The organism is Bordetella sputigena (genome assembly GCF_965137885.1).
Lineage (GTDB): Bacteria > Pseudomonadota > Gammaproteobacteria > Burkholderiales > Burkholderiaceae_B > Bordetella_C > Bordetella_C sputigena.
This window is the reverse complement of the sequence record NZ_CBCSCA010000001.1, coordinates 561935-619605: the sequence shown is the minus strand read 5'-3', so window position 1 is coordinate 619605 and position 57671 is coordinate 561935. Positions and strand designations below refer to the sequence as shown.

At 67.2% G+C, this 57671-nt stretch carries 51 protein-coding genes (2 of these 51 running past the window's edge); 36 read left to right on the top strand and 15 right to left on the bottom strand.

Annotated features, from left to right (window positions below):
• On the bottom strand, positions 1 to 774 hold the 5' portion of the coding sequence (locus tag ACNA0R_RS02895) for a helix-turn-helix domain-containing protein (protein WP_415824379.1). 507 nt of this gene lie to the left of the window's left edge; only the first 774 of its 1281 coding nucleotides appear in the window; it begins with the start codon at positions 772 to 774; its stop codon lies off the left edge, out of view.
• Between the two features lie 110 nt (positions 775 to 884).
• Here ACNA0R_RS02895 and ACNA0R_RS02890 point away from each other — a divergent pair, with 110 nt between their 5' ends.
• The gene (locus ACNA0R_RS02890) at positions 885 to 1325 is read left to right on the top strand and encodes a helix-turn-helix domain-containing protein (protein WP_415824378.1); all 441 of its coding nucleotides are present in this window, start codon (positions 885 to 887) and stop codon (positions 1323 to 1325) included.
• A 178-nt stretch (positions 1326 to 1503) separates the two neighbouring features.
• Here the strand turns inward: ACNA0R_RS02890 and ACNA0R_RS02885 are convergent, their stop codons facing one another.
• On the bottom strand, positions 1504 to 2157 hold the full coding sequence (locus tag ACNA0R_RS02885) for a SecDF P1 head subdomain-containing protein (protein WP_415824376.1): 654 nt from the start codon (positions 2155 to 2157) through the stop codon (positions 1504 to 1506).
• Between the two features lie 300 nt (positions 2158 to 2457).
• Between ACNA0R_RS02885 and thiC the strand changes: the two genes are divergently transcribed.
• The 3 genes from thiC (at position 2458) to ACNA0R_RS02870 (ending at position 6213) form a co-directional block, all read left to right on the top strand.
• The gene (gene thiC / locus ACNA0R_RS02880; RefSeq protein WP_415824375.1) at positions 2458 to 4371 is read left to right on the top strand and encodes a phosphomethylpyrimidine synthase ThiC; all 1914 of its coding nucleotides are present in this window, start codon (positions 2458 to 2460) and stop codon (positions 4369 to 4371) included.
• A gap of 4 nt (positions 4372 to 4375) precedes the next feature.
• The gene (locus tag ACNA0R_RS02875) at positions 4376 to 5221 is read left to right on the top strand and encodes a DUF1444 family protein (RefSeq protein ID WP_415824374.1); all 846 of its coding nucleotides are present in this window, start codon (positions 4376 to 4378) and stop codon (positions 5219 to 5221) included.
• A 179-nt stretch (positions 5222 to 5400) separates the two neighbouring features.
• Positions 5401 to 6213, top strand: a complete 813-nt coding sequence (locus tag ACNA0R_RS02870) for a hypothetical protein (protein WP_415824373.1) — start codon at positions 5401 to 5403, stop codon at positions 6211 to 6213.
• A gap of 18 nt (positions 6214 to 6231) precedes the next feature.
• Here ACNA0R_RS02870 and ACNA0R_RS02865 read toward each other — a convergent pair whose 3' ends face one another.
• Both ACNA0R_RS02865 and ACNA0R_RS02860 read right to left on the bottom strand, forming a co-directional pair.
• A complete protein-coding gene (locus tag ACNA0R_RS02865; RefSeq protein ID WP_415824372.1) occupies positions 6232 to 7074 on the bottom strand; it encodes a helix-turn-helix transcriptional regulator in 843 nt (280 codons plus the stop codon).
• Between the two features lie 125 nt (positions 7075 to 7199).
• Complete coding sequence (locus ACNA0R_RS02860) at positions 7200 to 7937, bottom strand: TetR/AcrR family transcriptional regulator (protein ID WP_415824371.1); 738 nt, start codon at positions 7935 to 7937, stop codon at positions 7200 to 7202.
• Between the two features lie 318 nt (positions 7938 to 8255).
• Between ACNA0R_RS02860 and ACNA0R_RS02855 the strand changes: the two genes are divergently transcribed.
• From ACNA0R_RS02855 to ACNA0R_RS02805, 11 genes are all read left to right on the top strand, one after another.
• Positions 8256 to 8540, top strand: coding sequence for a hypothetical protein (locus ACNA0R_RS02855; protein WP_415824370.1), 285 nt, complete (start codon positions 8256 to 8258; stop codon positions 8538 to 8540).
• Between the two features lie 105 nt (positions 8541 to 8645).
• A complete protein-coding gene (locus ACNA0R_RS02850) occupies positions 8646 to 10073 on the top strand; it encodes an amidase (RefSeq protein WP_415824369.1) in 1428 nt (475 codons plus the stop codon).
• 70 nt (positions 10074 to 10143) lie between these two features.
• The gene (locus tag ACNA0R_RS02845) at positions 10144 to 11748 is read left to right on the top strand and encodes an ABC transporter substrate-binding protein (protein WP_415824368.1); all 1605 of its coding nucleotides are present in this window, start codon (positions 10144 to 10146) and stop codon (positions 11746 to 11748) included.
• A 10-nt stretch (positions 11749 to 11758) separates the two neighbouring features.
• Positions 11759 to 12682, top strand: coding sequence for an ABC transporter permease (locus ACNA0R_RS02840; protein ID WP_415824367.1), 924 nt, complete (start codon positions 11759 to 11761; stop codon positions 12680 to 12682).
• Positions 12683 to 12700: 18 nt separating this feature from the next.
• Positions 12701 to 13603, top strand: coding sequence for an ABC transporter permease (locus tag ACNA0R_RS02835; protein ID WP_415824470.1), 903 nt, complete (start codon positions 12701 to 12703; stop codon positions 13601 to 13603).
• Between the two features lie 130 nt (positions 13604 to 13733).
• The gene (locus ACNA0R_RS02830) at positions 13734 to 14795 is read left to right on the top strand and encodes an ABC transporter ATP-binding protein (RefSeq protein ID WP_415824469.1); all 1062 of its coding nucleotides are present in this window, start codon (positions 13734 to 13736) and stop codon (positions 14793 to 14795) included.
• Positions 14796 to 14805: 10 nt separating this feature from the next.
• Positions 14806 to 15819, top strand: a complete 1014-nt coding sequence (locus ACNA0R_RS02825) for an ABC transporter ATP-binding protein (RefSeq protein WP_415824366.1) — start codon at positions 14806 to 14808, stop codon at positions 15817 to 15819.
• Complete coding sequence (locus tag ACNA0R_RS02820; protein ID WP_415824365.1) at positions 15816 to 17219, top strand: amidase; 1404 nt, start codon at positions 15816 to 15818, stop codon at positions 17217 to 17219. Before ACNA0R_RS02825 ends, ACNA0R_RS02820 begins: the two co-directional genes overlap by 4 nt.
• Before the next feature lie 56 nt (positions 17220 to 17275).
• Positions 17276 to 18691, top strand: a complete 1416-nt coding sequence (locus ACNA0R_RS02815; RefSeq protein ID WP_415824364.1) for an amidase — start codon at positions 17276 to 17278, stop codon at positions 18689 to 18691.
• A 95-nt stretch (positions 18692 to 18786) separates the two neighbouring features.
• Positions 18787 to 18996 (top strand): hypothetical protein, encoded by a 210-nt coding sequence (locus tag ACNA0R_RS02810; RefSeq protein ID WP_415824363.1) that lies wholly within the window; start codon positions 18787 to 18789, stop codon positions 18994 to 18996.
• A 23-nt stretch (positions 18997 to 19019) separates the two neighbouring features.
• Entirely contained in the window at positions 19020 to 20357 is a 1338-nt protein-coding gene (locus tag ACNA0R_RS02805) for an amidase (protein ID WP_415824362.1), read from the top strand.
• A 22-nt stretch (positions 20358 to 20379) separates the two neighbouring features.
• Here ACNA0R_RS02805 and ACNA0R_RS02800 read toward each other — a convergent pair whose 3' ends face one another.
• Entirely contained in the window at positions 20380 to 21045 is a 666-nt protein-coding gene (locus ACNA0R_RS02800) for an RraA family protein (protein ID WP_415824361.1), read from the bottom strand.
• A 26-nt stretch (positions 21046 to 21071) separates the two neighbouring features.
• Positions 21072 to 22049, bottom strand: a complete 978-nt coding sequence (locus ACNA0R_RS02795) for a Bug family tripartite tricarboxylate transporter substrate binding protein (RefSeq protein ID WP_415824360.1) — start codon at positions 22047 to 22049, stop codon at positions 21072 to 21074.
• A gap of 71 nt (positions 22050 to 22120) precedes the next feature.
• Between ACNA0R_RS02795 and ACNA0R_RS02790 the strand changes: the two genes are divergently transcribed.
• From ACNA0R_RS02790 to speB, 10 genes are all read left to right on the top strand, one after another.
• Positions 22121 to 22804, top strand: coding sequence for a GntR family transcriptional regulator (locus ACNA0R_RS02790; RefSeq protein WP_415824359.1), 684 nt, complete (start codon positions 22121 to 22123; stop codon positions 22802 to 22804).
• Between the two features lie 91 nt (positions 22805 to 22895).
• Entirely contained in the window at positions 22896 to 23819 is a 924-nt protein-coding gene (locus ACNA0R_RS02785; protein ID WP_415824358.1) for a DMT family transporter, read from the top strand.
• Between the two features lie 220 nt (positions 23820 to 24039).
• Positions 24040 to 24870, top strand: coding sequence for a transporter substrate-binding domain-containing protein (locus tag ACNA0R_RS02780; protein WP_415824357.1), 831 nt, complete (start codon positions 24040 to 24042; stop codon positions 24868 to 24870).
• Positions 24871 to 24880: 10 nt separating this feature from the next.
• The gene (locus ACNA0R_RS02775; RefSeq protein WP_415824356.1) at positions 24881 to 25594 is read left to right on the top strand and encodes an amino acid ABC transporter permease; all 714 of its coding nucleotides are present in this window, start codon (positions 24881 to 24883) and stop codon (positions 25592 to 25594) included.
• Positions 25591 to 26247, top strand: coding sequence for an amino acid ABC transporter permease (locus ACNA0R_RS02770; protein ID WP_415824355.1), 657 nt, complete (start codon positions 25591 to 25593; stop codon positions 26245 to 26247). Before ACNA0R_RS02775 ends, ACNA0R_RS02770 begins: the two co-directional genes overlap by 4 nt.
• Before the next feature lie 46 nt (positions 26248 to 26293).
• Positions 26294 to 27118, top strand: a complete 825-nt coding sequence (locus ACNA0R_RS02765; protein ID WP_415824353.1) for an amino acid ABC transporter ATP-binding protein — start codon at positions 26294 to 26296, stop codon at positions 27116 to 27118.
• Positions 27115 to 28518 carry a M20 family metallo-hydrolase gene (locus tag ACNA0R_RS02760; protein ID WP_415824352.1) on the top strand — a complete coding sequence of 468 codons (1404 nt, stop codon included), beginning with the start codon at positions 27115 to 27117 and terminating at the stop codon, positions 28516 to 28518. The genes ACNA0R_RS02765 and ACNA0R_RS02760 overlap by 4 nt, the downstream gene beginning before the upstream one ends.
• A gap of 11 nt (positions 28519 to 28529) precedes the next feature.
• Positions 28530 to 29231 (top strand): DUF1989 domain-containing protein, encoded by a 702-nt coding sequence (locus tag ACNA0R_RS02755; RefSeq protein ID WP_415824351.1) that lies wholly within the window; start codon positions 28530 to 28532, stop codon positions 29229 to 29231.
• Positions 29232 to 29240: 9 nt separating this feature from the next.
• Positions 29241 to 29843 carry a cupin domain-containing protein gene (locus ACNA0R_RS02750; RefSeq protein WP_415824350.1) on the top strand — a complete coding sequence of 201 codons (603 nt, stop codon included), beginning with the start codon at positions 29241 to 29243 and terminating at the stop codon, positions 29841 to 29843.
• Positions 29844 to 29919: 76 nt separating this feature from the next.
• Positions 29920 to 30807: an agmatinase gene (speB, locus tag ACNA0R_RS02745; protein ID WP_415824349.1), complete on the top strand. Its 888-nt coding sequence runs from the start codon at positions 29920 to 29922 to the stop codon at positions 30805 to 30807.
• A gap of 1069 nt (positions 30808 to 31876) precedes the next feature.
• Here speB and metH read toward each other — a convergent pair.
• On the bottom strand, positions 31877 to 35653 hold the full coding sequence (gene metH / locus ACNA0R_RS02740; protein ID WP_415824347.1) for a methionine synthase: 3777 nt from the start codon (positions 35651 to 35653) through the stop codon (positions 31877 to 31879).
• A gap of 426 nt (positions 35654 to 36079) precedes the next feature.
• On the opposite strand from metH, the gene ACNA0R_RS02735 reads away from it, so the two are divergent.
• Positions 36080 to 38017, top strand: a complete 1938-nt coding sequence (locus tag ACNA0R_RS02735; RefSeq protein WP_415824346.1) for a TonB-dependent receptor domain-containing protein — start codon at positions 36080 to 36082, stop codon at positions 38015 to 38017.
• 111 nt (positions 38018 to 38128) lie between these two features.
• The gene (locus ACNA0R_RS02730) at positions 38129 to 39037 is read left to right on the top strand and encodes a cobalamin-binding protein (RefSeq protein ID WP_415824345.1); all 909 of its coding nucleotides are present in this window, start codon (positions 38129 to 38131) and stop codon (positions 39035 to 39037) included.
• Between the two features lie 22 nt (positions 39038 to 39059).
• Here ACNA0R_RS02730 and ACNA0R_RS02725 read toward each other — a convergent pair whose 3' ends face one another.
• A complete protein-coding gene (locus ACNA0R_RS02725; RefSeq protein ID WP_415824344.1) occupies positions 39060 to 39992 on the bottom strand; it encodes an AraC family transcriptional regulator in 933 nt (310 codons plus the stop codon).
• A 368-nt stretch (positions 39993 to 40360) separates the two neighbouring features.
• On the opposite strand from ACNA0R_RS02725, the gene ACNA0R_RS02720 reads away from it, so the two are divergent.
• The 6 genes from ACNA0R_RS02720 (at position 40361) to ACNA0R_RS02695 (ending at position 46640) form a co-directional block, all read left to right on the top strand.
• Positions 40361 to 41014 (top strand): 2Fe-2S iron-sulfur cluster-binding protein, encoded by a 654-nt coding sequence (locus tag ACNA0R_RS02720; RefSeq protein WP_415824343.1) that lies wholly within the window; start codon positions 40361 to 40363, stop codon positions 41012 to 41014.
• Complete coding sequence (locus tag ACNA0R_RS02715; RefSeq protein WP_415824342.1) at positions 41011 to 41991, top strand: FAD binding domain-containing protein; 981 nt, start codon at positions 41011 to 41013, stop codon at positions 41989 to 41991. The genes ACNA0R_RS02720 and ACNA0R_RS02715 overlap by 4 nt, the downstream gene beginning before the upstream one ends.
• Positions 41988 to 44159, top strand: a complete 2172-nt coding sequence (locus ACNA0R_RS02710) for a molybdopterin cofactor-binding domain-containing protein (protein ID WP_415824341.1) — start codon at positions 41988 to 41990, stop codon at positions 44157 to 44159. The genes ACNA0R_RS02715 and ACNA0R_RS02710 overlap by 4 nt, the downstream gene beginning before the upstream one ends.
• Positions 44160 to 44307: 148 nt before the next feature.
• Positions 44308 to 45096, top strand: coding sequence for a thiazole synthase (locus ACNA0R_RS02705; protein ID WP_415824340.1), 789 nt, complete (start codon positions 44308 to 44310; stop codon positions 45094 to 45096).
• Positions 45093 to 45902 carry a bifunctional hydroxymethylpyrimidine kinase/phosphomethylpyrimidine kinase gene (gene thiD / locus ACNA0R_RS02700; RefSeq protein WP_415824339.1) on the top strand — a complete coding sequence of 270 codons (810 nt, stop codon included), beginning with the start codon at positions 45093 to 45095 and terminating at the stop codon, positions 45900 to 45902. Before ACNA0R_RS02705 ends, thiD begins: the two co-directional genes overlap by 4 nt.
• A gap of 57 nt (positions 45903 to 45959) precedes the next feature.
• Complete coding sequence (locus tag ACNA0R_RS02695; RefSeq protein ID WP_415824338.1) at positions 45960 to 46640, top strand: protein-L-isoaspartate O-methyltransferase family protein; 681 nt, start codon at positions 45960 to 45962, stop codon at positions 46638 to 46640.
• An 84-nt stretch (positions 46641 to 46724) separates the two neighbouring features.
• Here the strand turns inward: ACNA0R_RS02695 and rfaE2 are convergent, their stop codons facing one another.
• The 6 genes from rfaE2 to ubiE form a co-directional block, all read right to left on the bottom strand.
• Complete coding sequence (rfaE2, locus tag ACNA0R_RS02690) at positions 46725 to 47210, bottom strand: D-glycero-beta-D-manno-heptose 1-phosphate adenylyltransferase (RefSeq protein WP_415824337.1); 486 nt, start codon at positions 47208 to 47210, stop codon at positions 46725 to 46727.
• Between the two features lie 69 nt (positions 47211 to 47279).
• Positions 47280 to 48191 (bottom strand): ferritin-like domain-containing protein, encoded by a 912-nt coding sequence (locus tag ACNA0R_RS02685; protein ID WP_415824336.1) that lies wholly within the window; start codon positions 48189 to 48191, stop codon positions 47280 to 47282.
• Positions 48192 to 48417: 226 nt separating this feature from the next.
• The gene (gene ubiB, locus ACNA0R_RS02680; protein WP_415824335.1) at positions 48418 to 49974 is read right to left on the bottom strand and encodes a ubiquinone biosynthesis regulatory protein kinase UbiB; all 1557 of its coding nucleotides are present in this window, start codon (positions 49972 to 49974) and stop codon (positions 48418 to 48420) included.
• Between the two features lie 3 nt (positions 49975 to 49977).
• Positions 49978 to 50778 carry a ubiquinone biosynthesis accessory factor UbiJ gene (locus tag ACNA0R_RS02675; RefSeq protein ID WP_415824334.1) on the bottom strand — a complete coding sequence of 267 codons (801 nt, stop codon included), beginning with the start codon at positions 50776 to 50778 and terminating at the stop codon, positions 49978 to 49980.
• A 241-nt stretch (positions 50779 to 51019) separates the two neighbouring features.
• On the bottom strand, positions 51020 to 52048 hold the full coding sequence (locus ACNA0R_RS02670) for a Tim44 domain-containing protein (RefSeq protein ID WP_415824333.1): 1029 nt from the start codon (positions 52046 to 52048) through the stop codon (positions 51020 to 51022).
• Between the two features lie 373 nt (positions 52049 to 52421).
• Positions 52422 to 53195: a bifunctional demethylmenaquinone methyltransferase/2-methoxy-6-polyprenyl-1,4-benzoquinol methylase UbiE gene (gene ubiE / locus ACNA0R_RS02665; protein WP_415824332.1), complete on the bottom strand. Its 774-nt coding sequence runs from the start codon at positions 53193 to 53195 to the stop codon at positions 52422 to 52424.
• Positions 53196 to 53469: 274 nt separating this feature from the next.
• On the opposite strand from ubiE, the gene phoB reads away from it, so the two are divergent.
• From phoB to serA, 3 genes are all read left to right on the top strand, one after another.
• Positions 53470 to 54183: a phosphate regulon transcriptional regulator PhoB gene (gene phoB / locus ACNA0R_RS02660; protein ID WP_415824331.1), complete on the top strand. Its 714-nt coding sequence runs from the start codon at positions 53470 to 53472 to the stop codon at positions 54181 to 54183.
• Positions 54180 to 55487 (top strand): phosphate regulon sensor histidine kinase PhoR, encoded by a 1308-nt coding sequence (phoR, locus tag ACNA0R_RS02655; protein WP_415824330.1) that lies wholly within the window; start codon positions 54180 to 54182, stop codon positions 55485 to 55487. Before phoB ends, phoR begins: the two co-directional genes overlap by 4 nt.
• A gap of 207 nt (positions 55488 to 55694) precedes the next feature.
• Positions 55695 to 56894 carry a phosphoglycerate dehydrogenase gene (serA, locus tag ACNA0R_RS02650; RefSeq protein ID WP_415824329.1) on the top strand — a complete coding sequence of 400 codons (1200 nt, stop codon included), beginning with the start codon at positions 55695 to 55697 and terminating at the stop codon, positions 56892 to 56894.
• A gap of 18 nt (positions 56895 to 56912) precedes the next feature.
• Here serA and ACNA0R_RS02645 read toward each other — a convergent pair whose 3' ends face one another.
• Positions 56913 to 57671 carry the 3' portion of a LysR family transcriptional regulator gene (locus tag ACNA0R_RS02645; protein ID WP_415824328.1) on the bottom strand. 132 nt of this gene lie beyond the right edge of the window, so the window shows 759 of its 891 coding nt (coding positions 133-891); its start codon lies off the right edge, out of view — the gene reads right to left on this strand; its stop codon occupies positions 56913 to 56915.

Here is a 57671-nt window from a genome sequence, read left to right as displayed (position 1 = left end):
CGTGCGATCGCGCGGGCATGCCAGCACGCGGCAGTTGGCGTCCAGGCGCCAGCCGCTGCCCAGGCGCCCGCTGCGACGTCCCGGCGGCGGGGCCGGCACAGATGGATCATGCCTGGGATGGGGCGGCGCGGTGTCGCCGGACATACGCGCAGCGGCGCCGGAAACGGCATGGCCCATGGGATGTGATGCGGCCACCGCCGTATCGACGGGCACTTCGGGCGGCGTCACAGCGTACCCCGCATGGCACAGCGCGGGCGCCGTATCCCCGCCCGCGGGCTCGACTGGCGGCGACAGGTGCGGATGACCGGCCGAATCAGCGATCGGATCGCTAACCGGGTGATGCTGCGTAAGACTGAGCGAACGACAAAACTCGCGGGCATTGGCGAGCGATTCAACGCCAGATCCACGCATCGCCCGGCGGCCCCAGGCGAGCAGGATGGCGGTGAGCTCGGCGATGTCGATGGACGCCGCATGGCAGGCGTCGGCGCCGGCCGCCATGACATGCGTACGCCATGCCGTATCGGCCGCGGCGCCCAGCGCGATGATGACGGCCGACGGTGCGGCCATACGCGCGCTTTGCGCATCGCAAGCCAGGTCGTCGGAATCGCCGGTCAATACCACGAGCGGCGCCGGCTGGGTGGCATACAGATGCCGCAAGCCCGCCAGGCTGCCGCAGGACCGCACCGCGAAACCGCGCTTGGCAAGCTCCTGGCTCAGGTTGTCTCTTACCGCGCGCGCGTCCTGCAGCACGATGACGTCAAGGTAATCGATCATGTTTTTCCTCCTGCACATGAACATGACAAAACCACGAATGTGATTCATATAAACACCAACGTGGCATCGACGCAAGCTTCAATCGGCTCGTGAAGAAATTTTCAGACCGTTTGAGGCACGCTCGTACACTGCGCGGCTACACGCAGGCCGAATTGGCGCGCTTGGCGGGGCTGTCGCAAAGCGCGGTGGCCAGCTATGAAAGCGGTGAGCGCAAGTCCAGCCGCGGCCTGTTCAAGCTGGCGGCGGCGCTGCGGATAGAGGCGCAATGGCTGGATACCGGCAAGGGTCCGATGGAGCGTCCGGTGGACCTGTACGCGAATGCCATGACCGGCCAGCGCTATGTCGTGATGGAAGACGGCGCGCCGGGTTCCTTCGGCGTGCCGGGCAGGGAGCTCGAATGGCCCTTCCAGACCATCCCGCGCGGCCGCTATGAAAGCCTGGCCACGCGCGACAAGCGGCACCTGGAGAACATGGTCGCCGCCTTTATCGACGCCTGCCACAGCAACTACGCGCTATCGAAACCCAAAGGCAAGACGCGACGCGGCGAGTAATCCGCCCGCGCCGTTCATCACAGCGAGCGTCGGAAAGAACACTTCCAGAACCCGGCTTCAAAAGCGAAGCGCCCCTCGAATAGGGGCGCTTCGCTTTTTGCGTACGGCTCAGGTCTCGCCGCGCACGGCGCGGGCCGTGGTCCGGGGGCGACTGTGAAGCCCCCGGAACACAGGCGTATTACCGCGCCGGGCTGGAGGTGCCGGACGCCGGCGCGGCGCGGTCCGACGCGGGCGGCACGGCCGGCGTGCCATTAGCCGGGGATGCCGGGGTACGGGCGCCCGCCGCCGGGGCATCGCCGCGCACGCGGGCGGCGATTTCCGTGGCCGTCTGCGCCGAATCGACGCCAAAGGCGAGCACGCCGCGGTTGAGCGGTTCGGCAATGCGCGGCGCCGCCACCAATTGGCCGTTGATGACCAGCACCAGCAGCTTGCCGACGTTCTGCGAACTGACCTGGGCCAGCTTGCGCGCGCCTTCCGGACTGAAGCGCAGGCCGACGAAGTTCTGCCCTTGGCGATCCACCAGGGCGGCGGCTTCGGTCAAGTCCGCGCGCGTCAGTACCGGCTGGCGCTGCACATAAACGGTGGCGTCGCTGAGCTTGACTTCCATCAGATCCGGCGCGGAATCCGTCTGCGCGATGTAGAAGCCGACGGAGGACGCGGCCGGCGCGGTCGACGGCGCCGGTGTGCCGGGCGCGGCGGCGGGCGGCGTGGCGCCGGCGCCGGCGGCCGGCGTGGACCCTGTACCGGCCTTGTTGCCAGGCGTCTGGCACCCCGCCAGGAGGATCGTAGCCATCAATACCACTGGTGCGATCGAACGGAAGCTGATGTGCATAACGGGTTTTCCTATTGGTGGAGGTTGCAAAAAAAGTGTACAGGGCGCGCAGGGCACGGCACAGCGCAGACTGCTTCCAGATGTAATGGCATGGTCATGTCTCTTATACTGTCGCATGCACGCAGGGGTACTTCACGGTCCGGCCAGCATTCCGCCTATTCAAACGAAGCGGCGGCGGCCACACCAGAGGTTGAGAGAGTCCCTTCGTACCAGTACGGATAATGCCGATGCTGGGAGCGTTCCGGTGGAAACCGCCGGAATTCGACCCTATTCGGCTCCAAACCCTCGCTTGGAGCTTTCATGAACGCGAATCCAAAATTCCTGGCCGCCACGGCCGAAGTCGACGCCGCCGCCGTCGCCCCGCTCCCCAAATCCCGCAAAGTCTATCAGCAGGGATCGCGCCCGGACATCCGCGTGCCATTCCGCGAAATCGAGCAGCAGGACACGCCCACGATGTTCGGCGGCGAAAAGAATCCGCCGCTGACGGTTTACGACACCAGCGGCCCGTACACCGACCCGTCGGTCAAGATCGATATCCGGCGCGGGCTGGCCGAAATGCGCCGCGGCTGGATCGAGGAGCGCGGCGATACCGAATTGCTGTCCGGGCCGTCCAGCGCCTATGGCCGCGAACGCCTGGAAGACCCCAAGCTGACCGCCATGCGCTTCGATCTGCAGCGGCCGCCGCGCCGCGCCAAGGCGGGCGCCAACGTAACGCAGATGCACTATGCGCGCCGCGGCATCGTCACGCCGGAAATGGAATTCGTCGCCATCCGCGAAAACCTGCGCCGCGAGCAATACCTGGAATCGCTGCGCGCCAGCGGGCCGGAAGGCGAAAAGCTGGTCAAGCGCATGCTGCGCCAGCATCCGGGACTCTCCTTCGGCGCGGCCATCCCCGACGCCATCACGCCGGAATTCGTGCGCGACGAAGTCGCGCGCGGCCGCGCCATCATCCCGGCCAATATCAATCACCCGGAACTGGAGCCGATGGCCATCGGCCGCAACTTCCTGGTCAAGATCAACGCCAACATCGGCAACTCCGCGGTCAGCTCGGGCATCGGCGAAGAAGTTGAAAAGATGACCTGGGCCATCCGCTGGGGCGGCGACACGGTCATGGACCTGTCCACCGGCAAGCACATTCATGAGACGCGCGAGTGGATCGTGCGCAATTCCCCGGTCCCTATAGGCACCGTGCCCATTTACCAGGCGCTGGAAAAAGTCGACGGCAAGGCGGAAGAACTGACGTGGGAAATTTTCCGCGACACGCTGATCGAGCAGGCGGAACAAGGGGTGGACTATTTCACCATCCACGCCGGCGTGCGGCTGCCCTTCATCCCCATGACGGCGGATCGCATGACGGGCATCGTGTCACGGGGCGGTTCGATCATGGCCAAGTGGTGCCTGGCGCATCATCGCGAAAGCTTCCTGTACGAGCGTTTCGAGGAAATCTGCGAAATCATGAAGGCCTACGACGTCAGCTTTTCGCTGGGCGACGGCCTGCGTCCGGGTTCCGCCTACGATGCCAATGACGAGGCCCAGTTCGCCGAGCTGAAGACACTGGGCGAGCTGACGCAGGTGGCCTGGAAGCACGACGTGCAGGTGATGATCGAAGGCCCCGGCCACGTGCCCATGCAGATGATCAAGGAGAACATGGATCTGCAGCTGGAGCACTGTCACGAAGCGCCCTTCTATACGCTGGGACCGCTGACCACCGACATCGCGCCCGGCTACGACCACATCACCTCGGGCATCGGCGCGGCGCTGATCGGCTGGTACGGCACGGCGATGCTGTGCTATGTCACGCCCAAGGAACACCTGGGGCTGCCGAACAAGAAGGACGTCAAGGACGGCATCATCACCTACAAGATCGCCGCGCATGCGGCGGACCTTGCCAAGGGCCATCCGGGCGCGGCGATCCGCGACAACGCCTTGTCCAAGGCGCGCTTCGAGTTCCGCTGGGACGACCAGTTCAACCTGGGCCTGGATCCGGACACCGCCAAGGATTTCCACGACGAGACCTTGCCCAAGGACTCGATGAAGGTCGCCCACTTCTGCTCGATGTGCGGGCCGCATTTCTGCAGCATGAAGATTACGCAGGACGTGCGCGACTACGCCGCCAGCCAGGGCGTGGCCGAACAGGAAGCCTTGAAAAAGGGCATGCAGGAGAAAGCGGTCGAATTCGTCCGCAAGGGCGCCGAGATTTATCACCAGACCTGAAGCAATGAGCCTACTGAAACGCCTGTTGACCCCGCGCACCGCGCGCATATTGGACGCCCGGGAATTCGCCCAGGCCTATGCCGACGCGGCGCGCGCGCGTTTTCCCAAGGACGGGCTGGGGGTCGAGCCCGACGTGGCGGGCGATGCGATCCAGGTGCGCTGGACGCTGCCCGATGGCGCGCGGGTCACGCAATCGCTGGGCAATGCCTATGCGGCCTATACGAAAGCGCCCGCGGACCTGGACGCCATCCTGGCGGCGCATCTGGATGCGGCGCCGGCGGCGGCCAAGCCGGACGCCGCCACCCGCCGCGCCGCCATCATGCCGGTGGTCAAGACGCGGATGTGGCTGGCCGCCAGCACGCGCCAGCTGCAGGCGGCCGGCGCCGGCGACGGCGACCGCTTCGTCGCCGAACCGCTGACCGACGAACTGATGACGGTCTATGTCGAGGACCGTGCCGACGCCATGAGCTATGTGGCGCCGGATCACCTGGCGGACCTGGAAGTGACGCGCGACGCGCTGATGCCGCTGGCGCGGGCGAACCTGCGCCGCCTGCTGCCCCAGCTGACCATCGAGGGCGAGGACGGCTGCTACGGCGTGCGCCTGGACGGCAACTACGACGCCAGCCTGGTATTCCTGACCGAGGACTGGCGCGACCGCGTACAGATCGAAGGCGAACCGGTGGTGGCGATTCCGGCACGCGAAGAGCTGCTGGTTTGCGGCTCGCAGGACCGCCACGGCCAGAATCGTATCCGGAATATCGCCGCGCACATCATGGCGCGTTCGCCGTATGGGTTGTCGGCGCTGCTTTACGTATGGCGTGATGGCGTGCTGACGCGATACGAGGACTGACGCCGTACGGACGAACGCGGCCGTCGGCCGGCGCACCGCGCATGACCCCTGGTGACGAAGGCGGATTGCAGGCGCTCCGCGAAGCCGGACCAAGTCCGGCACGCACATCGGAATCCTGGTGAATGAAGTGGCACCTAGGCACCTCGGTGCCGCGAGGCCATTCTTACCTGGAGATTCCCATGACGATTACCACCCTCGGCAGCCCTGGCGCCTCATACCATCCCGAACCCGCGGGCGGGCCGGCAGCTTCGGGCGGCGCCCCTCGGGCAATGCCGGGACCACGCGAAATCCCGCAGATCATCTACCGCACGAAGCGGGACGAGGAAGCGGCGAAGGTTTACCTGAACGCCCCGGTGGCCGCGCAAGCCACGCCGGAGAACCCAGCCCTGCAAAGCATCCGGCGTCAGTTGGTCGCCATCTGCGACCAGGCGCACGCCATGCAATGGAAACCCGTGCCCGGCGTGGGCGAAACCTTGAAGCTGGTGGCCGGCTATCTCAAGAACGCCACGCCCGAAGAAAGACAGGCGTTGGATACCATGCTGGACGACACCCTCGCCCAGGCCCTTTCCGTGCCCCCGTTGAACGAAACGGTCGCGGCGCATCGCGTGCGCGACATTCTGCTGCTGTCGATCGCCATCCAGCGCACCCAGATGGGCGAGGACCCGATGCAATTCCTGGCCGGCTTTGCCGAAGACGGCCTGGAACTGCCCAACTTCAGCATACGCACCGAAGGCGAAGCGGAGCCGCCGCAACTCCACTTCGATAGCACCCTGCCTTCCTTCGCCAACGCCACCTACCGCTTCGGCCCGCTGGGACGCACCCTGTTGCTGGAAGGCGCCCGCACCTGCTTCGCCGGTCCCAGCCAGGCCGAGCGTGGCGACAAGCTGCGGGACATTATTTTCGCGCTGAAGAATCCGCCGGATACGGGCGAGCCGCTGGAATACGATAGCGACCGCTTCATGGCCCTGCTCGAAATGGGCTTCGATATCTGAGCGCCGATCGCGCCGCGGTTAGCCCGGCGACGGCGATTCCCTGGGCTCGGCCAGCAGCATGATCAGCTTCAGGTCGGCATGCGTGGCCAGCCTGAAGGTCACCTGCTGGAAACGCAGCAGCCCGAGCCGGGGGTGCTGGAACTCACGCAAGCCGCCTTCACGTTCGACGACGGCATGGCGGGTCCACCAGTGTTCGAAAGCCGGGCTGTCGCGCAGCAGCGGATCCAGCAGGTCCCGCACATCCTGTTCGTCCAGATGCGGGCCGGCGTCGTGGCGGAACTCGGCGACGGCGCGGCGCGCGCGCTGTTCCCAGTCCACCACCAGCTCGCGAGCCGCCGGGGCCAGGAAGATATAGCGCAGCAGGTTGGGCGCCGGGTCGACGACGGGCCAGTTGTCGAACAGGTCGCGCATGGCTTCGTTGTACGCCATGACGTTCCAGGTACGGTCCAGTACATAGGCGGGGGCGTCGATGGCGTCCACACAGGCCGCCAGGATGCCCGATACGCCGGACGGCTCGTCGCGCGGGTGCTGGGGATCGGCGCATTCCGCCAGTTCGAACAGATAGGCGCGTTCGGCGCGGGCCAATTGCAGGACGCTGGCGATACGCGCCCACACGGCCGGCGACACGGACACTTCGCGGCCCTGCTCTATCCAGGTGTACCAGGTGACGCTGATGCCGCACAGCTGGGCGACCTCTTCGCGCCGCAGGCCGGGCGTGCGGCGGCGCAGGCCGGCGGGCAGGCCGGCCATCTGCGGCGTGATGCGAGCCCGGGCGTTGCGGACGAAATCGCCCAGGGTGCGGCGCCGCAGCGTGGCGCCTTCGGTGGACGTTGCGGGATGAGCGGTCGTGGCGGGCGTCATACCAGGATAAGTGAGCGCAGGTACCTGTATGGAGAGGGCATATCTTACCCGGCGGACGGCACGCTATCGCTTTCCCGGCGGAACGGGGCCTGGCGCGCTTTCCCGCGCATCCTCCCGCGTGCAAGTCAGTCTTCGCGCGAGGGGATGTCGCGGTCGGTCCAGGCCGCGGGAGCGCTCAGGCCCAACAGGGCATTCACCAGCAGTTCCCGCAGGATCAATTCATTGTCTTCCAGATCGACCATGGGGCCGGCCCCGGCCAGCACCCTGAATTTATGCGACAAAGGATCGCAGTTCGCCAACAGGTGCATGGCCGAACCCCGCACGAATTCATAGCGCCAGATCAATTCGGCGCGTTTGAACTGCGGCAAGGCGACCGCCAGGGCATCGATGAAGAGCTGCGCATAGCTATCCAGCTGACGGGACACGAACAGGGTGTAGTCGCTGTCCGGCACGGCGCGCAAATGGTTTTCCATGCGCACGAACAGGCGCCCGCCATCGGCGGCGCGCTCGCACGCGACCAGCGGCCGCAACAAGGCCTCCAATAACACCGGAACCGGAATGGGCGCGTCGCCGAACTGCCGGCGCGCCTCTTCCAGGCGCACGCGGCGTTCGATATTCACCGGCTCCAACACCGCCAGCAGCACCGACTTCACCAGCGCTTCCTTCGAGCCGTAGTAGTAGTGGATAGCCGCCACGTTCACTTCCGATGCATCGCAGATATCACGCACGGTGGTCGCCACCGGACCTTTTCGGGCGATCAATTCCTTCGCCGCCCGCAGGATGCGATCGGGCACCGGCATCTCCGCCGCTGACGCGTCCGTGAGCGCAAGCGTCGATTCGGACTCGCTGTGAGTTTCCGCCATGTCTTCCTCGATTAATCATTTGTTTTAATTTGTTTAAGTGCGGATTCTAAGCCGCTCGATGCCATGCCCACAAGCACCTCGCATACTGCGGCGCAGCATTCGTATTTACCCTTATGGAACAGGCTTCTACAGAGAGACCGGCGGGCCTAGGGCTTTCCATGAGGCAGCATATTTTCCGCATTTGCATATTGACGGCCTAAATCACCCTACCTAGAATCAAACAACTGTTTAACTCGGCATGACAGGTTAAGTTGTTGAAAACAGGGACTTGTGCACCTGCAGCACGCGCATGGACCCAGACATATCAAGGGGCTTACCGTGTCCGATTCAGTCAATGCCCGTCCCCCGGCGGGTCCATCCCGCTCGCCCGCCACTTGTGCGGCCGCAGCAAAAGCCAGCGCCGGCGACGCTGCCTCTCCCGAACTGACCTTGGCCGTGCTGGCGGCCCATGCCGGCCTGGCGCTCGCGCCTGACCATCTGGCGGAGCTCGTCGACGCTTACCGCTACGTCGGTCCGATGCTGGGACGCATATGCCGCGGCAATGCGCGGGCCGATGAACCCGCGCATATCTTCGTCGCCAAGGCCTTCGACCAGGCGGCCTGAATCCCGCGCCTATTGAACGTCGCGCTGTCGGTCCGCGGCCCGTCCGCGCGATACGCACCGTCCTGGGCAAGGCAACACGAAGCGCGTCAGCGCGAAGGTTCTCGCATGCACACGGATCCGACTTTTCTATCCTTGGCTGAAGCCAGCCGGCTCATCGCGACCAAGGCCCTGTCTCCCGTCGAACTGACCGAGGCCTGTCTCAAGCGGGCGGACGACGTCGACGGCGCCCTGCACAGCCTCATCACGCCCACGCCCGAACGGGCGCGGGCCGAGGCGCGCCTGGCCGAAGCGCAGATCATGCGCGACGGACCGCGCAGCGCGCTGCACGGCATCCCCTATACGCTCAAGGATGTCTACGAAACCGCGGGCGTGCGCACCACCGGACAATCGCGCCTGCTGGCCGATAACGTTCCCGCGCATGATTGCCATGCCCAGACGGCGCTGGCCGGCGCGGGCGGCGTGCTCCTGGGCAAGACCACCACTTGGGAATTCGCGCACGGCGGCCCCTCCTGGGATGTGGCGGCCCCGCCCGCGCACAATCCCTGGAACACCGGGCGCCATCCCGCCGGCTCCTCGTCGGGTTCGGGCGCGGCCATCGCCGCCGGGCTTTGCCTGGCCACGATGGGCACCGACACGGGCGGCTCCATCCGCATGCCGGCCGCCGCTTGCGGCATTGCCGGCATCAAGCCCACCTATGGCCGCGTCAGCCGCGTCGGCGTACTGCCCAATTCCTTCAGCCACGATCATGCCGGCCCCATGGCCTGGACCACCGAAGACCTGGCCATCCTGCTCGGGATCGTGGCCGGCCACGATCCGCGCGATCCCGCCAGCGTCGACCTGCCGGTGCCGGACTATCACGCGGCGCTCAATGGCGATGCGGGCGGCCTGGTGATAGGCGTGCCCTGGCATTGGATGGATGAAGAAGTGCCGCTGTCGCCGGGCAACAGGCGCGCGTTCGAAGCCGCGCTGGAAGTCCTGCGCGGCCTGGGCGCGACGCTGCGGCCGGTGACCCTGCCTTCCCTGCTCGAATACAACGACGCGAAACGCGTCATCGCCATGGGTGAGCTGTACGCCATCCACGAAGCGGATCTTCGTACGCGGCCCGAACTGTTCGGCGCGAGCCTGCGCTATCGCATCATCTGCGGCGCGGTGCTGCGCGCCGAGGACTACATCCAGGCGATGCGCATGCGGACGCGGCTGGCGGCGGCCATGCAGGCGGTCTACCAGACGGTGGACCTGCTGGCCGCGCCCTGCGCCGAACCGGCCGGCAAGCTCGAACCGACTTCGCCGCACTGGATGTTCGCGGCGCCGAACTACACCACGCCGTTCAATTCCGCCGGCAATCCGGCCTTGTCCATCTGCAATGGCTACGACGACGACGGCATGCCTTATTCGCTGCAACTGGCGGGCCGGCTGTTCGACGAAGCCACGGTGCTGCGCGTCGGGGACGCCTATGAAAAAGCCACGCCCTGGCGCCAGCGCCGTCCCGACATCGCCAGCCTGGCCGCGCAGTCCGCCGCGGCGCTCGTTTAAACGCTGCATCCGCTACGCCCGGTCCGTGCCGGGCCCATCGTCAACCCGTGTTTCGCTTCGGAGAATTATCTTGCTCCTGAAAAAACTTGCGGCTCCCTTCATGGCCGCCGCGCTTGCCCTGGTCCTGCCTACCGCCGGCGCACGCGCGGAATCGGTGCTGCGCGTCGCCACCACCTTGTCCGACGTGCCCTTGACCACTGGCCAGGCCAGCCAGGGCGGCGAAGGCATGCGATTCATCGGCTTCACCTTGTACGACGGCCTCATCAATTGGGACTTGTCGCGTTCGGACGTCGCCGCCAAGCTGCGCCCCGCCCTGGCCGAGAGCTGGTCGGTGGATGACGCCACGCACACCAAGTGGACTTTCAAGCTGCGCCCCAACGTCAAGTTCCACGACGGTTCCACCTTCACCGCCGACGCCGTCGTCTGGAACCTGGACAAGCTGCTCAAGCGCGATTCGCCGCAGTTCGACCAGGCCCAGGCCACGCAGGCCAGCCAATACGTGCTGAACATCGCGTCCTACCGGGTCATCGATCCGATGACCGTCGAAATCACCACCAAGTCGGCCGATGCCGTGTTCCCCTTCCTGATCGCCGACGTCGCCATGTCCAGTCCGGCCCGCTGGAAGGAGGTCGGCGGCGACTGGAACAAGTTCGCCATGACGCCGTCCGGTACCGGCCCCTGGAAGCTGGACAAGCTGGTACCGCGCGAACGCGCGGAACTCGTGCGCAATCCGAATTACTGGGACCCGAAGCGCGTGCCGAAATCGGATCGCCTGGTGCTGTTGATGATGCCGGATCCCAATACCCGCGTTGCCGCCCTGCTGTCCAAGCAAGTGGACTGGGTCGAGGCGCCGCCGCCCGACACCTTGCCGCGCCTGAAAGAAGCGGGCATGCAGATCGTCACCAACATCTATCCGCATAACTGGCCCTATCAATTGAGCTATTCGGAAGGCTCGCCCTTCCGCGACATCCGCATCCGCAAGGCCGCCAACCTGGCCATCGACCGCAAGGGCCTGGTGGAGTTCCTCGGCGGCACCGCCATACCGTCCGAAGGCATGGTCGATCCCAAGCATCCGTGGTTCGGCAAGCCGACCTTCAAGATCCGCTACGACCCGGACGAGGCGCGCAGGTTGATGAAGGAAGCCGGCTATAGCCCCGAGCATCCGCTGCACGTCAAGTTCGCCATCTCGACCTCGGGTTCGGGACAGATGCAGCCCCTGCCCATGAACGAATTCGTCCAGGAAAACCTCAAGGCGGTCGGCTTCGACGTCGAACTGGAAGTGCTCGAATGGGAGGCGCTGCGCGCGCGCCGGCGCGCCGGTTCCGACGCCCCGGAAAACAAGGGCGTATACGGCATCAACAACAGCTTCGGCTATTGGGATCCGGACATCGGCCTGATCGGTACGTCGTGGTCCAAGATGAAGCCGCCGGCCGGCTACAACTGGGGCGGCTTCAGCGACAAGGAAGCCGATGAACTGGCGGCCCAGGCCAAGGTGGAATTCGACCCCGCCAAGCAGGACGCCATCCTGGCCAAGCTGCATGCCCGCATCGTCGACCAGGCCATGTGGATCTGGGTGGTGCACGACCTGAACCCGCGCGCCCTAGCGCCCAACGTCAAGGGATTCGTACAGGCGCAAAGCTGGTTCCAGGACCTGACGCCCGTCTACCTGCAGTAAGGATCCCGCCATGCTCAGATACTTCCTGCGCCGCCTGGCCTATACCCTGCCCATCGCGCTGGGCGTCACCCTGGTCTGCTTCGCCCTTGTGCATCTCGCCCCCGGCGATCCCATCAGCGCGGTATTGCCGGAGAACGCATCGGCCTCGGTGGTCCAGGAAATCAAGGCCGCCTATGGCTTCGACAAGCCCCTGCCCGTGCAATACCTGATCTGGCTGGGCCGCGTGACGCACGGCGACCTCGGCATGTCGATCAAGTCCGGCCGGCCGGTCGCGGCGGAGATCGGGCCGGCCATCGCCAACTCCATGCTGCTGGCGGCGGCGAGCATCTTCCTGGCTTTCGTCGGGGGATGCACGCTGGGCGCGCTGGCCGGCTACACGCGGCGGCGCGGCGTGGACCGCGCCGTGACGGCGGTGGCCGTGACCGGCGTATCCCTGCCGCACTATTGGCTGGGCATGGTGCTGATCGTGTTGTTTTCGGTGGAACTGCGCTGGCTGCCGGCCACCGGCATGGGCAACCCGGACCTGGCGCACCTGATCCTGCCGGCCGTGACGCTGGCCGTCATTCCCATGGGCATCATCGCGCGTTCGGTGCGGGCGTCGGTCAGCGAGATCCGCCGCCAGGAATTCGTGCAGACGCTGTATGCCAAGGGCCTGCGCGGCCCGCGGGTCTTCCTGCACGTCGCCAAGAACGTGGCGCCCACCGTCATGGCGGTGATGGGCCTGCAGTTCGCGCAGATGCTGGGCGGCTCCATCCTGGTGGAGACCGTGTTCTCCTGGCCCGGCACCGGCTTCCTGTTGAACGCGGCGATCTTCACGCGCGACCTGCCCATCCTGCAAGGGACCATCCTGGTGCTGGCGATGCTGTTCGTCTTCACCAACCTGTTCGTCGACGTGCTGCAGATGCTCGTCGATCCGCGCGTCAAGCGCGCCTGACGGGAGACTTCCATGCGCATGCAGACCGTACCGTCCACCGCCGCCACCATCACGCCGGCCGCGGCATTCCGCCGGCCGAGCCGCGGCTATTGGCACACCGTCCGGCGCCGGCTGTCGCGCGATCCGCTGACGCTGGGCTGCGCCGCCATCCTGCTGCTGATCATCGGCGTCGCCATCGCCGCCCCCTGGCTGGGGCTGGACGATCCTTTCAAGATGAGCATGATCCGGCGCCTCAAGCCGCCCGGCTATCAGGGCCACCTGCTCGGCACCGACGAACTGGGACGCGACATGCTGGCGCGGCTGATCTTCGGCGCGCGGCTGTCGCTGTTCACCGGCTTCGTGCCGGTGGTGCTGGCCACGCTGATCGGCGGGGGGCTGGGCATCATCGCGGGATTCCTGGGCGGCCGCTGGAACATGGTCATCATGCGCCTGATCGATGTCTTCTACGCTTTCCCCTCGGTGCTGCTGGCGGTGGCCATTTCCGGCGCGCTGGGCGCCGGCCTGCTCAATAGCATCGTCTCGCTGACGCTGGTCTTCATACCCCCCATCGCCCGCATCGCCGAAAGCGTCACCACCCAGATACGCGAGCAGGACTTCGTCGAGGCCGCGCGCGCCACCGGCGCGTCGGCCTGGCGCATCGTGCAGGGCCATGTGCTGGCCAACGTCATCGGTCCCATCCTGGTCTACGCGTCCAGCCTGATCAGCGTCAGCATCGTGATCGCCTCGGGCCTGAGCTTCCTGGGCCTGGGTGTCAGCCCGCCCAACGCGGAATGGGGCCTGATGCTGAACACCTTGCGCCAGGCCATCTATGTCGCGCCGATGACCGCCATCCTGCCCGGCATCATGATTTTCGTGACGTCGATGTGCTTCAACCTGATGAGCGACGGCCTGCGCGGCGCCATGGACATCAAGAACGGATAAGGAGCGTCACATGCTATTGCGCGCCAGGAAGCAGGACCGACCCAAGGCCGCTCGCGACAGCGACGCGCTGCGGCTGCTGGACCGCGACAGTGGCCCCGATCCGCGCGATCGGGGCGGGCCGGCCCAGCCGATGTTGATCGTCAAGGATTTGCGGAAGCACTACGACATCGGCCGCACGACATTGCGCGGCCCGCGCAGCGTCGTACGCGCCGTCGATGGCGTCAGCTTCGACGTGGCCAAGGGGGAAACCCTGGGCATCGTCGGCGAATCGGGTTGCGGCAAGTCCACCACCGCCCGCCTCTTGATGCGCCTGATCGAACCGGATGCCGGCTCGGTGATTTTCGACGGCGAAGAGGTGTCCGATGTACGCGGCATCAGCGTGCGCGATCTGCGCCGCAATATGCAGATGGTGTTCCAGGACAGCTATGCCTCGCTCAATCCGCGCCTGACGCTGGCCGACAGCATCGCCTTCGGACCCGCCGTGAGCGGCATGCCGCGCGCGCAGGCTTTGGCCCGCGCGCTGACCCTGCTGCGCATGGTGGGACTGGACCCGGAAAGCCACGCCCAGCGCTATCCGCATGAACTCTCCGGCGGCCAGCGGCAGCGCGTGAACATCGCCCGCGCGCTGGCCATGGGGCCGCGCGTGCTGATTCTCGACGAGTCGGTGTCGGCGCTGGACAAGTCGGTCGAAGCGCAGGTGCTGAACCTGTTGCGCGAGCTGAAGCGCGACCTCGGCCTGACGTACATCTTCATCTCGCACGACCTGAACGTGGTGCAGTACATCAGCGACCGCGTGATGGTGATGTACCTGGGCCAGGTCGTGGAATCGGGACCGGTGGAGCGCATCTACGGCGCGACCCGCCACCCCTATACCGCCGCGCTGCTGTCATCGCGGCCCTCGATGGATCCGCGCAAACGCGTCGCCCAGCCGCCGCTGTCCGGCGATCCGCCCAATCCGATCAACCCGCCTTCGGGCTGCCGCTTCCGCACCCGTTGTCCCCGGGCGCGGGAACGCTGCGCCACTGAAGCCCCCATGCTGGCGGCGGCGCCGGACCACGACGCCCACCTGACCGCCTGCCATTTTCCGCTGGCGGCCGCCGACAGCCTGGCCCCGGGCGGCGCGGCCACCTCGCGCACCGCCGATGGCGCCAGCACCGTCACCACTACCCGCCTGCTGCGCCTGCAGGCCTGAGGAGACCGCCATGACAGAGCCGAGCTCCCATGCAGCCCTGGTCCAGGTGCAGGACCTGACCGTGCGCTTCTCCAACCGCGACATGAACCTGCCCGTCGTCAACGGCGTCAGTTTTTCGCTGAACCAGGGCGAAGTGCTGTGCCTGCTGGGCGAATCCGGCTCGGGCAAAAGCGTGACCATGCGCGCGCTGATGCGGCTATTGCCCGACAGCGCGCAACTGGGCGGCCAGGTGCGCGTGGACGGCACCGACATCCTCGACCTGCCGCGCAGGAAACTGCCGGACATCCGCGGATCCCTGATTTCGATGATCTTCCAGGAGCCGCTTACCGCGCTGGACCCCGTGTACACCATCGGCCAGCAGATCGCCGAAACCGTGCGGCGCCACGACGGCTGCGATCGCCGCGCCGCCATGCGCCGCGCGCTCGATCTGCTGGAGCTGGTGCAGATTCCTTCGGCGGCGCGGCGCCTGGCCGCGTATCCGCACGAACTGTCGGGCGGATTGCGCCAACGCGCCATGATCGCCCTGGCCCTGTCCTGCCGCCCCAAGCTGTTGCTGGCCGACGAGCCGACCACCGCGCTCGATGCCACGGTACAGATCCAGGTGCTGCTGCTGATGCGCGAGCTGCAGCGCGAGCTGGGCATGGCGACCATCTTCGTCACGCACGATCTGGGCGTGGCCTGCGAAGTGGCCGACAAGGTAGCCGTGATGTATGCCGGCCGCTTCGTCGAGACCGGCGCCATCACGGACATCATGGACCGTCCCGCCCATCCTTATACCCAGGGCCTGCTGCGCTCTACCGTCCATGGCGGCCAGTGCGGCGAAGACCTCGCTCCCATCCCGGGCGCGCCGCCGGACCTGGCGGCATTGCCGCCCGGCTGCTGCTTCGCGCCGCGCTGCGGCGTGCGCCAGAGCGCGTGCGACAGCGCCATGCCGCCACTGTCCGGACGCGAAGGCCACGGCCACGCGGCGCGCTGCATCCTGCCGCCCTCGCAGATCACCCTACTCCAGGAACATTCCGCATGAGCGCCGAGCGTTATCACCTGTCCGTAGGCGAAGCCGCCCGCCTGCTGCAAGCGCGCAAGCTGTCGCCGGTCGAACTGCTGGAAGACTTCCTGGCGCGCATCGAAGCCGTCGACGCCCGCGTGCACAGCTATCTGCTGGTCACCGCCGACAGCGCGCGGGCCAGCGCGCGCCAGGCCGAGGCCGACATCATGGCGGGCCGTTGGCGCGGTCCGCTGCACGGCATCCCTTACGCGGTGAAGGACAACTACTACACCCGCGGCGTGCGCACGTGCGCCGGCTCGCGGCTGTTGCTGGACTTCGTGCCCGATTATGACGCCGCGGCCATCGAGAGCCTGCGCGATGCCGGCGCCATCCTGCTGGGCAAGCTGAACACGTGGGAGTACGGCACCGGCACCGGCGCCGTGCATTTCGACCTGCCCTTCGAACCGGCGCGCAATCCCTGGAACCTGGACCATTTCACCGGCGGTTCATCGACCGGCGCCGGGGCTTCGGTGGCGGCCGGGACCGCCATGTTCGCGCTGGGTTCGGACACCGGCGGATCGGTGCGCCTGCCGGCGGCCGCCTGCGGCCTGCAAGGCATGAAGCCGACCTATGGCCGCGTCAGCCGCCATGGCATCCTGCCCAACTGCTACACCCTGGACGTGCCGGGCCCTCTGACCTGGACGGTGGAAGACAGCGCCATCGCGCTGCGCGCCATGGCCGGCCATGATGCGCGCGACCCGGGCAGCGTGGACGTACCGGTGCCGGATTACCTGGCGGGCCTCGAACGCGGGGTGCGCGGGTTGCGCATCGGCGTCGTGCGCGACCTGGGCGCCGAAGGCGAACGGGTGGACGCGGCCAACTGGCAGGGCATCGAGGACCTGGGCCGCGTGCTGGCCGCGCAAGGCGCGACGCTGGTCGATGTGTGCCTGCCGGCCAGCGTGACGGACTACCGCCAGGCCAGCTCCGTCATCAACTGGACCGAATCGCTGTCCATCCACGAGCAGGATTTCATGACGCGGGCGGCCGACATGGGACAGGCCCTGCGCGACAAGATGATGAACGGCTTCATGACCCGCGCCGTCGACTACCTGGCCGCCCAGCGCCGCCGGCGCGAACTGGCCGCGGCGACAGACGCGCTGCTGCGCAGCGTCGACGCCCTGGTGCTGCCCTGCGCCTTCCATACGGCGCCGCCCTACGCCGATCCCGACCGCGTTATCGCCTACACCACCGACACCGCCTGCCCGCCCTTCAATATGTCCGGGCATCCGGCGATGGCCGTGTGCACCGGCTTCGATGCCGCGGGCCTGCCGACGAATGCGCAGATCGTCGGCCGCTGGTTCGATGAAGCCACGGTATTCCAGGTGGCCCGGGCCTACGAGCGGGACACGGCCTGGCGCGCACGGCGGCCCGGGCTCTGACGCCGTCCGCAATCCGCTCATCGCACCTACCCACCAGCCCTCGCCACGGGAAGACCATGCCCCTCACCCTGGACCACGCGCTCTTTCACCTATCCGCGGGCGAAGCCGCGCGCCTGCTGCAAGCCCGCGAGCTGTCGCCGGTCGAGCTGCTCGACGCCTTCCTCGGCCGCATCGAAGCGGTCGACGACCGGGTGCACAGCTACCTGCTGCTGACCGCGGACAGCGCGCGGGCCAGCGCGCGCCAGGCCGAGGCCGACATCATGGCGGGCCGTTGGCGCGGCCCGCTGCACGGCATCCCTTACGCGGTGAAGGACAACTACTACACCCGCGGCGTGCGTACCTGCGGCGGTTCGCGCCTGCTGCTGGATTTCGTGCCCGGCCACGATGCCGCGGTGGTGGAGAAACTGGCCGACGCGGGCGCGGTGTTGCTGGGCAAGCTCAATACCTGGGAATACGGCACCGGCAACGGCGGCGTCTACTTCGATCTACCCTTCGAACCCGCGCGCAACCCCTGGAATCTCGACCACTTCACCGGCGGATCGTCCACCGGTTCCGGCGCGGCGGTGGCCGCCGGCACCGCCATGGTGGCCATGGGATCCGACACCACCGGATCGGTACGGCTACCAGCGGCGGCCTGCGGTTTGCAGGGCATGAAGCCGACCTATGGCCGCATCAGCCGGCACGGCATCCTGCCCAACTGCTACTCCATGGACACGCCCGGGCCGCTGACCTGGACGGTGGAGGACAGCGCGATCATGCTGCGCGCCGTGGCGGGCCATGATGCGCGCGACCCCGGCAGCGCCAATGTGCCGGTGGCCGATTACCTGGTAGCGCTGGAGGATGGCGTGCGCGGCCTGACCATAGGCGTGCTGCGCGACCTGGGTAGCGAGACCGGCCTGGTCGATCCGGCCAACCGCGCGGGCTTGGAGGACATGGCGCGGGTCTTACAAGCGCAAGGCGCCCGCCTGGTCGACGTGGTGCTGCCCGCCCCGGTCTCGGACTACCGCGCGGTGACGTCGGTCATCAACTGGAGCGAGTCGCTCACCATCCATGAACGCGACCTGCAGGAGCGCGGCGCCGACATGGGCTACGCGCTGCGCGACAAGTTGATGTCCGGCTATACCACGCGCGCGGTCGACTATCTGGCGGCGCAACGGCGACGGCGCGAGTTGACCGCGGCCACCAATGCCATGCTGAAGTCGGTCGATGCCGTGATCGCGCCCTGCGCCTACCACGTGGCGCCGCCCTTCGCGGATAACGACATCGTGCGCACGTTCACCAGCGAGAACGCCTGTCCGCCTTTCAACGCGTCCGGCCATCCCGCCATGACGATCTGCACCGGTTTCGATGCGGGCGGCCTGCCCACCAACGCGCAGGTCGTCGGGCGCTGGTTCGACGAAGCGACCGTGTTGCGGGTGGCACGCGCCTACGAGCGCGAAACCGACTGGCGCGCGCGGCGCCCGCTGTCCTGATCCGCCACGGTGTCCTGTTTCCTGCTTTCTGCTTTCTGCCTGCTGTTTCCCACTCCCCGTTCAGCCCTTTCCACGCCAGTCACCTGGAGCTTGTGATGCCTCTAGATTCCACCCCAGCCTGGAGCGCCGACGACATCGCCGCGCACTGCCGGCGCTATGGCCTGACGCTGCCGGCGCCGATGCTTGCCCGCATGCACGAACTGTCCGCCAACGTCACCCGTACCGGACTGGCCATACCGCGCCAACCGGTGAAGGACAACGAGCCTGCCCTGGTCTTCGCCATGCCGACGCCCACGCCGCGCTAACCATCTCCCATCGAGGATACGCCATGCAGCCCTATGAATTGACCGCCTCCGAAGCGTCGGCGCTGATTGCCGACCGCAAGCTCTCCGTGGAGGAACTGGCCCGCTCCACGCTGGACTACATCGCCATGCGCGAGCCTGTGATCCGCGCGTGGAGCCACGTCGATCCCGATCTGGTCCTGCGCAATGCGCGCGAGCTGGACAAGACCGCGCCGCGCAGCCCGCTGCATGGCCTGACCTTCGGCGTCAAGGACGTGATCGATACCTTCGACATGCCCACCCAGCACAACTCCCCGCTCTACGTGAACCACCGTCCTGGCCAGGACGCCGCCTGCGTGGCGGTGGTGCGCCATAGCGGCGCGCTGGTCGTCGGCAAGACCGACACGGTGGAATTCGCGTCCGGCGGACGCCGTGCCGCCAGCCGCAATTCGCACAACCTGGCGCACACGCCGGGCGGCTCGTCCTCGGGCTCCGGGGCGGCGGTCGGCGATCGCCAGGTGCAGCTGGCCTTCGGCACGCAAACCGGCGGCTCCCACATACGCCCCGCCGCGTTCAACGGGATCTACGGCATCAAGCCCACGCACGGCATCGTCAGCCGGGAAGGCGCCAAGATGTACTCGCACACGCTGGACACCATAGGCTGGTACGGCCGCTCGGTCGCCGACCTGAAATTGGTGGGCGGCGCGTTCCGGCTGCCCGGCCTGGACGGCGCCCAGGCGCCGTCGCTGCGCGGCCTGCGGGTGGCCCTGTGCCGCGGCCCCAACTGGGAAGCGGCCGACGCCTGGGGCCGGGCCGCGCTCATGGAAGCCGGCAAGCGCCTGGAGGCCGCGGGCGCGAAGGTAACGGAGTTCGACCTGTCCGCCCCGTTCGACGGACTGGATGCCGCGCAGCAGATCGTCATGCGCGGCGAGGGCCGCGCCGCTTTCCTGCCGGATTATCTGGGCCGCCATCACCTGCTGCACCAGGACTTCCGCGACATGGTGGAGAACCAGCGCGAGATCACGCCCGCGCAATTGACCGACGCATATGACCTGGCCGCGCGCTGCCGGGCGGAATTCGATACGCTGTTCGCCGCCGGCAGCGGCGGCCGCGGCGGCCAGTTCGACGTCCTGATGACACCGCCCTCGCCGGGCGAAGCGCCGGAAGGCTTGCAGGACACCGGCAATCCCGCCTTCAACTCGATGTGGACTTTGCTGCACGTCCCTTGCGTCGGCATCCCGGTAGGCAAGAGCGAGCGTTCGCTGCCCTTGGGCATCCAGCTGATCGGGCCGCGTTTTTCCGACGCTCAACTGCTGGCCATCGCCGCGGCGTGCGCGCCGGCCATCCATGCCGGCGGCCGCCTCGATCCGATCAGCCTGGGATGATCCTCGGGTCCCCGGCGGACGCTCAGTACTTCGGGCTTTGCAGATCGTGGTAGCGGTACTTCTTGCGCGCCTCGTCCATGCGCATGCCGCCGCGGATGGCGTCGCGCAGCTGCTTTTCCTGGCTGGCGATGTGTTCCGCCACGTCCAGCAGTTCGTTCTCGCGCACCTTGGGCAGGACCACCACGCCGTCGGCATCGCCGCGCAGGATGTCTCCCGGATTGACCACCACGCCGCCGATGATGACGGGAACTTCCAGCGCCTTGAGCTGGATGCGGCCCTTGCCCGTACGCATCCACGTGTCGTGGCTGAAAATCGGGTATCCCAGCTCGCGGCACAGCGCGACGTCGCGGTTGTTGCCGTCGATGACCGTGCCGGCCATGCCGCGATGGTGGGCCAGCTCGGTCAGGATATTGCCCCAGGTGCCCATTTCATCGCGGCCGCGGTTGTCGATGACGATGACGCGCCCCGGCGGCACATCGTCCATGTATTCGCCGACGTTGCCGGTTTCGATGGTGGTGGGCTCATACAGCACCGTGAAGGCGCGGCCGGCCAGGCGGAACGACGGATCGCACGGCTTGATCTTGTAGCACTGCCCCACGATGCCCAGGCGATCCAGCGCATCGCTCAAGGCGCCGCAGTCCAGCCTGGAGGCCCGTACGACATTGGCGTCGTTGGTATCGATATTCATGCATGACTCCCTGGGCGTCGCGCCCGTTATTCAATGGTGATGTTGGCTTTGCGGATGACCGGCTGCCAGTAATCGATGTCCTTGCGGACCTGCTGGTCCAGTTCCGGAGGTGTCAGGTACCAGGCCGAGACGCCGGCGGCCGCCAGGGCATCCTTGACCTTATCCGTCTGCAATGATTTCTGCGCGGCTTCGCTCAGCATCGCGACGACGTCCTTGGGCGTGCCGGCGGGGGCGAACAAGGCCACCCAGGCTTCCAGCTCGAAACCGGGGAAGCCCGCCTCGGCGGTGGTCGGCACGTCGGGCAGCATGGGAATGCGCGACTTGGCGGCGATGGCCAGCGGGCGCAGGCGGCCGGTGGTCACGAATCCCGCCAGCGAGGGCGGCGTGGCCACCGTCATCTGGACGTTGCCGCCCAGAACGTCCTGGATGGCCGGACCGGCGCCCTTGTAGGGGACGTGCGTGATCTGCACGCCGGTCCTCTGCTTGAACAGCTCCATGCCGATATGCGGCACCGAGCCGTTGCCGGAGGTCGCGTAGTTCAGCTCGCCGGGATGCGCCTTGGCGTAGTCCACCAGCTCTTTCAGGGTATGGACCGGCAGCTTGGGATTGACGGCGATGACGTGCGGCGAGGACACCAGCATGGCGACCGGGGCGAAGTCCTTGACGGGGTCCCAGTCCAGCTTGTGGAACATGACGGGGTTGCCGACGTGGAACATGGAATAGCCCGCCAGCATGGTGTAGCCATCGGGAGCCGACCGGGCGACGAAGGAGGCCGCGATATTGCCGCTGGCGCCGGGCCGGTTTTCGACCACGATGGGCTGTTTCAGCATTTCCGCCATGGGCGGCGTAATTATGCGCACCACCTGGTCGATAATGCCGCCCGGCGGAACCGGTACGATGACGCGTATCGGACGCTCGGGGTAGGCGGCTACGCCAGGTGTATGGAACAGGGTGCCTGTCAGGGCGGTGGCGGCAAGCAGGGCCGCCGTCAGGACGCGTCTCATCTCGTCTCCTCGTCTTGGTAATAATTTATGTGCTTGTTGTAATTATGAATAGCGTAGCTAAAATTATCAACATGGAGCAAAACAATGGTCCGGCGGTCAATACGCCGGAGCGCATCCGCGCCCTGATCGAGCGCGACATCGCCGAGGGCGTCCTGCCGCCCGGCATGCCGCTGGATGAGAAAGCGCTGGCGGCGCAGTTCGAGGTCTCGCGCACCCCGGTGCGGGAGGCGCTGCTGATGCTGGCCGCGCGTAAACTGGTGGCCATCGTTCCGCGCGCGGGGACCTTCGTCTACAAGCCGGGGGCCGCCGAGCTGATCGCCCTGCTGGAATACCTGGGCGAACTGGAAGGCGTGGCCGCGCGGCTGGCCGCCCAGCGCATGAGCGCGGCGCAGCGCGACGCGTTGGGCGCGCTGCACGAGAAAGCGTCCGCCCAGGCTGGCGACAATGACCGGCCGGGCTATGAGGAGACCAACCTGGCTTTGCATCAGCTGATCTACGCCGGCAGCGGCAATACCATCGTGCGCGACGAGATCGCCCACGCGCGCCTGCGGCTGTCGAATTTCCGCCGCAACGTGTTCGATCAACCGGGGCGGCTGCGCGTGTCGTGCGCGGAGCACGACGCCATCGTGCGGGCGATACGCGCCGGCGACGGCGAGGCCGCCGCGCAGGCGATGCGCGATCACATCATCGGCAAGGGCAAGGCTTTCGCGGATCTGGTGCTGGGGCCGGGTAGTCCCGCGAGGACGCCGTCTTGACGGCGGTGGCGAGCGGCGCGGCTGCCGCGCGGGCGCTAAGCCAGAACGGCAGGCAGAACGGCAGGCAGAACGGCAGGCAGGATTTGCGGCCATGAACGCGCGCCTGTTCCTCGCCCTGCTCCTGCCCCCTTTCCTGTGGGGCAGCAATGCCATCGTCGGCAAGATGGCCGCCGGCCTGATCCCGCCCATCACCCTGAACACGTTGCGCTGGACGATGGCGCTGGCGGTGCTGCTGCCTTTCGTCGCGCGCCGCCTCGCCCGCCATCGCGAAGTGCTGCGCGCGGAATGGCGCGACATCGTGGTCGCGGGGTTCTGGGGCATTACCTGCTACAACGCGCTGCAATACCTGGCGCTGACCACCTCGAATCCCATCAACACATCGCTGATCGGATCGTCGGCGCCGGTCTTCATCCTGCTGCTGGGCCGTTTGATGTTCGGCGCGCCCATAAGCGCGCGCAGCGCCTGCGGCGCCGCGCTATCGGTGATAGGCGTCGCCTGGGTCATGCTGGGAGGCCGCCTGGGCGGCCTGGACGCCATCCATTTCGTGCGCGGCGATCTCTTCATGCTGGCCGGCACCTTCGCCTGGAGCCTGTACACCTGGCTGCTGAAACGCCGGCCGTCGCGGCTGCCGACGGACGTATTGCTGAGCGCGCAGATCGCCGCGGGGCTGGCCTGGAGCCTGCCTTTTGTGCTGGCCGAACATGCGTGGGGCGGCTATGCGGCGATCGCGGTGGATTGGAAGACGGTCGCCATCGTTTGCTATATCGGCATCTTTCCGTCCCTGGTGGCCTTTTTCTGCTGGCAGACCGCGGTCGCGCGCACCAGTCCCCAGTTGCCTATCTTCTTCATGAACCTGACGCCCATCTTCACGGTGCTGCTGTCGGTATTGCTGCTGGGCGTCGCGCCGCAGTCTTACCACGCCGTCGGCCTGGTCCTGATCCTGGCGGGTATCTTCCTGGCCCGGCCGCGGGCCGCCAGCAGGCCGGCGTCGGCCGTGCCGTCGCGGGCCGAGTAAGCATCGGCCGCGCGCCCAGGACGGTGCACGCCGCACCGTCCTGGCGCATCCTTTACCCACGCCGGGGCATTCCCCCAACGCCGCTCGCCCCCCTTCCCATGGCGAAAAGTTGGCATGCATGTTGCGTGCATGTCATGCAAGTGACTTGCATAAAACACATGACACTTGCACCAATAATCGTCTCCCGCCCGGGGCGGGCATCGCTATCAAGGGGTTACTCATGCTGCGCAGTCGTTCGATCCTGGCCATGCTGGCTTTCGTCGCGGCCGGTGCCGCGCACGCGGACCTGCTGGACACCGTCAAGCAGAAGAAGGAAATCGTCGTAGGCACCGAAGCGCAGTTCGCGCCCTTCGAGTACCTGCAGGATGGCAAGATCGTCGGCTACGGGCCCGATCTGATGAATACCATCATGGCCGGACTGCCCGGCGTCAAGGTCAAGCAGCTGGATGTGCCCTTCCAGGGCATCCTGCCGGGACTGGCCACGCGCAAGTTCGACTTCATCGTGACGTCGGTGACGATGACGAAGGAACGCGTGGACAAATTCGCCTTCACTGTGCCCATCGCCGACGCCACCACCGCGCTGGTGAAGCGCAAGGCCGATACGGGGCTGACCAGCACCGACGGCATCGCGGGCAAGACGGTCGGCTCGCAAACCGGCTCGGCGCAGCTGAAGGCCTTGCAAGCCTATGCCGATAAGCTGAAAGCGGCGGGCAAACCGGCGGTGACTATCCGCGAATACGTCAGCTTCGACGAAGCCTACGCCGATCTGGCGGCCGGCCGCCTGGACGCGGTGGCGCAATCGCTGGCCAACCTGGCCACCCTGGTGAAGACACGCGGCGACGTTTACGCCGTGATGGAAGGCGCCATCGGTCCCAAGACCTATTTCGGCTGGGTGGGCCGCAAGGACGCCGACAGCGCCAGCCTGGTGAAGTTCTTCAGCGACGGCATCGCCCGCGCGCAGCAGAGCGGCGAACTGCAGAAGCTGCAGATGAAGTGGTTCGGCTTCACCATGGACGTGCCCACCGACAAGGTACCGACGCCCGAGATGTGAGCACGCGGCGATGAACGGTCCCACCTTGCTCGAGCGCCTGGCCGCCTATGCCCCCATCCTGGGCACGGGCGCCGCCACTACCGTGCTGGTCGCGGCGGTGGCCATCGTCGGCGGCTTTCTGCTGGGCGCCCTGCTGCTGGGATGCACCTTGACCGGCGGCAAGCACAGCCCGCTGCGGCTGGCCGTGATCGCCTATATCAGCTTCTTTCGCGGCACGCCGATGCTGGTGCAGATGCTGATGCTGTTCTACCTGCCCAGCGCGCTGGGCGTGGACCTGCCGCCGCTGCTCGCGGCCATGGTCGCCATGGCGTTGAATTCCGCGGCGTTCCAATGCGAGATCCTGCGTAGCGGGCTGGCGGCGGTAAGCCGCGGACAACTGGAGGCCGGCGCCGTTTTCGGGCTGACGCCGCGCCAGGTCTTCCGCCATATCCAGCTGCCCCAGATGGCGCGGGCGGTGTGGCCCGCCGTGGTGTCCGAGGCCATCGACGTCATCAAGAATTCCGCCATCGTGTCGGTGATCGCCGTCGCCGACCTGGCGCGCGCCGCGCGGCAGATCGTGGCCGGCAACTACCGGCCGCTGGAAGTGTATGTGACCACCGGCGCCGTGTACCTGGCATTGACGGCCGCCGTCTTCCTGCTGGGCACCTGGCTGGCCCGCCGCATGGCGGGCAGCCGCCACGCCAGCCGGGCCGTCATCCGCCGCAACGCCATCCGGAAGACATGATGGATATCGACCTGATGCTATCGCTGTTGCCGGACTTCGGCGCGGGTGTCCTGCACACCATCGGGCTGGTGATCGCCGCGCTGGCGGGCGGGCTGCTGAGCGGGTTCATCGCGCACATGCTGCGCGAGACCGGCCGGCGGCTGTTCGTCTGGCTCTATTGGGTCTACACGGTGGTCTGGCGCGGCATTCCCTTCCTGATCCATCTATTCATCGTTTACTTCGGGCTACCCAGCATCGGCATCTCACTGGACCCCTATGCCGCGGCAGCCATCACGCTGTCGATCTACAGCGGCGCGTATTTCGCCGAGATATTCCGCGCCTGCTGGGAATCCATCCCGCCGGGCCAGATCGAGGCGGCGCAGGTGATGGGCATCGATCGCCGCCGCATCTTCCGCCACATCCAGCTGCCGCAGGCGCTGCGCGCCGCCGTGCCGCTGATCGCCCACCAGACCGTGCTGCTGGTGAAGGAGTCGGCGCTGGCGTCCGTCATTACCTATCCCGAACTGACGCTGACGGCTTCGCGCATCGTTTCCGCGCAGTTCGTCTACGTCGAACCCTACATCCTGCTGGCGGCCTGCTACTGGCTGCTGGCGCTGGCCATCGGACGCATCGGCAGGCTGCTGACGCGGCGGCTGGCGCGACCACTCGCGTGAAGGCGCTCCCCGACACGATGCAACGTCCATGCAACCGGATCCATCCATGACCGACACCACCTCCACCGGCGCCGCTTTGCCGATGATCTCGCTGCGCGGCGTCGGCAAGTCCTTCGGCGACCATCGCGTGCTGTCCGGTATCGACCTGGACATTGCGCGCGGCGAAGTCGTCACGCTGATCGGGCCGTCCGGCTCCGGCAAGACCACGCTGCTGCGTTGCATGAATTTCCTGGAAGCCTACGACGAAGGCGAAGTGCATATCCGCGGCGCGCTGCTGGGCTATCGGCGCGGCGCCGACGGCACGCTGGCGCGCGATAGCGACCGGGCCGTCGCCGAAGTGCGCGCGCCGCTGGCCATGGTGTTCCAGCACTTCAATCTATGGCCGCATATGACGGCGCTGGCCAATGTGATGGCGCCGTTGACGCTGGCGCGCGCCAAGCCCGCGAGCCAGGCGCGCCAGATCGCCCTGCAGGCGCTGGACCGCGTCGGCCTGGCCGACAAGGCCGACGCCATGCCGGCGCGGCTGAGCGGCGGCCAGCAGCAGCGCGTCGGCATCGCCCGCGCGCTGGCGGTGTCGCCGGAGGCCATGCTGCTGGACGAGCCGACATCGGCGCTGGATCCGGAGCTGGTGGACGAAGTGCTGGAAGTAATCAAGTCGCTGTCGCGCGAGGGCATGACCATGGTGATGGTCACGCACGAGATGAGTTTCGCGGCGGAAGTATCGGATCGCATCGTTTTCATGGAGCAAGGACGCATCCTGGCCATCGGCGGTCCCGACGAGATCATCCGGCGGCCCGCGCATCCGCGCATCCGCGCTTTCCTGCAACCGTGGATACGGCGCAGCCTGGCGCCGGCGGGGGGCCAGGCATGAGCGAATCGGGCCTCCCCAAGCGCATATCCTCCCTTGGAGAGGAAACCGCGCGGCGACAGGAAGACACATCCCTTTTGCCCATGCGCGCCGCGCGTGCCGTCGACAGCGATCGCCTGCGGGCGCGGCTGCAAGGTTTGGCGTCCTTTGGTGCCGCGCGGCCCGGCGACATCCACGGCGGCGTCGCTCGGCAGGCGTTGACGCCGCAGGAATTGCTGGCGCGCCGCTGGCTGGCCACCGAATTCGCCGGCCGCCCAGGGTATTCCGTCGGCATCGATGCCGCGGCCAATGTCTACATCCGGCGCCATGGCGCAAACGCCAACGCGGCGCCGGTGCTGACCGGCAGCCACGTCGACACGCAACCGCTGGGCGGCTGGCTGGACGGCGCCTTTGGCGTGGTCGCCGGACTGGAAGTCTTCGCCGCGCTGGATGCCGCCGGCCTGCGCACCGAGCGCCCCATCGAAACCGTCATGTGGACCAACGAGGAAGGCTCGCGCTTCGCGCCCGGCCTGATGGGCTCGGTCTCGTACACCGATCCCGCACGCCTGGCCGCATTCCGCGACACGACGGACGCGCAGGGTGTCAGCTTCCTGCAGGCCTGCAACGATGCGCGCGAGGACTTCGCCATGGCCGCGCGCGAAGCCGGCTGGCGCTGGTTCGACGCGCCGCTGGCGCGGCCGCTGCACGCCTATATCGAAGCGCACATCGAACAAGGTCCCATCCTGGAAGCGCGCGGCCTGCAGGTGGGCTGCGTTACGGCCATACAAGGCGTGCGCTGGTATCGCGTCACCGTGCCGGGCCGCAGCGCGCATGCCGGTACCACGCCGGATGCCGCGCGCGACGACGCGCAGGCCAAGGCGATCGCGCTGGCCCATGCCCTGCTGGAATACGGCCGCGGGCAGGACGACGACGCCCTGCGCCTGACCATAGGCCGCTGGCAATGCCGCCCCGACTCCATCAACACGATCGCCGATCAGGTCGTGTTCACCGTCGATGCGCGTCACCCCGAAACGCGGGTGCTGGACGGGCTGGAAGCGCGACTGCATGCCCTGCTGCCGCCGGGCGCGGCGGTCGACGTCCTGCAGCACAAGCCGACAGTGGGCTTCGATCCGGGCCTGGTCGAGCTCGGCAGGCAGGCTTGCAAGGCGCTGGAACTACGGCACGCCGACATGCTTTCCGGCGCCTTCCACGACGCGATGCCGCTGGCCGGCTTCTGCCCCACGGCCATGCTGTTCGCGCCCAGCATCGGCGGCGTCAGCCATCACCCCGGCGAGCACACCCACATCGACGATCTGGCTGCCTGCGCCCGCGCCCTGGCCTGGTGCCTGGCCGGACTGGCGCAGGACGGCGACGCCACGCCCGCCGATTCGCGCAACACCGATTCATCCACCCCCACCCGCTAGGAATCAACACGATGGAAACCGCAACCAGCATCCCGCAGGTCGCCGACAACGGTGAACCGGTCGGCCTGAACAACACCCATCTGGAGCCGATCTCGCCCGACGGCCGCGCCGAGCCGGGCAAGGTCTATGAAGTCCCGGCCCGCAACGGCCGCGCCGTGCGCCTGTCCAAGGGCCAGGTCATCCGCATCATCAACACCCACGGCAGCCAGGTATGCGACACCTGGGCCTTCAAGGCCGACGACCTCAGCGAGTTCATGTCGATGGAGCATGCGCGCGCGATGATCGACCGCATCATCCCCAAGGTGGGCGATCCGCTGGGCAGCAACCGCCGCCGGCCCATCATGACGCTGACCGCCGATACCTCCCCCGGCGTGCATGACACCCTGATGGCCGCCTGCGACGCCTATCGCTACCGCAACCTGGGCGTCGAGCACTACCACGACAATTGCGCCGACAACATGCGCATGGCGCTGAAGGCCATCGGCCTGCGCGCCCGCGAAGTGCCGCAGCCGCTGAACCTGTGGATGAACATTCCCGTGGGCGCGGAAGGCGGCGTGCAATGGCTGGCCCCGGTCTCGAAGGCCGGCGACTACGTGGACCTGCGCGCCGAAATGGACTGCATCGTCGTCATGTCGGCCTGCCCGCAGGACATCATCCCGATCAACGACAACCGCCCGGTGGAAGTTCATTTCCAGGTGCTGGACCAGGCATAAAATCCCGCCATGGCCACCCGCAGACCTTCCCCCTCGACGCCGGAGCGCGGACTCGCCGCCCTGGGTCCGCGCGTCAAGCATGCCCGCATGGTGCATAACCTGACGCTCAAAGCGCTGGCCGAGGCCGCCGGGTGTTCGGAAAGCCTGCTCTCCCGCATCGAACGCGGCCAGACGATGCCATCGCTGGCCACGCTGCATCGCCTGGCGCACGCGCTGGACACCAACGTGGCCGAGCTGACCGCCGCCGACGCGCCGCCCGCCTCGCCCGTCACCCGCGCCGCCGACCGCCCCATATTGGCCTTCAGCCAGGCGCGCGGCCGCAAGGGCGGGGTCAAGCTGGAGCGGGTCATCGTGCCGATGCGGGGCCAGCTGCTGCAGGCGGACATTCACGTGCTGGAGCCCCTGGCCGAAAGCCTGGAGCAGATCGCGCATGCCGGAGAGGAAATGGGCTATGTCATCGAAGGCCGCTTCGAACTGCGCCTGGGAACGGAAATCCACCTGCTGGATGCCGGCGATTCCTTCTATTTTTCCAGCGATGTTCCGCACAGCTATCGCAATCCGGGCAAGACGGTGACGCGGGTGCTGTGGGTGAACACGCCCACCACGTTCTGATCCAACGCCATCCATGCATTCCGCCACGGATACTCGCGCGCAGGCGCAGCCGCGTTACAGCGGCATTCCGACTTTCATGCGCGTTCCGCATACGACGCGGCTGGAAGAGTTCGACATCGGCATCGTCGGCGTTCCCTTCGACGGCGGCGTGACCGCGCGTCCCGGTGCGCGCTACGGTCCGCGCGAAATCCGCAATATGTCGTCGATGACGCGCGCCATCCATCACGTGACCCGGTACAACCCGTTCGCCGCCTGCCGGGTGGCCGATGTAGGCGACGTGCCGTTCACCGACGTCTTCCATCTGGAGAACTCGCACGCGGATATCCGGCGCTTCCTGGAGCCTATCTACGCGGCCGGCAAACGTACGCTGGTGGCCGGCGGCGACCATTCGATCACCTACCCCATCTTCCAGGCCATGGCGCCGCGGCAGCCATTGGGGATGGTGCATATCGATGCGCACACGGATACCTGGGACGATTTCATCGGCTCCAAATTCAGCCATGGGTCGCCCTTTCGCCGGGCGGTCGAGGCGGGCCTGCTCGATCCGAAGCGGACGGTGCAAATCGGCATCCGCGGCGCACAGAATTCCGACGAAGGCTGGCGCTATTCGCTCGAATCGGGCATGCGGGTGATCTTCATCGAAGAGTTCGACCGAATGGGCGTGGAGGCCGTCATCGCCGAAGCGCGCCGCGTGGTCGGTGATGGTCCCAGCTATCTCTCCGTCGATGTCGATGGCCTCGATCCCGTGTATGCGCCAGGCACCGGGACGCCGGAGATCGGCGGCCTGTCCACGCGCGAAACCCTGACGCTGTTGCGCGGGCTGGAAGGCCTGGATCTGCGTGGAGCTGACGTAGTGGAAGTGGCGCCGCCGTATGACCCTAGCGGGAATACGGCGCTGCTGGGCGCGACCCTGATGTACGAGTGCCTGTGTCTGCTGGCGCGAGCTTGGGAGATGGGACGGTAGGGCAATTCTTTATCGTGTGATCGTTGGCGATCTTCGGTCTGGGCGCTTGTGGCCGCTTGATCGTCAGCCGGCGGGGGCATTAGTGCTAGTGCCGTCCGGCGGGGCAGTCCCCCTGTCGGGTCCAGCCCGATCGGCCGGTCCGGCGCGCGGGCGCCGGACTCCCGCTTCGTCTTCCTCGTACGGCGGCCGAACGTCACTTGGGTTCTTGCGTCTTTTTTGCCCGGCCGTCCTCCCTACGGAAGCCCTCGCGCGGCCTCAACGGGCTGGACCCGACAGGGGGACTGCCCCGCCGGACTCGGGTGTGCCTTAATCACCGGTGCTGCGACCGGTGGTTTTCTTGGCCCTTCGTGGCTGCGTGGTGTGGGTCAAGAAAGATCTGCCGTTGCCCGGCGCTGCGCGGCCGCCCAGCGCGGCCACGCATCACCTACGCGTCTTGGTGTGCGACGGGGGCTTTGTGGCAGGGGCCATGGTGGGTGAATGGAAATTGATGCATGCGATGGGCGTGACTCTGGGCATGCGGCCTTCCCGGGCCCCCAGCGGTCCCGGAAAGACCTACGCGCCGTGCCTTGCCACGGCTGCCGCCATGCGGAGATCGTCAAGCGGCGGAAACCCATCAACGCGCAGCGGCTGAATCGATGCAGACCACCGCCGCGGTCTCAAGCCCCGATCACCGCAAGAAAGCACCCGTTGCACACCGAGACGCGTAGGTGATGCGTGGCCGCGCTGGGCGGCCGCGCAGCGCCGGGCACCGCAACCTCTTTCTACGGCGGAAGATCACACCAACGAAGGGCCAAGCACGCAGAAGGCCGCAGCGTCCGTGATTAAGGCACACCAGAGTCCGGCGGGGCGGTCACCCTGTCGGTCCAGCCCGTTGAGGCCGCGCGAGGGCTTCCGAAGGGAGGACGGCCGGGCAAAAAAGACGCAAGAACCCAAGTGACGTTCGGCCGCCGTACGAGGAAGACGAAGCGGGAGTCCGGCGCCCGCGCGCCGGACCGGCCGATCGGGATGGACCGACAGGGTGACCGCCCCGCCGGACGGCACTAGCACTAATACCATCGCCGGCGAACAATCACCCCAACACCGGCCCCAAGGTCCGCTTAACGTCATCCTCACTACGCCCGCTGCGCGCGATGTAATCCCGCAGCTGGTCCTCCCCTATCGTCCCGACATTGAAGTACTGCGAATCGGGATGACTCAGATAGAACCCGCAAACGCTCGAAGCCGGAAACATCGCATAGCTCTCGGTCAGGTCAATGCCGACATCCGCCGCATCCAGCACCTCGAACATCTCTCGCTTCACCACGTGCTCAGGGCAGGCAGGATAGCCAGGCGCCGGCCGTATCCCCACATACTTCTCGGCGATCAGGTCATTATTGTCCAGCGCCTCATCCGCGGCATATCCCCACAAGTCGCGCCGCACGCGCGCATGCAGGCATTCGGCATAGGCCTCCGCGAACCGGTCCGCCAGCGCCTTCAGCATGATGCTCGAATAATCGTCATGCGCCGCCGCGAACTCCGCTTCCTTCTTTTCGATGCCCAGGCCAGCCGTCACCGCGAACAGGCCGATATAGTCGGCAACGCCGCTATCCTTAGGCGCGATATAGTCGGCCAGGCACTTGTTGGCGACGCCTTCGCGCTTGGCCCCCTGCTGCCGCAGATTCCGCCACGTGAACAACACCCGTGAACGGCTTTCGTCGGCGTACACCTCGATATCTTCGTCGTTCACGCGATTGGCCGGATAGAACGCGACGACGCCGTTCGCCGTCAACCAGCGCCCGTCGATAATCCGCTTCAGCATCGCCTGCGCATCCGCGTACACCTTGCGCGCCTGCTCGCCCACCACCTTATCGTCCAGGATCGCCGGAAACTGCCCGAACAGACTCCAGGTCTGGAAGAACGGCGTCCAATCGATATAGGTCGCGATCTCCGCCAGATCGTAATGCTTGAACGTGCGGCGGCCGATGTACTTGGGCCGCGGCGGCACGTAGTTCGACCAATCGATCGCCGGCCGCGCCGCGCGCGCTTCCGCCAGCGACACCAGCGGCGTCGCCTTGCGATTCGCATGCCGGCGCCGCACGTCTTCGTACTCGCGCTTCAAGTCCGCGACGAAGGCATCGGCCTGCTCCGACACCAGGTTCGTCGCCACGCCCACCGCGCGGCTGGCGTCCGGCGTATACACCACCGGCCCTTCGTAATTGGGGGCGATCTTCACCGCCGTATGCACGCGGCTGGTCGTGGCCCCGCCTATCATCAGCGGGATCTTGCGCTCCCGGAAATAATCGTCGCGCTGCATCTCGCTGGCCACATAGGCCATCTCTTCCAGGCTGGGCGTAATCAGGCCGGACAAACCGACGATATCCGCCTTCTCCTCCTTCGCCTTTTCCAGGATCTGCGCGCAGGGCACCATCACGCCCATGTTCACGACTTCGAAGTTATTGCACTGAAGCACCACGGACACGATGTTCTTGCCGATATCGTGCACATCGCCCTTGACCGTGGCGATCACCATCTTGCCCTTGGCGCGCACATCGCCGCCCGCGGCCGCGATCTGGCGTTTTTCTTCCTCGATGAAAGGCACCAGGTGCGCCACCGCCTGCTTCATCACGCGGGCCGATTTCACCACCTGCGGCAGGAACATTTTGCCTTCGCCGAACAGGTCGCCCACGATATTCATGCCGTCCATCAACGGCCCTTCGATCACCTCGATAGGACGGCCGCCGCGCGCCTCGATCTGCTGGCGCACTTCCTCCGTATCCTCGACGATGAAGGTCGTAATCCCGTGCACCAGCGCATGCGCCAGCCGCTTTTCCACCGGCTGCGCGCGCCAGGCCAGGTCTTCTTCCTTCTTGGCCCCCGTGCCCTTCACGGTGTCGGCGAACTGCACCAGCCGTTCGGTGGGCGTGCGTTCATCGTCGGCTTCCGTCTTGCCCACCGGCTCGGCGCGATCCAGCACCACGTCCTCGACCAGGTCGCGCAGCTTGGGATCCAGGTCCGCGTACACGCCCAGCTGGCCGGCATTGACGATACCCATCGTCAGGCCTTCGCGGATGGCGTAATACAGGAACACCGTATGAATGGCCTCGCGCATCGGCTCATTGCCGCGGAACGAGAAGCTGACGTTCGAGATACCGCCTGACAGCCGCGCATGCGGCAGGTTCTGGCGGATCCACGTCACGCTTTCGATGAAGTCCAGCGCATAGCGGTTGTGCTCCTCGATCCCCGTCGCCACCGCGAACACATTGGGATCGAAGATGATGTCCTCGGGATTGAAGCCTTCCTGATTCACCAGCAGGTCGTAGGCACGGCCACAGATCTCCTTGCGGCGCGCCAGCGTATCGGCCTGGCCCTGCTCGTCGAACGCCATCACCACCATGGCGGCGCCGTAGCGGCGGCACAGGCGCGCGTGATGCAGGAAAGGCTCGATGCCTTCCTTCATGGAAATCGAGTTGACCACCGGCTTGCCCTGCACGCACTTCAGGCCGGCCTCGATCACTTCCCACTTGGAGCTGTCTATCATCACCGGCACGCGCGCGATGTCCGGCTCGGAAGCGATCAGGTTCAGGAAACGCGTCATGCAGGCCACCGAATCCAGCATGGCCTCGTCCATATTGACGTCGATGATCTGCGCGCCGTTTTCCACCTGCTGGCGCGCCACGGCCAGCGCCTCGTCGTACTTTTCTTCGCGGATCAGGCGCGCGAACATCTTGCTGCCCGTCACATTGGTGCGCTCGCCGACGTTGACGAACAGGGTTTCCTCGTCGATGTTCAGCGGCTCCAGACCGGAAAGGCGCGTCTTGACCGGGATCTCCGGCACCGCGCGCGGCGTCAGCTTGACGACCTTCTCGGCGATGGCGCGGATGTGGTCCGGCGTGGTGCCGCAGCAGCCGCCCGCCATGTTCACCAGGCCGGCGCGCGCGAACTCTTCCAGCAGGCCCGAAGTATCCGCCGGCGATTCGTCGAAACCGGTATCGCTCATCGGATTGGGCAGGCCGGCGTTCGGGTACACGCAGACGTAGGTATCGCAGATCTTCGACAGCTCCGCCACATAGGGGCGCATCAGCGCGGCGCCCAGCGCGCAGTTCAGGCCGATGGTGACGGGCCGCGCGTGCCGCACCGAATTCCAGAACGCTTCCACGGTCTGGCCGGACAGGATGCGGCCGGAAGCGTCGGTCACCGTGCCGGAGATCATCACGGGCAGGCGCACGCCGCGCTGCTCGAAGACTTCCTCCACCGCGAAGATGGCGGCCTTGGCGTTCAGCGTATCGAAGATGGTTTCGATCAGGACGACGTCGATGCCGCCGTCCAGCAGCCCATTCAACTGCTCGACGTAGGCAGCGCGCAATTCGTCGAAAGTGACATTGCGCGCGCCCGGGTCGTTCACGTCCGGCGAAATCGACGCGGTCTTGGGTTGCGGACCCAGCGCGCCGGCGACGAAGCGTGGCCGTTCCGGCGTGCTGTAGGCGTCGCAGGCCTCGCGCGCCAGCCTGGCCGACGCCAGGTTCATTTCATAGGCGAGTTCGGGCAGGTCGTAATCGCCCTGCGCGATGAAGGTCGCGCCGAAGGTATTGGTTTCGATGACGTCGGCGCCGGCCTCCAGGTATTGGCGGTGGATCTCGGCGATGACGTCCGGCCGCGTCAGCGACAGCAATTCATTGTCGCCCTTCAGATCCTTGCCGTGCCCGGCGAAGCGCTCGCCGCGGAAATCCGCCTCGGACAGCTTGTAGCGCTGGATCATGGTGCCCATCGCGCCGTCCAGGATCAGGATGCGCGAATCCAGCGCGCGCACGAAGGCGCCGCCGTGGGTATAGGAGTCGAGGGGATAAGGCAGAGCGGGATAAGACGGCACGGGCGTTCCTGGCGGGAAGGCGGATGGATTGCAAAGAAGCAACCTGGAATGGTAACAAAGCCCGCGAAATCCTGGGGCCGTGATACATTCCGGGCCCTCGAACCGGTGCTTTCAGCGCATCGCGCGTCCTGCCGGCGCGCCGCGTGGTGAAAGATAAACGGGAAACAGGAAAGCGTGCGCGGGCGGTCCATGAGACCCCCCGCTGGCGCCAGGCCTGTGCTGCCCCCGCAACGGTCATCCCGCCCCTGTCTCCCAGGCCGCTCCACGGCTGCCGGACAGGGCGGGACAGCCCGATACCGGCCGGTTCGTCCGGGGAAGACAGCGGGCGACGCAACGCCTAGCACCGCCGTCGCGGCGCCGTCCGCCAGCCGTCTTCCGCTCCCTTTGAACGACGTGCGGGGTCGCGCGTCATCACCAGGTCTCGCTATGAAGCCCCTCTTTACCCGGCGCAGCGCCGGGCTGCTCGCCTGTCTGGCTCCCATGTGGGCCGCTGCTCAACAGAATCCGGCCGCGACGGCCGCCCAGCCCCCCGTTACCCAGCTCGATACCGTGGTCGTCACCGCCACCCGGTCGCCCGAACCGTTGAAAGACGTGCTGGGGGATGTCAGCGTCATCGACCGCGCCACCCTGGAAAGCGCCGGGCAGAGCAGCCTGGCCGAAGTACTGTCGCGCACCCACGGTATCGAGTACGCCAACAACGGTGGCCCGCAGACGGTCACCAGCCTGTTCATGCGCGGCGCCAACAGCAACCAGACGCTGGTGCTGGTCGACGGCCAGCGCGTGAACAACGCCACCAACGGCCTGGCGGCGCTGAACGCCATTCCGACCAATAGCATCGACCGCGTGGAAATCGTGCGCGGCGCCGCCAGCAGCCTGTACGGCGCGGACGCGCTGGGCGGCGTGATCAACATCATCACCAAGCGCGACGCGGACCGCCCGCTGTCCGCCTACGCCTCGGTGGGCGGCGGCACCTACGGCAGCAGCAGCTACAGCGCCGGACTGTCCGGCGCGGCGCGGGGCTGGACCTACAGCCTGTCCAGCAGCTACCAGCAAAGCCGCGGCTTCGACGCGACCAACGACAAGAATTTCCTGCACAATCCCGACCGCGACAGCTACTACGAAAACAACCTGGCCGGCTCGCTGGGCTATGAGTGGATGCGCGGCCAGACGCTGACCGCGCAGTTCTACCAGACGCACGTGAACGGTGGCTACGACAACGGCACGCCCTATTTCAACGACCGCTCCATCCAGGATCTGCAGGGCTACTCGCTGACCAGCATCAACCGCTTGACCGACATGTGGACCAGCACGCTGCGCGTCGGCAGCACGCTGGACCGCAACCGCAGCGAAAACGTCCCCGGCGACGAGAACCCCTTCAACACGCCCGACGGCAAGAGCACTTTCCGCACGCGGCAAAACCAGTACCTGTGGCAGAACGACCTGCAGTTCACCAAGGACCAGAAGGTGACGCTGGCCTACGAGCATCTGGACCAACGGGTCGAAGGCGATATCGGCAACTTCAATAATTTTCCGGTGACCTTCGGCGATTATTCGGAAACGCGCCGGCACGTGAATTCCTTCACCGGCGTATACCTGGGCGATTTCGGCGCGCATCATCTGCAGGCCAGCCTGCGCAACGACGACAATTCGCAGTTCGGCAACCGCACCACGGGCGGCCTGACCTACGGCTACGACATCACCAATCGGATACGTGCCACGGTGGGCGCCAATACCGGCTTCCGCGCGCCGAATTTCAACGAACTGTACTGGCCCAACGACGGCGGCTTCGTCGGCAATCCGGACCTGAAGCCGGAGACCTCCCGCAATATCGAGGCCAGCCTGCGCTACCAGGATGACGACAGCGAACTGGGCGCGACCTACTATCACAACAAGGTCAAGAACCTGATCATCAATCAGGCCATCGATCCGAACGATCCCTTCAGCGTGTTCCAGCCTTTCAACGTGTCGCACGCGCTGCTGGAAGGTGTCAGCCTGACCGGCATGAAGAAGTTCGGCGACACCCGGCTGCGCGCCAGCCTGGACCTGAGCGACCCGCGCAATACGGACGAGGACACCCGCCTGCCGCAGCGTGCGCGCAAGGTACTGCGGGTGTCGGCCGATCATCGCTTCGGCGACTTTCTGCTGGGCGCGGAAATGTACGCCAGCGGCGATCGCATCGATGCGCTGACGGGCGACCGGCTGGGCGGCTATACCCTGTACAACCTGCTGGCTTCCTACGACCTGACGCGCAATCTGCAGGTTCAGGTACGCTGGAACAATGTGTTCGACAAGGAGTACACCTTGGTCAAGGGCTACAACACGCCGGGTTCGAACGCGTTCGTGAACCTGACCTGGCGGATGTAAGGCGCGGCGATGCGTGCGCGTAGCCGTATCACGGCGATCGCCGCGGCGCTGCTGGCATGGGCTGCGGCAGCGGTGCCAGCGTCCGCGGTCTCCGCGGCGAATGCGGCGCCCATGGCGAATGCGACGACTGCCGCGACTGCCGCAATCGCTACCGCTGCTGCGTCGGCCGCCGCCGCCGTCGGCCCCATCTCGGTCAGCGATGACGACGGTCGTACCGTCGAACTGCCGCATCCGGCCCAGCGCGCCATATCGCTGGCGCCGCACGCCACCGAACTGGCCTACGCGGCGGGCGCGGGCGACAAACTGGTCGGCGTGGCGCGCGGCAGCGACTATCCGCCGCAGGTCCGTGCGCTGGCCTCCATCGGCGACGGCCTGGCGCCGGACGCCGAACGGGTGGCGGCGCTGCGGCCCGATCTGGTGCTGGGCTGGCTGCCCGGGAGCGCCGCGCCTCTGCTACCCGTCCTGCGGGCACTGGACGTCCCGGTGTACTACAGCGATCCGCGCACCCTGCGCGACATCCCGGAGGCGGTCCAACGTATGGGCGTGCTGTTCGGCACGCAGGCGGTCGCCGAGCCGGCGGCCGCATCGCTGCGGGCTCGCATCGATGCACTGGCGGCCCGCTACGCCGGGCGCGCGCCCGTGCGAGTATTCATCCAGGCGGGCCGCGAGCCCGTCTACACACTGAACGGCAGCAGCATCGTCAGCGATGCCTTGCGCCTGTGCGGCGGCGTCAACGTATTCGCCGATGCGCCGGTCACCGCCCCGCAGGTCACACAGGAAGCCGTGCTCGCCGCGCGCCCCGACGTGATCGTCACGGGCATGGCAAACCCGGCCAGTCTGGCGGCCACAACGAACGCCTGGGGGGCGCTCAGCCTCCCGGCGGCGCTGGCCGGCCGCGTCGTCGGCATTGATGCGGACATGCTGTATCGCCCGGGCCCGCGCCTGATCGATGCGGCGGAAACGCTATGCGCGGCGCTGGATCGGGCCCGTGAGGCCAGCGCCGGGGCCGTCCGGCGCTGATCACTCAAAACCCTTGATCGCTCTATGAAGCCCGCGACGCCGCCGCCGTTCGCGGGACCGCGCCGGACGCCATCACCGCATCGCGCAGCCGCTGGGAATCCTTGACCGGCGGCATGCCGAACATGCGCACGTAGTCCCGGCTGAATTGCGAGGGGCTTTCGTAGCCCACCCGGAAACCCGCGCCCGCCGCGTCCATGGCTTCCGCGACCATCAGGCGCCGCGCTTCCTGCAGGCGCAGCTGCGCCCGGTATTCCAGCGGACTCATGGCGGTGATCGCCTTGAAATGCAGGTGGAAGGTGGAGCGGCTCATGCCGGCCATGTCGGCCAGGTCCTCGATGCGGCAAGGCTTCTGATAGTGCGCGCGCAGCCAGGCGATGGCGCGGCCGATCTGGTTCAGGCGGCTATCGGCCCTGGCCAGCTGCCGGACCATGCTGTTTCCCGGGCCGGTGAGTACGCGGTAGAGCAGTTCCCGCGTGACGAGCGGCGCCAGCGCGTCGATGTCCGCCGGATGGTCCAACAGGCTTGCCAGCCTGGCCGCCGCGTCGAGCAACTGCGGCGTCGTCTCGTTCAGGGCAATGCCCGAGGTCAACACTTCTTCCGGCTCGGGCGGCACCGGATAACGCAGCGCGAGGTCGCTCAGTTCGCCCATGTCCAGGTCCAGGGCTACGCACAGATAGGGCTCGGCCTCGGAGGCGGCGGTGACCGAGCCCGTGACCGGCAGGTCGACCGACGCAACGAGGTACCGGGAATGATCGTAGTCGTATGAACGGTTGCCCACCACCACGTGCTTGCGGCCCTGCGCGGCAAGGCACAGGGTAGGTTCGTACACCACCGGCAGCGGCAGGGTGGGCGAGCTGGATCGGATCAGTCTAAGGCCGGGAACCGGCGTGTCGTGTATGCCGTCCCGCGGCGTGTGGCGACCGACGACATCCACAAGTCTTGCCAAGGCATCCATTGCGCGTCTCTATTGGGATGGGATGGAAAGCCGAACGCATCGCCCGCGCGATCGATCGGACAGTCGTGCAAGGATTGCGGACGACGCGGCTACCGCCCATCGCGCCCCTCCGCGGAGAATCCTTCTACGCATCCGACAGCACGGCGTGCAATGGGTTCCTGGGGCAATACGAGACCAGACATTACCACCCCTGTCCGCGCGACGAAACAGAACGGGCGAGCAGCCTTGCGGGCTCGTGCGTGACGGGACGATCAGGCAAGAGTTCCGCACTATCGCGCAATCCGGCATGTGGCTTGTCCTGAAATTCCGGTCCCGGGTTTCGACGCATGTCCTCGCGTGCCGATGCGAATTGCCGACAGGAGATGTGCATGAGCAGTGATTTCGAAACCCCACGACTGACACGTCGCCGATTCAACCAGGCCGTGGGCGCCGGCCTGGCCTCGGGTGCGGGACCCGGCTTGATGTCGTTCGCCCAGGCCGCCTCCGCCGAACCGCGCCCCGGCGCCGCCACCGCGATGGAGGTGACCATCACGGTCAACGGCCGGCCGCGCACGGTGTCCCTGGACCCACGCACGACACTGCTGGACGCGCTGCGGGAACACCTGGGCCTGACCGGCACCAAGAAGGGCTGCGACCATGGACAGTGCGGCGCCTGCACGGCGCTCGTGGACGGCCGCCGGATGAACACCTGCCTGAGCCTGGCCGTCATGCACGAGGGCAGCCAGGTCGTCACGATCGAGGGACTGGGCAGTCGCAATGCCTTGCACCCGATGCAGGCGGCCTTCATCAAGCACGATGGTTACCAATGCGGTTATTGCACGCCCGGCCAGGTGCTGTCGGCCGTCGCCACGCTGGACGAAATCGCCGCCGGGATTCCGAGCGCGGCCACCGCCGATGTCTCGCAGTTCCCGTCCGCCACCGCCGCGGAGGTGCGCGAGCGCATGAGCGGCAATCTGTGCCGCTGCGCCGCCTATCCCAACATCGTCGCGGCCGTCATGGATGTGCGGGGGACGCGCGGATGAAGGCCTTCACCTACGCGCGCGCCCCGTCGGCGGAAGCGGCCGTCGCGATACTGTCCGCCAGGCCCGACGCGCGGCTCATCGCCGGTGGTACGAACCTGATCGACCTGATGAAGCTGCAGGTCGAGACGCCGGGCCACCTGATCGACGTGAACGGCATCGGCCTGGATATCATCGAGCCCACCGCGACAGGCGGCTTGCGCGTGGGCGCGCTGGTGCGCAATACCGATCTCGCGGCGCACGAGACAGTGCGGCGCCGGTACGGCCTGCTGACACGCGCGATCGTCGCCGGCGCCTCGGCGCAACTGCGCAACCGCGCGACGACCGCGGGCAATATCATGCAACGCACGCGCTGCCCGTACTTCTACGGCACGGCGATGGCGTGCAACAAGCGTGAACCGGGCGCGGGCTGCGACGCAAGAGACGGCCTGTCGACCAACCTGGCGATCCTGGGGGCCAGCGCGGCCTGCATCGCCACGCATCCCTCGGACATGGCGGTGGCCATGCGCGCGCTCGACGGCGTCGTGCACGTCCTGGGGCCGGACGGCCAGCGCAGCATCCCCTTCGCGGACTTCCATCGGCTGCCCGGCGCTACGCCGCACATCGAGACCGCGCTTGGCCGGGCCGAGGTCATCACGTCAGTCGATCTGCCGCCGCCCGTGGACGGCACCCATGTCTACCGCAAGGTGCGCGAACGCGCCAGCTACGCTTTTGCCACGGTCTCCGTGGCCCTGATCGCACGGCACGACGGCGACGATGTGGCCATCGAGCGGCTGGCCTTCGGCGGCCTGGCGGCCAAGCCCTGGCGCGTGGAGGCCGCGGAGCGTCGCGGATTCGGCTCGCCAGAGGCGATCGCGCGCGACGCCGCCGCGATCGTCCTGCAAGGCGCCCGCCCCACCGAACACAATGCCTACAAGATCGAACTCGCGCGGCGCGCCCTGCACGCCGCCTTGATCGACGCCCAGGAGCAGCATCGATGACCAGGCTGGACACCTCGAGTATCGACACCCGGCTCGTCGGGCGCGCCGTCGACCGCCTGGATGGCCCCCTCAAGGTGACGGGCGGCGCCACCTATGCGTACGAGCACGCCGGAACCGGCAAGACGCTGGTCGGCGTCTTCGCCACGGCCACCATCGGCCGCGGCGAGATCGCCCGGCTCGACGTTTCGGCGGCCAACGCCATGCCTGGCGTGCGCCTGGTGATCACCCATCGCAATGTCATCGAGCAAGGCAGCAGGGATCCGGACAATCCCGCCTTCACGACGCGCGCGCGCCCCATCCTGGCGGACACCCGCATCGCGCATTTCGGCCAGCCCATCGCGCTGGTTATCGCCGACACGTTCGAGCAGGCGCGCGACGCCGCCAGGGCCGTCAAGGCAACGTATGCCGCCGCCCGCGGATCCTACGCGTATACGTCAGGCAACGCCGTCATCGAACCCAAGATGGCCAACGCCGGCTTCCCCGCGGCCTCGGATCGCGGCGACTTCGACGCCGGCTTTGCCGCGTCGGCCGTGCGCATCGACCGCACTTACGAGACCTTGCCCCATTCTTCGCAGCCGCTGGAGCCGCATGCCACGCAGGCCCATTGGGAGGACGACACCCTGTACCTGACGACCAGTCACCAGACCTTGGCGTACGTGCAGCGATCGCTGCGCGCCGCGCTCGGTCTCGAACCCGACAAGCTGGTGGTGTCGGCGCCCTTCGTGGGCGGAGGTTTCGGTTCCAAGCTGGCGGTGCACGCCGACCTGATGGGCGCCGCCATCGCGTCCCGGATGGTCGGGGTGCCGGTGAAGGTGTGCCTGACCCGCCAACAGATGTTCAGTCTCGTCGGCATCCGGCCCTGGCACCGGCAGCGGGTGCGCCTGGGGGCCGATGCGCAAGGCAGGCTCGTGGCCATCGGCCATGAAGCCCTGCTGTATTCCAACGAGCAGGATCCCTACATCGAGCAGACCGCCACGGTCGGGCGCTCCCTCTACGCCGCGCCCGACCGCATGACGCGGCACCGCATCACGCACCTGGACCTGCCCGGCGGCGAGGCGGTGCGCGCCCCGGGCGAGCTGCCCGGGCTGCTGGCGCTGGAGTCCGCAATGGACGAACTGGCCGAGGCCCTGGACATCGATCCGGTGGAACTGCGCCTGCGCAACGACACCGCCGTCGACCCGGAGTCCGGCGTGCCCCTGACGGGCCGGAACCTGGCCCAGTGCCTGCGCACCGGCGCGGCGCGATTCGGCTGGGAGCAACGGCCCAAACGGCCGCGCGGCCGGCAAGAGGGCCAGTGGCTGATCGGCATGGGCGTGGCATCGGCGATACGCACGCATTTCCAGGCGGCCACGACGGTGGAGGTGGCGGTGACGCCGCAGCAACGCATCGAGGTGCGCTCGGACCTGACCGACATCGGCACCGGCAGCTACACCGTGCTGGCCCAGGTGGCCGCGGAGGTGCTGGGCGTGACGCTCGGTGAGATCGATGTGAGGCTCGCCCACTCCAGCCTGCCCCAGGGCGGTGGCTCGGGTGGCTCCTGGGGGGCGCCGAACACCGCCGCCGCGCTGCATGCCGCGTGTGTGGCGCTGCTGGAACGCACCGGCGTGCCGCCCGGCCAGGGATTCGTGCGGCAGGCCATCGCCGCGTATCCTGACGGCATGTCGGCCCGCGGCGCGCTGCCCGCCGCGGCGCAAGTGCCGGACTGGCGTGAAAAGTCCCGGCACACCTACGGCGCGCATTTCGTGGAATTGGCGGTGCACCGCCTGACGGGCGAGGTCAAGGTGCGCCGGATGCTGGGCGTGTTCTCCGCTGGACGCATCCTGAATCCGAAAACGGCGAGGTCCCAGCTGCTGGGCGGCATGACCTGGGGACTGTCGGCCACGCTGCGCGAGGCGATCGAGATCGACCCGCGCTACGGCAACGCCGTCAACGGCGACCTGGCCGAGTACCTGCTGCCCGTCCATGCCGACATCCCCGACATCGAGGTGGTGATGCTGGACGAACCCGACCTGCAGGCCAACCCGGTGGGCGTGAAGGGTGTCGGAGAGCTCGGCGCCTGCGGCGCTTCGGCGGCGTTCGCCAACGCGCTCTACAACGCGTGCGGGTATCGGGCGCGGTCTTTCCCGGTGCATCTGGCGAGCCTGGTCCAGGCACTGGCCGAGTCGTAGTACGCCATCTCGCCGCGCCCCGAGCGGCGGGAGCCATCGCCGGCGGCGGGGCGCGACAGGGCATCCAGCGCCCTGCCGCCCCGCTGCTTTATGATGGCGGGGTGTGCCGCGCGCCATCCGGGCGAACGGCAGTTACTCCTCATCCGCCATGCCATCCCAAGACACCTTCACCGTCGCCGGGCGCACCTTCCGGTCCCGCCTGCTCGTCGGTACCGGCAAGTACAAGGATTTCGAACAGACCCGCCAGGCGCTGGACGCCAGCGGCTGCGACATCGTCACAGTAGCCATCCGCCGCGTGAACCTGGGCCAGAACGCCAATGAGCCCAGCCTGCTGGACTTCGTGCCGCCGTCGCGCTTCACCTATCTGCCCAACACCGCCGGCTGCTACACGGCGGAAGAAGCCGTGCGCACGCTGCGCCTGGCGCGCGAACTGCTGGACGGCCACGACCTGGTCAAGCTGGAAGTGCTGGGCGATCCGCACACCCTCTTCCCCAACATGCCGGAAACGCTGAAGGCCACGGAAGCCCTGGTCAAGGACGGCTTCAAGGTCATGGTCTACTGCACCGACGACCCCATCCAGGCCCGCATGCTGGAAGACCTGGGCGCCGTCGCCGTCATGCCCCTGGCCTCGCTGATCGGCTCCGGCATGGGCATCCTGAACCCCTGGAACCTGCGCCTGATCCTGGACCAGGCGCGCGTGCCGGTGCTGGTCGATGCCGGGGTCGGCACGGCGTCGGACGCCGCCATCGCCATGGAACTGGGCTGCGACGGCGTGCTCATGAATACCGCCATCGCCGGCGCCGGGAATCCCATCCTGATGGCCAGCGCCATGAAGAAAGCCGTCGAAGCCGGCCGCGAAGCCTTCCTGGCCGGACGCATGCCGCGCAAACTCTACAGCGCGTCGCCCTCCTCGCCCACCGAGGGCCTGGTGAAATGATCCCCAACGCGCTCTCCATCGCCGGCGTCGATCCGTCCGGCGGCGCGGGCGTGCTGGCCGACGTCAAGGCCATGAGCGCATTGGGTGCCTATGGCTGCGCCGTGATCGCGGCCTTGACGGCGCAGAACACCGAAGGCGTCAGCGAAGTCGCGCCGGTGCCGCCGGCCTTCGTGGGCCAGCAGATCGACACGCTGTTCGCCGACGTACGTATCGATGCCGTCAAGATCGGCATGCTGGGCCAGCAGCCCGTCATCCAGGTGGTGGCGGAAAAGCTGGCGCGCTGGCGTCCCGCGCACGTGGTGCTGGATCCGGTGATGGTCGCCAAGAGCGGCGACCTGCTGCTGGAACGCGCGGCCGTCGGCGCGCTGCGCGAGGCCCTGCTGCCGCAGGCCACCGTGCTGACGCCCAATTTGCCGGAAGCCGGCGTTCTGCTGGAAGAACGGCCGGTGGAGACGGTCAAGGAAATGCGCCGCGTCGCCGAGCGCCTGCGCAACAAAATGGCCTACGACGGCCAGCGCTGGGTCATGCTCAAGGGCGGCCACCTGCCCGGCGACGACACCATCGACCTGCTGCATGACGGCGACCGCATGATAGAACTGCCCGGCGGACGCATCGCCACCCGCAATACCCACGGCACGGGCTGCACGCTGTCCGCCGCCCTGGCGGCGCTGATCCCGCAGACCGGCGACGTGCCCGAGGCCGCCCGCCGCGCCAAAGCCTATCTGACCGAGGCCATCCGCCACGCCGACCGCCTGGACGTGGGCAAGGGCCATGGCCCCGTACATCATTTCCATGCGTGGTGGTAGGCCGGCGACGCAAATCGGTACAATTGCCCAGCTTCCGAACTCTTCTTCCCCGCTGTCATGAACGCCTCCACTCTGCCCGACGTCGAAAAAGCCCGCTTCAATATGGTGGAACAGCAGATCCGCCCCTGGGACGTGCTGGACGAGAACGTGCTGGCCGCCCTGTTCAAGGTGCGCCGCGAGCTCTTCGTGCCGCCCGCGCTGCGATCGCTGGCGTTCTCCGACCTGGAAATCCCGCTGCAGATCAACGCGGTGGATACCCGAGAAACCATGCTGGCCCCCAAGGTCGAAGCGCGCCTGGCCCAGGAGCTGCTGCTGGCGCCCACCGACGCGGTGCTGGAAATCGGCACGGGCTCGGGCTATCAGGCGGCCCTGCTGGCGGAACTGGCGCAGCAGGTGACCACGGTGGAAATCGATAGCCGCCTGGTGGCCTTCGCCCAGCAGAATCTGCAGATGAACAACATCGGCAACGTCAAGGTGGAAACCGGCGACGGCCGCAACGGCTGGGGAACGACGGAATACGACGCCATCCTGCTGACCGGCTCCGTGCCGGTGGTGCCGGACGGCCTGAAGTACCAGCTGCGCATCGGCGGCCGCATGGTCGTGGTGGTCGGCACGGCCCCCGTCATGACCGCCTGTCGCATCACCCGCACGACGGCCGCCAGCTTCGAGACGGTGAACCTGTTCGAAACGGTCATCAAGCCGCTGCGCGGCGCGGCCGTGTCGCAGTTCAAGTTCTAGGCATTTCGCACGCGGCGCCTGCAAGGGGCGCCGCCTGTACGAGGCGTGCCACGCCAAGGCCGGCCCAGTGCCTTGGACCTTGTACTAAGTGCCCTGTATCTTGCGCACCAGCGACGTCGTCGACCGCTGGAATTCAAAGGGCACCGCCACCGCGCGGCCGCCCCAGGTCCTGACCAGCGCGGTCTCCGGAAGCTTCTCCATATCGTAATCGCCGCCCTTGACGATGATGTCGGGGCGCAGTTGCGCGATCAGCTCCAGGGGCGTGTCCTCGTCGAATGACGTGACGGCGTCCACGCAGGCCAGCGCCGCCAGCAACGCGGCGCGATCTTCCTGATTGTTCAGCGGCCGCTCCGGCCCCTTGCCGAGGCGCCGCGCCGAGGCATCCGTATTGACCGCCACGATCAGGGAAGCGCCCAGCTGGGCGCTTTCGTCCAGATAGGTGACGTGGCCGCGATGCAGGATGTCGAACACGCCGTTGGTGAATACCAGCGGGCGCGGCAGGCGGCCGTCGGCGAGCGCGTCCAGGCATTGCCGCGGGGTCAGGATTTTGGATTCGAAGCGGGCTGTCATGCCCGCATTTTAGATCGGCCGGCCCTGCCGCTCGCCATGTACCCGCCGGCGAGGCCGGCGGAGCCGGCCTCAGCCGAGCACCAGCGAGGACATGCCGCGCGAATCGGCGGCACGGTCCATCACCACATCGCCGCCGCGCTCGACCAGCGCGACGATTTCCTTGCGGTAGCGGTTCAGGTCCTTCACCGACTCGAAGCTGCGATCCAGCAGCTTCGAAAGAATGTGCAGGATGCGGTCGCCGACCTTCTTTTCCCACACGCCGTCGAAGCGGATCTGCGTATCCAGCCAACGCTCCAGCCAGCCCGGCTCGGGCAGGCGCGACTGCACCGTGTCGTTGGGGAACATGGCCTTGTTGACGTGCAGATTGGTGGGATGCATGGCCTGCGAGGTGCGGCTGGCCGACGCCATCAGCATGCCGATCTTGGAAAAGGCCAGGCGGGCTTGCGCCTGCGTCGTCGCGCCACGCTCGAACAGCGCCCGGCGCATGTACTGCAGATAGGCGCCGGCATGGCGCGCCTCATCCTGCGAGATGGTCTTGTAGATGGCCTGGATCACCGGCTCGGTATGCCAGCTGGCGGCGCAGCGGTACCAGTGGTTCAGCCGGATTTCGCCGCAGAAATGCAGCATCAACGTTTCCAGCGGCGGCGCCGGATCGAACTCGAAGCGCACCTTGTGCAGTTCTTCCTCGGTCGGCACCAGGTCGGGACGGAAGCGGCGCAGGTATTCGATCAACACCAGCGAATGCTTCTGCTCCTCGAAGAACCACACCGACATGAAGGCGGAAAAATCGCTGTCGCCATGGTTGTCGCGCAGGAACATTTCCGTGGCCGGCAGGGCCGCCCATTCCGTGATGGCGTTCATCTTGATGGTCCGCGCCTGTTCATCGGACAGCTTGGCGCCATCGAAGTCATCCCATGGAATGTCGGTAGACATATTCCAGCGCACGGCTTCCATGGATTTGAAGAGTTGCGGATAAAGCATGGTGTTGGTCCGAAATTAATTGAATATCCCCCGCGCTCTTGCCGCCGTGTATAGGCTGGCGGCCCGGGCGCGCCCCACTTATAGATTTGGCATGCGCACGCGAGACGGAGACGTGCGCAAGGCGACGGCTTGAAACCCATTCGCGGGCTTCCTTTATCGCCGTTGCATGCGAAGGCGTGATGACAGATTTATGGCAGAACCATGACGAGCCGCCCGACCCGGGCGCTCAACGCGTGGACAGCCAGATGATCAAGGCCACCGCGACGGCCAGCACCGCCGCCACCACCGACAACAGCCGGTTGGTATGCTGTTGCGCCTTGCGCAGCTGGACCAGCTCCAGCAGCACGGCCGGCTCCACATTGGGCCGGTTCAGGCGGTCGTGCACCAGCCGCGGAATGGCCGGCAGAATCTGCGACCATTGCGCGGCTTCCTTCTCCATCTGCTTTTTCAGCCCGGCCATGCCTATCCGTTCGCGCATCCAGCGTTCCAGATAGGGCTTGGCGGTTTTCCATAGATCCAGATCGGGATCCAGTTCGCGGCCCAGGCCCTCCACGTTCAGCAGGGTCTTTTGCAGCAGAACCAGTTGCGGCTGGATTTCCACGTTGAAACGCCGCGACGTCTGGAACAGGCGCAGCAGCACCTGGCCCAGCGAGATTTCGGACAACGGCCGGTCGAAATAAGGCTCGCATACCGCGCGTACGGCGCCTTCCAGTTCTTCTTCGCGCGTATCCGCCGGCACCCAGCCGGATTCGATGTGCAGCTGCGCGACGCGCCGGTAATCGCGGCGGAAGAAGGCCAGGAAATTCTGCGCCAGATAGTTCTTGTCGAACTCGGACAACGAACCGACGATGCCGAAATCCAGCGCGATATAGTGCCCCAGCGTTTCGGGGCGATCCGACACGTAGATGTTGCCGGGATGCATGTCGGCGTGGAAGAAGCCATCGCTGAACACCTGCGTAAAGAAAATCTCCACGCCGGTGCGCGCCAGCTTCTGGATGTCGATGCCGGCGTCGCGCAGGCGCTCGGTCTGGCCCACCGGAATGCCGTACATGCGCTCCATGGTAAAGACCGTATTGGCCGTGAACTCCCAGATCACCTCCGGCACGATCAGCATCCTGCCGCGACCGCTTTCGGGACCGAAATTGCGCCGCAGCTGGCTGCAATTGGAGGCCTCGCGCACCAGGTCCAGCTCGTCGTGCAGGTATTTGTCGAACTCGGCCACGACTTCGCGCGGCTTCAGGCGCCGTCCGTCCGGACCCAGGCGTTCGATGACCGACGCCAGCGTGCGCAGCAGCGTCAGGTCTTTTTCGATGATGTCCAGCATGCCGGGGCGCAGCACCTTGACGGCGACTTCGCGGCCGTCGTGCAATACCGCGAAATGCACCTGCGCGATGGAAGCCGAGGCCACGGGGTCGACTTCGAAGTGCTTGAACAGGGTCGCCGGCGGGGCGCCCAGGGCGGCCTGTATGCATTGCGCCGCCTGCTCCGACGGGAACGGCGGCACGCGGTCCTGCAGAAGCGCCAGTTCGGCGGCGATATCGGCGGGGATCAGGTCACGCCGCGTCGACAGCACCTGGCCGAATTTGACGAAGATGGGCCCCAACGATTCCAGCGCGCGGCGCAGCCGGACACCCCGCGGCGCGCGCGGCTTGCGCCTGCCGAAGCGCGTGACGCGCAACAGCAGGGTGGCAAGGGGATGGTTCAGGCCGGATAGCACCAGCTCGTCCAGGTCGTAGCGCCTTGCCACGAGCATGATGCGAATGAAGCGAAGTATGGTCAGCATCGTTCAGGCGCCGCCTTTGCCGGGCAGCGCGGCGTCGCGGCTGTCCAGGACATCGGCGTCCCGCGCCGGGGTTACACGCCGGTCATCGATATTCCGCAAACGCGCCTGCAGCGCGGCGAGGCGCGCCTGGATGGCGTCGAGCGCGGCGCTCGCGCGCGCGACATCGCCGGACCAGGCCTGCAACAGCGGTCGCGGGGTCAGGACAGGCTGTTCCTGGGCAAGATATTCCATCACGTTATCGCGCAGGCGAGTGGCGGCGCCGCGCAGCCCGGCGGACAAGGCGCGCGCGCCGCCGACCAGGCGGGCGGCCGGGATGTCGCCGAACCAGCGGGCCAGATCGTCTTCGACGTCCCAGCGCAGATGCGCGGCCAGCTCGGCCACGACCTGGGCCAGGCCGGCATCGCCGGAAATATGCATCATGTCGGCGACGGCGTCGGCGCGGGCTCGGGCCGCGGCGGCGGCATCGTCGGCGCCCGCCGGCGTCGCGCCGACCCTGAAAGTCCCCGTCGCCGCCTCGGCGCGGCCGGCCGGGGAAGCAGCATGGGCCTGGAACAGGCGGGCGACGCTGAAGCGGGCCGGATCCGCCGTCAGCGTAACGTCGGGGACCACCGCCGGGTCGGCCAGATCCACATGGCCTTCGCTATCGATCGTCAGGGAAAACTTGAGGGCGCCCACGGCCAGGCGCACCGTCTTGCCGGCGTGGCGGGCCAGGCGCGCGCGCGCCCACTCTTCTCGCCGCAGCAGAGCGTTCAGCGCGCTTACGGCGGGACGACCGGGGTCGGGCAAGGCAGGGATAGGCAGCATGAATTTACGACGTGGCGCCATGGCGCCATGGGTGGTCAGACCGCAAGTTTAACCGGCGGGCGATGGCGGATCCGGCGATGAAAAAATGCGCCACGCCGCGCGGGTAACCCGGCTTGCCGCCCCCCGAGGCGGGCTTTTTGCCTTGGGACGGCCCTACGGCAAAAAAAAGCCGGCCCCTACGGAGCCGGCGTGAGGGCGGTTGCCCGAGCAAGGCAAACCGCGGAAGCACGGTAAAACCGGATCAGCTGGCGTACTGGACGGGGATCTGCTGTATGCCTGCCAGCAGCCACCCGCCTTGCGTCGGCTTGAAGAGATTCCAGACTTCTTCGAAGCGGAAGGCTTCGGCGCCGGGTTCTTCGCGCAGCATGCCGGAGAAGCGGACGCTGGCGAGGTGGCCGTCGGAGACGGCTTCGATGCCCAGCAGCTCGGCATTGAGCAGCACCACTTCGGTATGGTTGGCGGCGCCCTTGCGCTCCATCAGCTGCGGCTTGAGCTCGACAATCAGGTCATCGGTCAGGTACTCGCGCAGGCGGTCGGTATCGCCGCTGTCCCACACGCCCTGGATGCGGACGAACTGTTCCTTGGCCTGCTTCAGGAAGCCCTGGGTGTCGAAATCGCCGGGGACGAACCAGTTGCCGTCCGCGTCGGCGCGAGGCACGGCCGCGGGCGCCGCGCCGACCTGGGCGGCTGCCGGCGTGGCGGCGGCCGCACCGGCCGCACCGGCCGCGCCAGCGGCGGGCAAAGCCTGGCGCCAGGCGGGAGCCTGCCGGGCCGGCTCATCGGCCTGGCGGGCCATGCCGTAAGCGCCCTGCATGGCCGGCCGCGGACCGGCGCCGCGCAGGCGGCGGATGATGAACAGCACCGCGAAGGCCACCAGCGCAATCAGCAGCAGGCTGGAAAGCATTTCAGCGAACGCGCCCGACAGGCCCAGATGCGACAGCAGCGCCGCCAGCCCCAGGCCGGCGGCGATACCGGCGATCGGCCCCAGCCAGCGCGAAGCGCCGCCGCGCGTGGCGGCGCCAGCCGCGGCGCCCGCGGTAGCCGCGCCCGCGGCCGGGGCGGCGGCGGAAGAAGCCCCGGCGTTGGCGCCGGTGGCGGCGGGCGGCGTGGTGGCCTGGCGCTGCATGGTCACGTTGGGGGATTGGCGTCCGATGCTGCTGCCGCCGCCTACGCGGCGGGCTTCAGCGTCGAAAGACGCAGCGACCATGGCCGTGCCCGTCACGGCGATAAGCGCCGCGGCCAGGAATCGGCGATAAGAATGGCCTGACATGATGTGCTCCTGTAGTGTTATGAGGGTTTCCGCATCGGCCTCCGGCGCGGCGGCCCGCGCCGAAACGGGGCCGAATTGCCGGACAAGGGCTTTCTTACAGAAACCTGAACAGCCACAGAATATCCGACTTTGGGCTGCGTAACAAGTAAGCGGAAGAACGCGCGCCGGCGCTGGCGCCACGGCGGGCGTGGAAGCCGCCGCGGGTCGGAAACCGCGTGGGGGGAGCGCGCCGCGCCAGCGGGCCAGCCGGGGCCCGCCGCCGGCCGTCCCTGCCTGCCACACCTGCCCGCCACACCTGCCTGCCGCCCGCGGTCAAGCGGGGTGGACAGGCCACCGCGCCGGCGACCATCGCGATCGCCGGACAGGCGCCCGGTCAGGCCAGGCGCACGCCTTCATGCAGGGCGACGACGCCCGCGGTCAGATTGAAATACTGCACGCGCTCCAGGCCGGCATCGCGCAGCATGCCCGCCAGTGTTTCCTGGTCGGGATGCATGCGTATGGATTCCGCCAGGTAGCGGTAGCTTTCTTCGTCCTTGGCGACCTTGCGGCCCAGCCAGGGCAGTACGTTGAACGAATACCAGTCGTACATCGGCGCCAGGGGCTTGGCCACGCGCGAGAATTCCAGCACCAGCAGCTTGCCGCCGGGCTTGAGGACGCGGGTCATCTCCGCCAGGGCACGGTCCTTGTGGGTCATATTGCGCAGGCCGAAGGCCACACTGACCCGGTCGAAGTAAGCGGACGGGAACGGCAGGCGCTCGGCATCGCAGACCGCCATGGGCAGCAGCAGGCCGTCATCCGTCAGCCGGTCGCGGCCCACGCGCAGCATGGACTCGTTGATATCGGTCAGCCACACCTGGCCTTCCGGGCCGGCGCGGCGCGCGAAAGCACGCGCCAGATCGCCCGTGCCGCCGGCGATGTCCAGCACCTTCATGCCGGGCCGCACGGCCGCGCGGCCGATTGTGAAAGCCTTCCAGACCCGGTGCAGTCCCGCCGACATCAGGTCATTCATGACGTCATAGCGCGAAGCCACGGAATGGAAGACCTCGGCGACCTTGCCGGCTTTTTCCGTTTCCTGGACGGTCTTGAATCCGAAATGGGTGGTGCCCGGAGACGAGGCGCCGTCGGACGCGGAATTGCGGTTTTGCATAATGGATTCCCGAAACAACCGGTTATGGTAGCCGATCGGGCCGGCCCCTGAGGCGCCCGCCGGGCCGCGCCAGCGCCACCCGGCGCGGGGTGCGCCGCGACCGCGGGGACATGGGGCGGTCGGATGGGCTCGTTGACCGCCGGCCGGCGACAGGACGGGTCGCGGCGCGCCCGGCGGAGGCGGTGCGTCACATACCTGAAATATTACGGCCATACTATCGCAACGTTCGCCGCCCTTCCCCTTATCCGGCCCGCCACGTGACGTAGCAACCACCATGTCCAGCACCATACTTGTTGTCGAAGACGAACCCGCCATCCAGGAACTGATCGCCGTCAATCTGTCGTTCGCTGGCCACAAAGTGCTGCGGGCCTTCGACGCGGACCAGGCGCAGACCCTGATCCGCGCGGAATTGCCCGACCTGATCCTGCTGGACTGGATGCTGCCGGGAACGTCCGGCCTGTCCCTGGCGCGCAAGCTGCGCGCCGAAGAACGCACGCGCACGGTCCCCGTCATCATGCTGACGGCCAAGGGATCGGAGCAGGACAAGGTGGACGGCCTGGAAGCGGGCGCGGACGACTACATCACCAAACCGTTTTCGCCGAAGGAATTGATGGCGCGCATCAAGGCCGTGCTGCGGCGGCGCGCGCCCCAGCTGACCGACGACGTCATCGACGTGGCCGGCCTGAAGCTGGATCCGGTCACCCATCGCCTGAACGGCGCCGGGCATCCGCTGCAGATCGGCCCGACCGAATTCCGCCTGCTGCATTTCTTCATGACGCATCCCGAGCGCGTGTTTTCCCGCTCGCAGCTGCTGGACCAGGTATGGGGCGACCACGTCTTCGTGGAAGAGCGCACCGTCGACGTCCATATCCGCCGCCTGCGCAAGGCGCTGGAGCCCACTGGCCACGATATGCATGTGGAAACGGTCCGCGGCAGCGGCTACCGCTTTACAGCCCAGCTGCCGCCCGGTAAAACCACCGCACAATGATTTTGTTGCGCACGATACTGGTGATCGTCGCCTGGGCGATCCTGGCCGTACTGGCCCAATGGCTGTTGGGCAATCCCTTGGGCTGGGCCTTGATGTGCATCGGGCTGGCGGTCACGCTGCTGGCCCGCAGCGCCCGTCTGCAGCGCGTGTCGCAGTGGGCGCGCAATCCCGAATCGGCGCCGCCGGCGGCGGTCGGCCCGTGGGACGACATCCTGGCGCCCTTGTACCGCTACCTGCGCGGCCAGGCGCGCCAGCTGATGGAAAGCCGCGACGCCATGCAGGGCATGCTGGCCGCGGCGCAGGCGCTTCCCGACGGCGCGGTCACCCTGAACCAGGATCTGCAGATCGACTGGTGCAACCGCGTGGCGCGCCAGCATCTGGGCCTGCGCCTGCCGGCCGACCGCGGCAGCAATCTGCTGAACCTGGTGCGGGCGCCGGAGTTCATCGAATATAGCCGCCAGGACGACTGGCCCGAGCCCATCCTGGTGCGCATGGCGGTCGGCAGCCAGGAACGCCTGCTGATGATGCAGCTGACGGCCTATGCGCGCGACCAGCGCCTGCTGATCACCCGCGACGTCACGCAGATCGAAAAGCTGGAGACTACGCGGCGCGATTTCGTCGCCAACGTATCGCATGAGCTGCGCACGCCGCTGACGGTGCTGGCGGGGTTCCTGGAGACCATGCGCGAGATGCCGGACGAGGCCCTGAGCCGCGACCAGCGCGAGCAATACCTGACGATGATGCACGAACAGGCGCAGCGTATGCAGGCCATCGTCGCCGACCTGCTCACGCTGTCGACCCTGGAGTCCTCGCCCAATGCCGAGCCGCACCGCGTGCGCATGGCGGCGCTGCTGCAGACCGCCCGCCAGCAGACCGAGGCCCTGTCGGCGGGACGCCATGCGCTGACCTGGCTGCTGGACGAAGGCGTGGATCTGCTGGGCGCCGAAAGCGAGCTGTCGTCCGCCATATCCAATCTGCTGACCAACGCGGTGCGGTATACGCCGGAGGGAGGCACGATCACCGTACGCTGGGAGCGCCTGCCTGAAGGCGGCGCGCGCTACAGCGTGCAGGACACGGGCATCGGCATCGCGGCACGCCACATTCCGCGGCTGACCGAACGTTTCTACCGCGTCGATCGCGGCCGTTCGCGCGCGGTGGGCGGCACGGGCCTGGGCCTGGCCATCACCAAGCACATCGCCATGCGCCACGATGCCGAGCTGAGTATCGCCAGCGAGGTCGGCAAGGGCAGCACGTTTTCGCTGATCTTCCCGCCGGACCGCGTGGTCGAGAGCGACGGCGGTTGAGCCGCCACGACCACGCCGTGCGCGCCAGGCGCGGCGCGCACGGTCAATGGTCGCCGCGCCGGCGGCGACCGCCGATTCGCCCTGCCGCGGGTGGGGTTTACCCGCACCCTGCCCATACTCCCTGGCATGATGATTGCGCGATTTTCCAGCGCGCGCCGTGCGGCCGCGCGATCCCGAATCGGGCAACTTAAGCAGGGAGCTTGCAGCATGACGCGTATCGTCCTGTTCGAAAATATCCATCCCAGTGGCGTCGCGGTGTTCCGCGATGCGGGCTACACCGATATACAGACGTACTCGTCGTCCCTGCCGCCGGCCGAGCTTCGCGCCGCGCTGGAAGGCGCGGAAGTCGTGGGCATCCGCTCGCGCACGCACCTGGATGCTTCCCACTTCGAACAGCTGCGCGACCTGCGCGTGGTGGGCTGCTTCTGCATCGGCACCAACCAGGTGGACGTGGACAGCGCCATGAACCATGGCGTGCCGGTGTTCAACGCGCCCTTTTCGAATACGCGCTCCGTGGCCGAATTGGTGCTGGCGGAAGCCATCATGCTGCTGCGCCGGATTCCCGAGAAGAACGCCCGGGTGCATGAAGGCCATTGGGACAAGACCGCGTCCGGCGCCTTCGAGGCGCGCGGCAAGACGCTGGGCGTGATCGGCTACGGCAACATCGGCTCCCAGGTGGGCACGCTGGCCGAAAGCGTGGGCATGCGCGTCGTTTACTACGACGTGGAGGCCAAACTACCGCTGGGCAACGCCCACGCGGTGACGACGCTGGGCGAATTGCTGGCGCAAAGCGACGTGGTTACGCTGCACGTGCCGGGCGGCCGCAGCACCGAGAACATCATCAATGCCGAAACGCTGGCGCAGATGAAACAGGGCGCGATACTGATAAACGCGTCGCGCGGCACGGTGGTCGACATCGACGCGCTGCACGCCGCGCTCGCCTCGCGGCATCTGGCCGGCGCGGCGCTGGACGTTTTCCCGGTGGAGCCCAAGAGCGTGGACGAACCGCTCGCCAACCCGCTGATCGGTATGCCGAACGTCATCCTGACGCCGCATATCGCCGGCAGCACGCAGGAATCCCAGGAAAACATCGGCCGCGAGGTGGCGGAAAAACTGGTGCGCTATCTGCAGGCCGGGACCACGAAGTGGGCGGTCAATTTCCCGGAGCTGCCCTTTACCGAACGGACCGGCAGCGCGCGCATCCTGCACATCCATCGAAATCTGCCGGGCGCGCTCGGGACGCTGGACAACCTGCTGGCGCAGCATGGGCTGAACATCGTCAGCCAGAACCTGCAAACCCGCGGCGATATCGGCTATGTGGTGACCGACGTGGATGGCGTGGTCAGCGACGACATCATGCGCACGCTGTGCGGCCACCCGGTGACGATACGCTGCCAGCGCATCTAGGCCCGGCGCGCCGGGCCCTTACCCCGCGTCGCTCGCGGACGGGCCCGTAACGGGCGCGGCGGCCTTGAGGCACGCCACCATGCGGGCGGCGACCCCGCTGGCGTCGACGGACCGGCGGATGACGATGCCGATTTCACGATCGAAGCCGGCCGTCCCCAGGTCCAGCAGCCGCAGCCCCGCGGCATCCAGGTGCCGCGTACGCGGCATCAGCGCCACGCCCAGGCCGGCGCGTACCAGGTTGGCAATGGCGTCGATCTCGTCCAGCTCCACGGCCTCGTGCACGGCCAGGCGATGGCGCCGTAGAAAGGCATCGACCAGCCTGCCGCCGAAGGACGCCCGTTCATAGCGTATGAAGGGCTGGCTGGCCAGGGCTTCGCGCCACGTCATGCCGGGCAGGTCCGCGGCGACCGCCAGCACCACGGGCTCGCTCATCAGCGGATGCCACGCCAATTCGTGCGGCAGGTTGAACGGCGGACGGATCAGCACGGCCAGATCGACCTCCGCCGCGTCCACCTGGGCCAACAGCGAAAGCGAGACGCCCGGCACGATACGCACGCTGACGTCGGGGAAATCGGCGCGGAACAGGCGCAGCGCGCTGACCAGCAGGTCCTGTTGCACCGACGCGATGGCCGCGACGCGCAATGAACCGGTGACGTGCCCGCTGCCCGCCTGCGCCACCATGCGGTTCACCAGGCCGAGCACCTCTTCGGTCTGGGCCAGGATTTCCCGTCCCGCGTCGTTGAGCGCGGCGGAGCGCGCGGTGCGATCGAACAGCGA

Coding starts and splice junctions, on each gene's coding strand:
- ACNA0R_RS02885 (WP_415824376.1), bottom strand. CDS start 2,157: ATGCACATCAGCTTCCGTTCGATCGCACCAGTGGTATTGATGGCTACG.
- thiC (WP_415824375.1), top strand. CDS start 2,458: ATGAACGCGAATCCAAAATTCCTGGCCGCCACGGCCGAAGTCGACGCC.
- ACNA0R_RS02875 (WP_415824374.1), top strand. CDS start 4,376: ATGAGCCTACTGAAACGCCTGTTGACCCCGCGCACCGCGCGCATATTG.
- ACNA0R_RS02870 (WP_415824373.1), top strand. CDS start 5,401: ATGACGATTACCACCCTCGGCAGCCCTGGCGCCTCATACCATCCCGAA.
- ACNA0R_RS02865 (WP_415824372.1), bottom strand. CDS start 7,074: ATGACGCCCGCCACGACCGCTCATCCCGCAACGTCCACCGAAGGCGCC.
- ACNA0R_RS02860 (WP_415824371.1), bottom strand. CDS start 7,937: ATGGCGGAAACTCACAGCGAGTCCGAATCGACGCTTGCGCTCACGGAC.
- ACNA0R_RS02850 (WP_415824369.1), top strand. CDS start 8,646: ATGCACACGGATCCGACTTTTCTATCCTTGGCTGAAGCCAGCCGGCTC.
- ACNA0R_RS02840 (WP_415824367.1), top strand. CDS start 11,759: ATGCTCAGATACTTCCTGCGCCGCCTGGCCTATACCCTGCCCATCGCG.
- ACNA0R_RS02835 (WP_415824470.1), top strand. CDS start 12,701: ATGCAGACCGTACCGTCCACCGCCGCCACCATCACGCCGGCCGCGGCA.
- ACNA0R_RS02830 (WP_415824469.1), top strand. CDS start 13,734: ATGTTGATCGTCAAGGATTTGCGGAAGCACTACGACATCGGCCGCACG.
- ACNA0R_RS02825 (WP_415824366.1), top strand. CDS start 14,806: ATGACAGAGCCGAGCTCCCATGCAGCCCTGGTCCAGGTGCAGGACCTG.
- ACNA0R_RS02820 (WP_415824365.1), top strand. CDS start 15,816: ATGAGCGCCGAGCGTTATCACCTGTCCGTAGGCGAAGCCGCCCGCCTG.
- ACNA0R_RS02815 (WP_415824364.1), top strand. CDS start 17,276: ATGCCCCTCACCCTGGACCACGCGCTCTTTCACCTATCCGCGGGCGAA.
- ACNA0R_RS02810 (WP_415824363.1), top strand. CDS start 18,787: ATGCCTCTAGATTCCACCCCAGCCTGGAGCGCCGACGACATCGCCGCG.
- ACNA0R_RS02805 (WP_415824362.1), top strand. CDS start 19,020: ATGCAGCCCTATGAATTGACCGCCTCCGAAGCGTCGGCGCTGATTGCC.
- ACNA0R_RS02800 (WP_415824361.1), bottom strand. CDS start 21,045: ATGAATATCGATACCAACGACGCCAATGTCGTACGGGCCTCCAGGCTG.
- ACNA0R_RS02795 (WP_415824360.1), bottom strand. CDS start 22,049: ATGAGACGCGTCCTGACGGCGGCCCTGCTTGCCGCCACCGCCCTGACA.
- ACNA0R_RS02790 (WP_415824359.1), top strand. CDS start 22,121: ATGGAGCAAAACAATGGTCCGGCGGTCAATACGCCGGAGCGCATCCGC.
- ACNA0R_RS02785 (WP_415824358.1), top strand. CDS start 22,896: ATGAACGCGCGCCTGTTCCTCGCCCTGCTCCTGCCCCCTTTCCTGTGG.
- ACNA0R_RS02780 (WP_415824357.1), top strand. CDS start 24,040: ATGCTGCGCAGTCGTTCGATCCTGGCCATGCTGGCTTTCGTCGCGGCC.
- ACNA0R_RS02775 (WP_415824356.1), top strand. CDS start 24,881: ATGAACGGTCCCACCTTGCTCGAGCGCCTGGCCGCCTATGCCCCCATC.
- ACNA0R_RS02770 (WP_415824355.1), top strand. CDS start 25,591: ATGATGGATATCGACCTGATGCTATCGCTGTTGCCGGACTTCGGCGCG.
- ACNA0R_RS02765 (WP_415824353.1), top strand. CDS start 26,294: ATGACCGACACCACCTCCACCGGCGCCGCTTTGCCGATGATCTCGCTG.
- ACNA0R_RS02760 (WP_415824352.1), top strand. CDS start 27,115: ATGAGCGAATCGGGCCTCCCCAAGCGCATATCCTCCCTTGGAGAGGAA.
- ACNA0R_RS02755 (WP_415824351.1), top strand. CDS start 28,530: ATGGAAACCGCAACCAGCATCCCGCAGGTCGCCGACAACGGTGAACCG.
- ACNA0R_RS02750 (WP_415824350.1), top strand. CDS start 29,241: ATGGCCACCCGCAGACCTTCCCCCTCGACGCCGGAGCGCGGACTCGCC.
- speB (WP_415824349.1), top strand. CDS start 29,920: ATGCGCGTTCCGCATACGACGCGGCTGGAAGAGTTCGACATCGGCATC.
- ACNA0R_RS02735 (WP_415824346.1), top strand. CDS start 36,080: ATGAAGCCCCTCTTTACCCGGCGCAGCGCCGGGCTGCTCGCCTGTCTG.
- ACNA0R_RS02730 (WP_415824345.1), top strand. CDS start 38,129: ATGGCGAATGCGACGACTGCCGCGACTGCCGCAATCGCTACCGCTGCT.
- ACNA0R_RS02725 (WP_415824344.1), bottom strand. CDS start 39,992: ATGGATGCCTTGGCAAGACTTGTGGATGTCGTCGGTCGCCACACGCCG.
- ACNA0R_RS02720 (WP_415824343.1), top strand. CDS start 40,361: ATGAGCAGTGATTTCGAAACCCCACGACTGACACGTCGCCGATTCAAC.
- ACNA0R_RS02715 (WP_415824342.1), top strand. CDS start 41,011: ATGAAGGCCTTCACCTACGCGCGCGCCCCGTCGGCGGAAGCGGCCGTC.
- ACNA0R_RS02710 (WP_415824341.1), top strand. CDS start 41,988: ATGACCAGGCTGGACACCTCGAGTATCGACACCCGGCTCGTCGGGCGC.
- ACNA0R_RS02705 (WP_415824340.1), top strand. CDS start 44,308: ATGCCATCCCAAGACACCTTCACCGTCGCCGGGCGCACCTTCCGGTCC.
- thiD (WP_415824339.1), top strand. CDS start 45,093: ATGATCCCCAACGCGCTCTCCATCGCCGGCGTCGATCCGTCCGGCGGC.
- ACNA0R_RS02695 (WP_415824338.1), top strand. CDS start 45,960: ATGAACGCCTCCACTCTGCCCGACGTCGAAAAAGCCCGCTTCAATATG.
- rfaE2 (WP_415824337.1), bottom strand. CDS start 47,210: ATGACAGCCCGCTTCGAATCCAAAATCCTGACCCCGCGGCAATGCCTG.
- ACNA0R_RS02685 (WP_415824336.1), bottom strand. CDS start 48,191: ATGCTTTATCCGCAACTCTTCAAATCCATGGAAGCCGTGCGCTGGAAT.
- ubiB (WP_415824335.1), bottom strand. CDS start 49,974: ATGCTGACCATACTTCGCTTCATTCGCATCATGCTCGTGGCAAGGCGC.
- ACNA0R_RS02675 (WP_415824334.1), bottom strand. CDS start 50,778: ATGCTGCCTATCCCTGCCTTGCCCGACCCCGGTCGTCCCGCCGTAAGC.
- ACNA0R_RS02670 (WP_415824333.1), bottom strand. CDS start 52,048: ATGTCAGGCCATTCTTATCGCCGATTCCTGGCCGCGGCGCTTATCGCC.
- ubiE (WP_415824332.1), bottom strand. CDS start 53,195: ATGCAAAACCGCAATTCCGCGTCCGACGGCGCCTCGTCTCCGGGCACC.
- phoB (WP_415824331.1), top strand. CDS start 53,470: ATGTCCAGCACCATACTTGTTGTCGAAGACGAACCCGCCATCCAGGAA.
- phoR (WP_415824330.1), top strand. CDS start 54,180: ATGATTTTGTTGCGCACGATACTGGTGATCGTCGCCTGGGCGATCCTG.
- serA (WP_415824329.1), top strand. CDS start 55,695: ATGACGCGTATCGTCCTGTTCGAAAATATCCATCCCAGTGGCGTCGCG.